The organism is Cupriavidus necator N-1 (assembly GCF_000219215.1).
Lineage (GTDB): Bacteria > Pseudomonadota > Gammaproteobacteria > Burkholderiales > Burkholderiaceae > Cupriavidus > Cupriavidus necator.
On record NC_015723.1, the window covers coordinates 339532 to 395456 of the forward strand.

At 64.1% G+C, this 55925-nt stretch carries 52 protein-coding genes and 7 pseudogenes (2 of these 59 only partly in view); 24 read left to right on the plus strand and 35 right to left on the minus strand.

Annotated features, from left to right (window positions below; all coding sequences use genetic code 11):
- The 6 genes in view from phnE to senB are tightly spaced (at most 10 nt apart) and all read right to left on the minus strand, a layout consistent with a single transcriptional unit that may run on beyond the window.
- Positions 1–751, minus strand: the 5' portion of a protein-coding gene (gene phnE / locus CNE_RS42140) for a phosphonate ABC transporter, permease protein PhnE (protein WP_013952015.1). The gene continues 38 nt to the left of window position 1, outside the view; only the first 751 of its 789 coding nucleotides appear in the window; it begins with the start codon at positions 749–751; its stop codon lies off the left edge, out of view.
- A 3-nt stretch (positions 752–754) separates the two neighbouring features.
- A complete protein-coding gene (locus CNE_RS42145) occupies positions 755–1576 on the minus strand; it encodes a PhnE/PtxC family ABC transporter permease (protein ID WP_013952016.1) in 822 nt (273 codons plus the stop codon).
- Complete coding sequence (locus CNE_RS19645) at positions 1573–2415, minus strand: phosphonate ABC transporter ATP-binding protein (protein WP_013952017.1); 843 nt, start codon at positions 2413–2415, stop codon at positions 1573–1575. Before CNE_RS19645 ends, CNE_RS42145 begins: the two co-directional genes overlap by 4 nt.
- Positions 2416–2425: 10 nt before the next feature.
- Complete coding sequence (locus CNE_RS19650) at positions 2426–3277, minus strand: putative selenate ABC transporter substrate-binding protein (protein WP_013952018.1); 852 nt, start codon at positions 3275–3277, stop codon at positions 2426–2428.
- Complete coding sequence (gene selD / locus CNE_RS19655) at positions 3261–4334, minus strand: selenide, water dikinase SelD (protein WP_013952019.1); 1074 nt, start codon at positions 4332–4334, stop codon at positions 3261–3263. The genes CNE_RS19650 and selD overlap by 17 nt, the downstream gene beginning before the upstream one ends.
- Positions 4331–5326 (minus strand): selenoneine biosynthesis selenosugar synthase SenB, encoded by a 996-nt coding sequence (gene senB, locus CNE_RS19660; RefSeq protein WP_013952021.1) that lies wholly within the window; start codon positions 5324–5326, stop codon positions 4331–4333. The genes selD and senB overlap by 4 nt, the downstream gene beginning before the upstream one ends.
- Here senB and senA point away from each other — a divergent pair.
- Entirely contained in the window at positions 5313–6527 is a 1215-nt protein-coding gene (gene senA / locus CNE_RS19665; RefSeq protein WP_228772620.1) for a selenoneine synthase SenA, read from the plus strand. The genes senB and senA overlap by 14 nt on opposite strands.
- A gap of 261 nt (positions 6528–6788) precedes the next feature.
- Positions 6789–7178: a cupin domain-containing protein gene (locus tag CNE_RS19670; RefSeq protein WP_013952022.1), complete on the plus strand. Its 390-nt coding sequence runs from the start codon at positions 6789–6791 to the stop codon at positions 7176–7178.
- 1 nt (position 7179) lies between these two features.
- On the opposite strand, the gene CNE_RS42900 is transcribed toward CNE_RS19670, so the two are convergent.
- The 5 genes and pseudogenes from CNE_RS42900 to CNE_RS19690 form a co-directional block, all read right to left on the minus strand.
- Positions 7180–7539: a BBE domain-containing protein gene (locus tag CNE_RS42900; RefSeq protein WP_249678751.1), complete on the minus strand. Its 360-nt coding sequence runs from the start codon at positions 7537–7539 to the stop codon at positions 7180–7182.
- Positions 7421–8005: an FAD-binding oxidoreductase gene (locus tag CNE_RS19675; RefSeq protein WP_013952023.1), complete on the minus strand. Its 585-nt coding sequence runs from the start codon at positions 8003–8005 to the stop codon at positions 7421–7423. Before CNE_RS19675 ends, CNE_RS42900 begins: the two co-directional genes overlap by 119 nt.
- Before the next feature lie 38 nt (positions 8006–8043).
- Complete coding sequence (locus CNE_RS19680; protein ID WP_041228526.1) at positions 8044–8508, minus strand: YaiI/YqxD family protein; 465 nt, start codon at positions 8506–8508, stop codon at positions 8044–8046.
- 91 nt (positions 8509–8599) lie between these two features.
- The gene (locus CNE_RS19685; RefSeq protein ID WP_013952025.1) at positions 8600–9028 is read right to left on the minus strand and encodes a VOC family protein; all 429 of its coding nucleotides are present in this window, start codon (positions 9026–9028) and stop codon (positions 8600–8602) included.
- 324 nt (positions 9029–9352) lie between these two features.
- A pseudogene (locus CNE_RS19690) lies at positions 9353–9859 on the minus strand (LysR substrate-binding domain-containing protein); the annotation flags it as partial.
- A 2-nt stretch (positions 9860–9861) separates the two neighbouring features.
- Here CNE_RS19690 and CNE_RS19695 point away from each other — a divergent pair.
- Positions 9862–10482, plus strand: a pseudogene (locus tag CNE_RS19695) (MFS transporter); the annotation flags it as partial.
- 258 nt (positions 10483–10740) lie between these two features.
- The gene (locus CNE_RS19700) at positions 10741–12201 is read left to right on the plus strand and encodes a PQQ-dependent sugar dehydrogenase (protein WP_013952028.1); all 1461 of its coding nucleotides are present in this window, start codon (positions 10741–10743) and stop codon (positions 12199–12201) included.
- A gap of 242 nt (positions 12202–12443) precedes the next feature.
- Here CNE_RS19700 and CNE_RS19705 read toward each other — a convergent pair whose 3' ends face one another.
- From CNE_RS19705 to CNE_RS19725, 5 genes are read right to left on the minus strand one after another with little or no spacing between them, the layout of a single operon-like run.
- Entirely contained in the window at positions 12444–13826 is a 1383-nt protein-coding gene (locus CNE_RS19705; RefSeq protein WP_013952029.1) for a DUF1329 domain-containing protein, read from the minus strand.
- A gap of 29 nt (positions 13827–13855) precedes the next feature.
- Complete coding sequence (locus CNE_RS19710) at positions 13856–14848, minus strand: NADP-dependent oxidoreductase (protein ID WP_041228527.1); 993 nt, start codon at positions 14846–14848, stop codon at positions 13856–13858.
- 16 nt (positions 14849–14864) lie between these two features.
- Positions 14865–15740 (minus strand): SDR family NAD(P)-dependent oxidoreductase, encoded by an 876-nt coding sequence (locus CNE_RS19715; RefSeq protein ID WP_013952031.1) that lies wholly within the window; start codon positions 15738–15740, stop codon positions 14865–14867.
- The gene (locus tag CNE_RS19720) at positions 15737–16396 is read right to left on the minus strand and encodes a Dabb family protein (RefSeq protein WP_013952032.1); all 660 of its coding nucleotides are present in this window, start codon (positions 16394–16396) and stop codon (positions 15737–15739) included. Before CNE_RS19720 ends, CNE_RS19715 begins: the two co-directional genes overlap by 4 nt.
- Positions 16386–16730 carry a hypothetical protein gene (locus CNE_RS19725; RefSeq protein WP_013952033.1) on the minus strand — a complete coding sequence of 115 codons (345 nt, stop codon included), beginning with the start codon at positions 16728–16730 and terminating at the stop codon, positions 16386–16388. The genes CNE_RS19720 and CNE_RS19725 overlap by 11 nt, the downstream gene beginning before the upstream one ends.
- A gap of 251 nt (positions 16731–16981) precedes the next feature.
- Between CNE_RS19725 and CNE_RS19730 the strand changes: the two genes are divergently transcribed.
- Entirely contained in the window at positions 16982–17989 is a 1008-nt protein-coding gene (locus CNE_RS19730; RefSeq protein ID WP_228772621.1) for an AraC family transcriptional regulator, read from the plus strand.
- Between the two features lie 70 nt (positions 17990–18059).
- On the opposite strand, the gene CNE_RS19735 is transcribed toward CNE_RS19730, so the two are convergent.
- Both CNE_RS19735 and CNE_RS19740 read right to left on the minus strand, forming a co-directional pair.
- On the minus strand, positions 18060–19175 hold the full coding sequence (locus tag CNE_RS19735) for a sensor histidine kinase (protein ID WP_013952035.1): 1116 nt from the start codon (positions 19173–19175) through the stop codon (positions 18060–18062).
- Positions 19176–19349: 174 nt separating this feature from the next.
- A complete protein-coding gene (locus CNE_RS19740) occupies positions 19350–19703 on the minus strand; it encodes a hypothetical protein (RefSeq protein ID WP_228772622.1) in 354 nt (117 codons plus the stop codon).
- Between the two features lie 10 nt (positions 19704–19713).
- Between CNE_RS19740 and CNE_RS19745 the strand changes: the two are divergent.
- Together CNE_RS19745 and CNE_RS19750 are read left to right on the plus strand one after the other, a co-directional pair.
- A pseudogene (locus CNE_RS19745) lies at positions 19714–20640 on the plus strand (IS256 family transposase); the annotation flags it as partial.
- Between the two features lie 32 nt (positions 20641–20672).
- A pseudogene (locus CNE_RS19750) lies at positions 20673–21485 on the plus strand (IS110 family RNA-guided transposase); the annotation flags it as partial.
- A 241-nt stretch (positions 21486–21726) separates the two neighbouring features.
- On the opposite strand, the gene CNE_RS19755 reads toward CNE_RS19750, so the two are convergent.
- The 3 genes from CNE_RS19755 to CNE_RS19765 form a co-directional block, all read right to left on the minus strand.
- Entirely contained in the window at positions 21727–22053 is a 327-nt protein-coding gene (locus CNE_RS19755; protein ID WP_013952039.1) for a hypothetical protein, read from the minus strand.
- A gap of 242 nt (positions 22054–22295) precedes the next feature.
- The gene (locus CNE_RS19760) at positions 22296–23690 is read right to left on the minus strand and encodes a hypothetical protein (RefSeq protein WP_041228529.1); all 1395 of its coding nucleotides are present in this window, start codon (positions 23688–23690) and stop codon (positions 22296–22298) included.
- A gap of 216 nt (positions 23691–23906) precedes the next feature.
- On the minus strand, positions 23907–24380 hold the full coding sequence (locus CNE_RS19765) for a MerR family transcriptional regulator (RefSeq protein WP_013952041.1): 474 nt from the start codon (positions 24378–24380) through the stop codon (positions 23907–23909).
- Between the two features lie 78 nt (positions 24381–24458).
- Between CNE_RS19765 and CNE_RS19770 the strand changes: the two genes are divergently transcribed.
- The 3 genes from CNE_RS19770 to CNE_RS39320 all read left to right on the plus strand — a co-directional run bounded on the left by CNE_RS19770 (position 24459) and on the right by CNE_RS39320 (position 26757).
- Positions 24459–25697 (plus strand): NADH:flavin oxidoreductase/NADH oxidase family protein, encoded by a 1239-nt coding sequence (locus tag CNE_RS19770; protein WP_013952042.1) that lies wholly within the window; start codon positions 24459–24461, stop codon positions 25695–25697.
- A 158-nt stretch (positions 25698–25855) separates the two neighbouring features.
- A complete protein-coding gene (locus CNE_RS19775) occupies positions 25856–26380 on the plus strand; it encodes a DUF4142 domain-containing protein (protein WP_013952043.1) in 525 nt (174 codons plus the stop codon).
- A gap of 122 nt (positions 26381–26502) precedes the next feature.
- Positions 26503–26757 carry a plastocyanin/azurin family copper-binding protein gene (locus CNE_RS39320; protein ID WP_238553113.1) on the plus strand — a complete coding sequence of 85 codons (255 nt, stop codon included), beginning with the start codon at positions 26503–26505 and terminating at the stop codon, positions 26755–26757.
- Between the two features lie 22 nt (positions 26758–26779).
- On the opposite strand, the gene CNE_RS19780 is transcribed toward CNE_RS39320, so the two are convergent.
- The 4 genes from CNE_RS19780 to CNE_RS19795 all read right to left on the minus strand — a co-directional run bounded on the left by CNE_RS19780 (position 26780) and on the right by CNE_RS19795 (position 32637).
- The gene (locus CNE_RS19780) at positions 26780–28336 is read right to left on the minus strand and encodes a UxaA family hydrolase (RefSeq protein WP_013952045.1); all 1557 of its coding nucleotides are present in this window, start codon (positions 28334–28336) and stop codon (positions 26780–26782) included.
- Positions 28333–29937, minus strand: a complete 1605-nt coding sequence (locus tag CNE_RS19785; RefSeq protein ID WP_013952046.1) for an aldehyde dehydrogenase (NADP(+)) — start codon at positions 29935–29937, stop codon at positions 28333–28335. Before CNE_RS19785 ends, CNE_RS19780 begins: the two co-directional genes overlap by 4 nt.
- A 35-nt stretch (positions 29938–29972) precedes the next feature.
- Positions 29973–31304: an MFS transporter gene (locus CNE_RS19790; RefSeq protein WP_013952047.1), complete on the minus strand. Its 1332-nt coding sequence runs from the start codon at positions 31302–31304 to the stop codon at positions 29973–29975.
- A gap of 133 nt (positions 31305–31437) precedes the next feature.
- Positions 31438–32637, minus strand: a complete 1200-nt coding sequence (locus tag CNE_RS19795) for a fumarylacetoacetate hydrolase family protein (RefSeq protein WP_013952048.1) — start codon at positions 32635–32637, stop codon at positions 31438–31440.
- A 150-nt stretch (positions 32638–32787) separates the two neighbouring features.
- Here CNE_RS19795 and CNE_RS19800 point away from each other — a divergent pair, with 150 nt between their 5' ends.
- Positions 32788–33726 carry a LysR substrate-binding domain-containing protein gene (locus tag CNE_RS19800; protein ID WP_013952049.1) on the plus strand — a complete coding sequence of 313 codons (939 nt, stop codon included), beginning with the start codon at positions 32788–32790 and terminating at the stop codon, positions 33724–33726.
- 93 nt (positions 33727–33819) lie between these two features.
- Here CNE_RS19800 and CNE_RS19805 read toward each other — a convergent pair.
- From CNE_RS19805 to CNE_RS19815, 3 genes and pseudogenes are all read right to left on the minus strand, one after another.
- A pseudogene (locus tag CNE_RS19805) lies at positions 33820–34335 on the minus strand (cytochrome b/b6 domain-containing protein); the annotation flags it as partial.
- Between the two features lie 25 nt (positions 34336–34360).
- Positions 34361–34627 (minus strand): PepSY domain-containing protein, encoded by a 267-nt coding sequence (locus CNE_RS19810; protein WP_041228530.1) that lies wholly within the window; start codon positions 34625–34627, stop codon positions 34361–34363.
- A 273-nt stretch (positions 34628–34900) separates the two neighbouring features.
- Positions 34901–35482: pseudogene (locus CNE_RS19815) on the minus strand (transposase); the annotation flags it as partial.
- A 500-nt stretch (positions 35483–35982) separates the two neighbouring features.
- Here CNE_RS19815 and CNE_RS19820 point away from each other — a divergent pair.
- On the plus strand, positions 35983–37263 hold the full coding sequence (locus CNE_RS19820) for an IS110 family RNA-guided transposase (protein ID WP_041228531.1): 1281 nt from the start codon (positions 35983–35985) through the stop codon (positions 37261–37263).
- Between the two features lie 237 nt (positions 37264–37500).
- On the opposite strand, the gene CNE_RS19825 is transcribed toward CNE_RS19820, so the two are convergent.
- Positions 37501–38466: a LysR family transcriptional regulator gene (locus CNE_RS19825; protein WP_013952054.1), complete on the minus strand. Its 966-nt coding sequence runs from the start codon at positions 38464–38466 to the stop codon at positions 37501–37503.
- 117 nt (positions 38467–38583) lie between these two features.
- On the opposite strand from CNE_RS19825, the gene CNE_RS19830 reads away from it, so the two are divergent.
- From CNE_RS19830 to CNE_RS41035, 3 genes are read left to right on the plus strand one after another with little or no spacing between them, the layout of a single operon-like run.
- A complete protein-coding gene (locus CNE_RS19830; protein ID WP_013952055.1) occupies positions 38584–39564 on the plus strand; it encodes an amidohydrolase family protein in 981 nt (326 codons plus the stop codon).
- A gap of 32 nt (positions 39565–39596) precedes the next feature.
- Positions 39597–40562, plus strand: a complete 966-nt coding sequence (locus CNE_RS19835) for a Bug family tripartite tricarboxylate transporter substrate binding protein (protein ID WP_013952056.1) — start codon at positions 39597–39599, stop codon at positions 40560–40562.
- Positions 40563–40578: 16 nt separating this feature from the next.
- A complete protein-coding gene (locus CNE_RS41035) occupies positions 40579–40746 on the plus strand; it encodes a ferritin family protein (RefSeq protein WP_013952057.1) in 168 nt (55 codons plus the stop codon).
- A gap of 94 nt (positions 40747–40840) precedes the next feature.
- On the opposite strand, the gene argC is transcribed toward CNE_RS41035, so the two are convergent.
- Positions 40841–41794 carry an N-acetyl-gamma-glutamyl-phosphate reductase gene (gene argC, locus CNE_RS19845; RefSeq protein ID WP_013952058.1) on the minus strand — a complete coding sequence of 318 codons (954 nt, stop codon included), beginning with the start codon at positions 41792–41794 and terminating at the stop codon, positions 40841–40843.
- Positions 41795–41995: 201 nt separating this feature from the next.
- On the opposite strand from argC, the gene CNE_RS19850 reads away from it, so the two are divergent.
- Positions 41996–42880, plus strand: a complete 885-nt coding sequence (locus CNE_RS19850) for a LysR family transcriptional regulator (protein ID WP_013952059.1) — start codon at positions 41996–41998, stop codon at positions 42878–42880.
- A 63-nt stretch (positions 42881–42943) separates the two neighbouring features.
- Here CNE_RS19850 and CNE_RS19855 read toward each other — a convergent pair whose 3' ends face one another.
- The gene (locus CNE_RS19855; protein ID WP_013952060.1) at positions 42944–44029 is read right to left on the minus strand and encodes an IS630 family transposase; all 1086 of its coding nucleotides are present in this window, start codon (positions 44027–44029) and stop codon (positions 42944–42946) included.
- Between the two features lie 143 nt (positions 44030–44172).
- Between CNE_RS19855 and CNE_RS41730 the strand changes: the two genes are divergently transcribed.
- Complete coding sequence (locus CNE_RS41730) at positions 44173–44349, plus strand: hypothetical protein (RefSeq protein ID WP_013952061.1); 177 nt, start codon at positions 44173–44175, stop codon at positions 44347–44349.
- A gap of 119 nt (positions 44350–44468) precedes the next feature.
- On the opposite strand, the gene CNE_RS19860 is transcribed toward CNE_RS41730, so the two are convergent.
- Positions 44469–45356 carry a LysR substrate-binding domain-containing protein gene (locus tag CNE_RS19860; protein ID WP_013952062.1) on the minus strand — a complete coding sequence of 296 codons (888 nt, stop codon included), beginning with the start codon at positions 45354–45356 and terminating at the stop codon, positions 44469–44471.
- A gap of 108 nt (positions 45357–45464) precedes the next feature.
- Between CNE_RS19860 and CNE_RS19865 the strand changes: the two genes are divergently transcribed.
- Complete coding sequence (locus CNE_RS19865; RefSeq protein WP_013952063.1) at positions 45465–46733, plus strand: MFS transporter; 1269 nt, start codon at positions 45465–45467, stop codon at positions 46731–46733.
- A 21-nt stretch (positions 46734–46754) separates the two neighbouring features.
- On the opposite strand, the gene CNE_RS19870 is transcribed toward CNE_RS19865, so the two are convergent.
- Positions 46755–47744 (minus strand): SLAC1 anion channel family protein, encoded by a 990-nt coding sequence (locus tag CNE_RS19870; RefSeq protein ID WP_013952064.1) that lies wholly within the window; start codon positions 47742–47744, stop codon positions 46755–46757.
- A gap of 135 nt (positions 47745–47879) precedes the next feature.
- On the opposite strand from CNE_RS19870, the gene CNE_RS19875 reads away from it, so the two are divergent.
- From CNE_RS19875 to CNE_RS19890, 4 genes are all read left to right on the plus strand, one after another.
- On the plus strand, positions 47880–48767 hold the full coding sequence (locus tag CNE_RS19875; protein WP_041228532.1) for a LysR substrate-binding domain-containing protein: 888 nt from the start codon (positions 47880–47882) through the stop codon (positions 48765–48767).
- A gap of 249 nt (positions 48768–49016) precedes the next feature.
- Positions 49017–49631 (plus strand): glutathione S-transferase family protein, encoded by a 615-nt coding sequence (locus CNE_RS19880; RefSeq protein ID WP_041228533.1) that lies wholly within the window; start codon positions 49017–49019, stop codon positions 49629–49631.
- Positions 49632–49811: 180 nt separating this feature from the next.
- Positions 49812–50384, plus strand: coding sequence for a TetR/AcrR family transcriptional regulator (locus CNE_RS19885; RefSeq protein ID WP_041228534.1), 573 nt, complete (start codon positions 49812–49814; stop codon positions 50382–50384).
- Positions 50385–50418: 34 nt separating this feature from the next.
- Entirely contained in the window at positions 50419–51300 is an 882-nt protein-coding gene (locus tag CNE_RS19890) for an NmrA family NAD(P)-binding protein (protein ID WP_013952068.1), read from the plus strand.
- Positions 51301–51333: 33 nt separating this feature from the next.
- Here the strand turns inward: CNE_RS19890 and CNE_RS19895 are convergent, their stop codons facing one another.
- Entirely contained in the window at positions 51334–52998 is a 1665-nt protein-coding gene (locus CNE_RS19895) for an ABC-F family ATP-binding cassette domain-containing protein (RefSeq protein WP_013952069.1), read from the minus strand.
- Positions 52999–53273: 275 nt separating this feature from the next.
- Here CNE_RS19895 and CNE_RS39325 point away from each other — a divergent pair.
- Positions 53274–53762: pseudogene (locus CNE_RS39325) on the plus strand (IS3 family transposase); the annotation flags it as partial.
- 242 nt (positions 53763–54004) lie between these two features.
- Positions 54005–54466, plus strand: a complete 462-nt coding sequence (locus CNE_RS19905; protein WP_013952071.1) for a DUF6130 family protein — start codon at positions 54005–54007, stop codon at positions 54464–54466.
- Positions 54467–54777: 311 nt separating this feature from the next.
- On the opposite strand, the gene CNE_RS19910 is transcribed toward CNE_RS19905, so the two are convergent.
- Positions 54778–55925 carry the 3' portion of an amidase gene (locus CNE_RS19910; protein ID WP_041228786.1) on the minus strand. 334 nt of this gene lie beyond the right edge of the window, so the window shows 1148 of its 1482 coding nt (coding positions 335–1482); the start codon falls outside the window, past its right edge — the gene reads right to left on this strand; it ends in the stop codon at positions 54778–54780.

A 55925-nucleotide genomic window follows, 5' to 3' on the forward strand; every position in this document is an offset into this window, starting at 1 on the left:
TGTCGACCACGGCCGCCAGGGCAAGCATGGCGATGATCACCGTGCAAGCCTGGGGCAGATGGAACAGGGACAGCTCGAAATACAGCATCTGCCCAAGCCCGCCGGCGCCGACAAAGCCAAGGATTGCCGCCACGCGGATATTCGTTTCCCAGCGGTACAGGATGTAGGCCAGGAACTGGGGCCATACGCAGGGCAGCGTCCCATACATGAAGACCAGCACGGCAGGAGTGCCCCCTTCCGTCAGCGCGCGCGCGGGTGCGCGCGGCGCATTCTCCAGCGCCTCGGCGAACAGGCGACCGAGCACGCCCGCGGTATGCAGTGCCAGGGCGAGGGTGCCGGCAAACGGTCCAAGGCCGACGGCGAGCACGGTCAGGGCTGCCCATACCAGCTCGGGAATCGAGCGCAACACGTTCAGTAGCAAGCGCGACAACGTGCGCAGCGCATCGCCGTAGAGCCCGGAAGCCGGTAGTGCCAGGCCAAAACCCAGCACCGCCGCACACAGCGTGCCCACGGCGGAAACCGCGAGCGTTTCGAGCATGCCGCCAGCGGTTCTGGCCAAAAAAGCGGATGACAGCTCCGGCGGGAAGAACGTCAGCAGGAAGCGCCCCATCTCGGCTGCAGCGTCCGCGGACAAGAGCTGGCTCAGGTCGAGCGACAGATACGCGAAGCTGCCCGAAACCGCGGCGGCCAACGCGATCAGGGTGAGCAGGCAGCGCATGCAGAATTGAGCGGCCTTGACCTTGTGCGCCATGATTCAGTCGATCAGCTTGCGCAGGCGCGCGCTGAGCGCGTCCGCCAGCAGAACCAGCAGCAGGAACACCAGCAGGATGGTCGCGGCTTCCCCGCCGTTGAGCAGTTTCACGGCCTGGTCCATCAACTGCCCAAGCCCGCCGGCGCCAACGAAACCCATAACCACGGAAGCCCGGATGGCACATTCCCAGCGGTAGACGGTGTACGAGACCAGCTCCTGCGCGGCATGGGGAAGCAGCCCATAGAACAGTGCCGCCAGGCGCCCGCTTCCGCTGCCAAACAGGGCATCCACGGCGCGTTTGTCGCTGGATTCTAGGATTTCCGCATAGACCTTTGCCAGCATGCCGCCATAGGTGATGGCCAGAGCGAGCACGCCCGCCGTCGCCCCCAGGCCGAGAGCACGCACGAAGACCAGCGCCCACACCAGTTCCGGCACCCCGCGCAGCAGCAGCACCAGGGTGCGCACGCCAGCGCGAACCGCCATGCGCGGCTTGCGTCCCCGGCCGGGGCCGATGCGCGACACCGACAGGCTGCCCGTCATGGCCACGGCCAGAGGTGTTGCGATCACAAAGGCGAGCGCAATGCCCGCGGTGGCGATCGCCAGCGTTTCCAGCGTGGCGTTGACCACAAGCCCGAGGAATCCGGGCGAAACCTCGGGCGGAAGGAAGTTGCGCACGAAGGCGCCCATCACCTTGAGGTTTTCGGTGTCGAACAAGGCTGAAGGGCTGAACCGGGACAGCCGCAACAATGGCCACAGCAGAAGCAGCGCGAGCACCAGGCCGCTTGCGCGCTGCAGCGCCTGAGGATCGCGCGGGTGGGTGGTCATCGGCACGCCGGCCTGGATGGGGTATCGCCATCGATGGCGGCGCTCGCACCTGCCGCGATGCTCATCAGGGCCTGGCTGCCTTGTACCGGGGGTGACGCGCTTTCGGAGGCATAGAGTTCGCGCAGCAGCGTGTCGGTCACGCGCTCGGCCGGCAGGTCGAAGGCGATCTCGCCCGCCTTCAAGCCGACGATGCGGGGAAACCAGCGCAGCGCCAGATCCACTGCGTGCAGGCTGGCGACCAGGGGCACCGCGCGTGTATCCGCTTCCCTGCGCAGCTCGCCCAGGGTAAGGTTGGCCAGCACCGGGTCCATTGCCGAGACCGGTTCGTCCGCCAGGATCAATTCCGGGCGCTGGTAAAGCACGCGGGCGACGCCCACGCGCTGCAGTTGGCCGCCCGAGAGCTGGTCGCACCGGTCGAACAGGCGGTCGGCCAGCTCAAGGCGGGCGAGCTGTTCACCGGCACCATCGATGTCTGCCGGATAGACCAGCGACAGCAAGGATTTCCAGCCGGGCCAGACGCCCAGGCGGCCGGCAAGGATGGCGGTGATCACCCGCTGGCGCGGCGGCATCGGCGGCGCCTGGTGCACCATGCCGATGCGGCAGCGCAATTGCCGCAGGCGTGCGGCGGACACCGCCCAGGGGCTTTGCTCCAGCACCTCCACACGGCCCTCGCTTGGCCGCAGCGACGTTGCCAGCAAGCGCAGCAAGGAGGTCTTGCCGGCTCCCGACGGACCGATGACGGCGATGGGCTCGCCGCGGCTGGCCGCCAGTGTGATCTGGCTGAGCGCACGCTGTCCGTTGGCGTAGCTGACGCTGGCGGCGTCCAGGCGGAAGCTCATCAGACCGGCATCATTGGATAAGGCCCGCGGCGCGGGCTGCGGCCTCGATGCCGGCGTAGTTTTCCGGTCGGGTGGGGATGTACCTGGCGGTCCGCTGCAATGCCATGATTTCCCGCTGCTCGGGATTGGCCGGGTCAAGTCGCAGGAACGCTTCGGTCAGCTTCTTGCGCAAGGCCGGATCGAGCCCGCCGCGCACGGTCCAGTTGTAGTCGTAGTAGGGCGGTGTGACGGCAAATACCCTGACCTTGGCGGGATCCACCTTATGCTGCTCAACCAGCTTGTCCCACACCGAGGCATTGAGCACGCCGGCGTCGGCCCTGCCGGCCTGCACGAAAGCCACCGTCGCATCGTGGGCGCCCGAATAGGCGACCGTCTTGAAGTCCTTGTCCGGGTCGATGCCGGCCTGCAGCAGGAAGTGCCGTGGCATCAGGTGGCCGGAGGTAGAGGACGGCGCGCCGAAGACGAAGGTGTGGCCTTTGAGGTCGGCCAGCGACTTGATCGCGCTGTTGGCGGTGATGAACTTGCTGGTGAACGCGGCATCTTCTTGGCGCTGGACGATGGGGATGGTGGCTCCCTTCGTCCGGATCTTGCTCTGCACATAGGTAAAGCCGCCCAGCCACGCCATGTCGATCTTGCCGGTGGCCAGCGATTCGACCACCGCAGCGTAGTCCGTGACGGGCACGAACTTCACCTTCATGCCGGTTTCCTTCTCCAGGTAGTTGCCGAGCGGCGCGAACTTGCGCTGCAGCTCGGTGGGGGACTCGTCGGGAATGGCCGAGACCTTCAGGACAGCCTGGGCACCGGCGAGGCCGGCAAAGCCCAGCAGGGTCAGCGCGGCAAGGCGCTTAAGCAACGGCAACACGGGCGGCTCCTTGCGTCATTTCACCGATCACCGCAGCGTCTGCGAAGCCGTCCCGGCGAAAGATCTCCAGGATCTCGTCCACGGCTTCCGGTGCGCACGACACCAGCAAGCCGCCGCTGGTCTGGGGATCGGTCAGTAGTGCCTTCTGGCTTGGCGTGACCGACGTGGACAGGTCCACCTCGCTGCCGTAGCTGACCCAGTTGCGCCCCGATGCGCCGGTCACCAGCCCTTCGGCGGCCATGCGCTCAACCCGCGGCAGCAGCGGAATCCGCCCCATGTCCAGCCGGGCGCCGACGCCCGCGCCACGACACAGTTCCAGCAGGTGGCCGAGCAGGCCGAAGCCGGTCACGTCGGTCAGCGCGTGGACACCCGGCACTTCGGCCAGCAGTCGGCCGGGCGTGTTGAGTTTGGTGGTGCAGGCAATCAGGTCTTGATAGCCGGCCGCGTCGAGCTTGTCCTTCTTCACCGCGGCGGACAACACGCCCACGCCCAACGGCTTGCCGAGGATCAGCTTGTCGCCCGCCTCGGCGCCGCTGTTCTTCTTGACCCGATTCGGGTGCACCAGACCAAGGACCACCAGCCCGTAGATCGGCTCAAGGGAATCGATGGTGTGGCCGCCCGCGACCGGGATGCCCGCCTGGGCGCAGATCGATTCCCCGCCTTCGAGGATCTTGCCGATGACCTCAGGCGGCAGCTTCTCGATAGGCATGCCGACCAGCGCCAGCGCCATGATCGGGGTTCCGCCCATGGCGTAGACGTCGGAGATGGCGTTGGTGGCGGCGATACGCCCGAAATCGTACGGATCGTCCACCACCGGCATGAAGAAGTCCGTGGTGGCGATCAGGGCCTGGCTGTCATTGAGCTGGTAGACCGCCGCGTCGTCGCTGGTTTCCTTGCCGACCAGCAGTGCTGCCGGAGCAGGGAAGCCGACCGAATTCCTGAGGATTTCGGAAAGCACACCGGGGGCGATCTTGCACCCACACCCGCCGCCGTGGGAGAAGGCGGTGAGCTTGATCTTTGCGTTGTTTGGCTGGTCCACTGCGGGGCTCCGGGTCATTCTGGTTTCAAGGCGTCGGCGACAAGTTTACTCACTTCCGCCCGTTCCCGCGCCGGCGCAAACAGCGGTGCGCGAAGTGCGCATTGCTGCCGCAGGCGGTTCAGGAACCCGGCGTCCCGGCTGGTGCGTTCCAGCACCAGCGCCAATTGCGCGGCGTCACCCAACGGAAAATAGCCTTCGTAGTCACGGCCCAGCATGCCGAAGTTGCCCGGGATGCGGCTGGCCAGCACCGGCACGCCGCTGGCGACGGCCTCGGTGATCACGTTGGCGCCGCCTTCCATGGCGCTGGAGATCACCATGGCCTGTGCTTGTCGGATGTGCTGCCGGGTTTGGTCATGGGGCAGGTTTCTGAGCCAGACATAGCGCCGCACGCCGGGCCAGGCTTGTGCTTCCAGCGCCAGGGCCGCCTGCTGATATGCGTCATCCAGCGCGCCACCGATATGGATCAGGCGCACGCGCGAATCGTGGGGAAGCAGCGAAAGGGCGCGCATGGGCGTCAGCGGGTCTTTTTCCGCCCGCATGTGGCCGACCAGCACGACGTCGAAGTGATCCTGGCTGGGCGCCGCGGGTGCGCATGCCGGGGCAGACTGGTAGATCACCCGGCACCGGGCGCGATGCGCGGCCGCCAGTTCGGCGAGCCCTTCGTCCTGCAGCACCACCAGATGGGTGGCGAGTGCGAGCGAGCGCTGGGCTGATGCATCGGTGCGGATGTCGCGGTACAGATCGGTGCCGGTCAGCACGACGATTAGCGGACGATCCGGACAAGCCTCGGCGAACCTGGCGATGGACTCGGCCGAGCGTCGGGCGTGCAGGGCGATCAGGCAGTCGGGCAGGGCGCCGCCCTGGCTGGCCGTCGACCATTCAGCGGCCAGTGTGACATCGTAGTCCCCCTGCAGGAACCGGGCCCAGCGATTGGCGGTTTGCCAGTTGCCATTGTTGGCTTTGCGCAGCGCCGGACTGATAATTGCGACGGTGGCCTTGGGAGGACGCATGACGATAGGTTCTGAGGGGGCAGCAGCAAGAAGGATAAACAAGTTCGAGCTGGATGCGGCGTTTGCCGAGGCGCACCGGCGCACGTGGGGCCTGCTTCAGGAGCTATCGCCGTCCCAATGGCAGGTTCCTTACGATGCAGGAATCAATCCGCCCTTGTGGGAGTATGCCCATATCGCCTGGTTCACGGAGCTATGGGTGCTGCGGGAGCCGCGTGCCGGTCAGGACGGCCGCTGGGTGGCCAGCCTCCCGTCCATGCTGGCGGACGCCGACCGCCTCTTCGATTCCATGCGCGTCGCCCACCGGGATCGATGGCATCTTGCGCTGCCCCGGCTCCCCGAGATTCGCGACTACGCAGCCGCCGTGCTGGAGCACGTTCGCGCCAGGCTCGCCACGTCGGACGATACCGACGCTGCGCTCTATTTTTTCCGGCTCGCCTTGTTCCACGAAGACATGCATGCGGAGGCGCTGACCTATATGCGCCAGACGCTCGATTATCCGCTGCATGCCCCGCTCGGCATGCCTTCCATTGCGCCAGGCGCCGGCTCGGCAGCCGCAGGCGGCGACACGTTCCAGATGGGGTCACCCATCGGAGGCGACGGGTTCGTCTTCGACAATGAGAAGTGGTCCCACCCGGTCCACATCGCCCCGTTCCGCATCGATCGCACTTGCGAAAGCAATGCCGCATTTGCGGAATTCGTGGCCGCAGGCGGCTACCGCGACCGTCAATGGTGGTCCGACGACGGACGCGCATGGCTGCAACAGAGCGGGCTGGCGCATCCGCTGCGCTGGCGCCGGACAGCCGGCGGCATCGCGGGGCAATGGGCGTTGCGCTGGTTCGGGCAGTGGGTGCCGCTGCCGGCCGAACAGCCGGTGTGTCATATCAATGCCTACGAGGCGGAAGCCTATTGCCGCTGGGCCGGCAAGCGCTTGCCCACGGAAGCCGAATGGGAGTATGCGGCAACGCATGACCTGATCCGCTGGGGTAGCGCCGTGTGGGAATGGACGGCTGATCCTTTCGTGCCCTATGCAGGGTTCTCGCCCGACCCCTACCAGGAATATTCCGCCCCCTGGTTTCACACGCATCGCTCCGTTCGCGGCGGATCGTTCGCCACCCATGCCCGCATGCAGCATCCTCGCTACCGGAACTTCTACCTGCCGCACCGCGGCGACCTCTTTGTCGGATTCCGCTGCTGCGGTTGAGGAGGGAGGGCGTCTCCACGGTGATATCAATGCTTGCGCTGAGCGCTACGGTCTCACGTTGCGTCGCCAATTCCGTTCGGTTTCGTACATACCATGAAGGCTTTGGCGAAAAGACTCTCCGCAATTGACGGCTTCGCCGCTGCCAGGCCGACGCAGGGACCAAGACATGCATCACGTTAGCGAATCGCTGTATATGAAAGTCCGCTGGGACTAGATGGGATACCCATCTCCGAAAATCCGAAATAATTTCGAGGAGACGTCATGCACTACCAGCATTTGGCCATGTTCGGCGCCGTGGCATTGATGGCAGCTAGCGCGCTGGCGCAGAGTTCGGGCCTGACCCGCACCTTGGTCGGACGGGCCGACGTATCCGTGCCAGGTCGCGAAGCCGTGGTCGCGCGCGTGGAGGTGGCGCCAGGCGCCTATGCCGGGCGTCATACGCATCCCGGAGACGAGATCAGCTACGTTATGGAAGGCGAGGCGCAACTCCTGATCGACGGCCAGTCGCCACGCACGGTCAAGGCCGGTGAATCGTTCGTAGTGCCTGCCGGCGTGGTGCATGACGCCCACAACAGCGGTAGCACGGCGACGCGGGTGCTTGGCGTGTACGTGGTCGAGAAGGGGAAGCCGCTGGCATCGCCGGCGCCGTGAGTCAGATGTCGGTGGATTCGATGTTGAGCCCGCGCACCGGCCCGGGCCGGACATTCTGGTTCAGACGAAAGAAGTTGGCCGGGTCGTATTTGTTCTTGATCTCGACGAGCCTTTGGTAGTTTTCCCCATAGGCGGCCCGTACCCTGTCCTCTCCCTCCCCGCCCAGATTATTCGCATAAACCGCGCCCGTCGAGAACGGCCGGATAGCGTCCCACGTTTCGCGCGCCCACCGTACATTCGCTTCATCGTCTGCCGGATCGTCCCAGATCGAGATGGGGAAGCAGTCGTAGAGCGCATCGCGGTTTACGTAGGGTGTCTCCGTCCTCGGGACCCGGGCGATCGCCCCGCCAACCTGCTTCAAAACCAGCAGTGGCATGCCGCCAGGCGCGTTCGCGTAGGCATAACAGGTCCGCGTTCTCGGTGGCACTGGCTCTGAGCATGCGGCCATCGGCCAGCACGATCTCGGCCGCGATCAGGTTATCGCATGCCAGGCCATGCTTGCGGCCTAGCCTGCCGAAGCCGCCGCCAAGCGTCAGCCCGGCGATACCAGTATCGCTGTTGACCCCCATCGTCGTCGCCAGCCCGTGCGACTGGGTTGCGCGGTCGAATTCGCCCAGGCTCAGGCCTGCACCCGCACGCGCAATGCGGTGTACCGGATCGAATTCGATCCGTTTCAGGCGCGCCAGATCGATCACGATGCCGTCGTCGCAGACGGACAAGCCGGCGACGTTATGGCCTCCGCTGCACACCGCCACCAGATAGCCGCCAGACCGGGCAAACGTCACGGCACGGCTGACATCGGCGGCATCGGCGCAATAGACGATCATCGCCGGCCCCACTACTGCGTTGCTATGGCTAGCAAGTCTCAGGCGACGGCACCTGGCGGCGCATGGCGTGCCAGGAAGCGGTCCAATTGGCCAGCGAACGCCTTGCTATCCTGCGGAGCGTACGGTGCCGGTCCGCCGGTATCCACGCCCGAGCTGCGGAGTTGTTCCATCACCTCGCGCATCGTCAGGCGCTCCTGGATATTCTCACGGCTAAACCAGCTCCCTCGCGGGTCGAGCACATAGGCGCCCTTGTCAAGGGCGGCGGCGGCAAGAACGATGTCCGCGGTAATCACGAGGTCCCCGCTGCTGACCAGTTCGACGATACGGTCATCGGCGACGTCGAAGCCCGCAGGCACTTGCAGTGCCTTGATAAAGCGCGAAGGCGGCGTGCGCATGTACTGGTTGGCAACCAGCGTGACGCACACTTCGACACGTTGTGCGGCCCGATACAACATTTCCTTGACGACAACCGGGCAGGCGTCTGCGTCAACCAGTACTTGCATCACGGTACTTCCAATGGAGGGAGGGAACGCTCATATTACTGCCTGCGCGCGTCTCGATGGGAAGGAACGTCGGCCTTGATTGCGGCCAGCATTATTTCTCTTCTCGCATCGATGGGGTAAAGGTGATCCCTACCAATAACCCTTCCGGCCCGATGAAACGACTGACGGTCTGGCCCCACGGCTCTTTCTTGTTCCTGACCAGCATTCGGTACCCTCGTGATTCAAGCTCTGCCGTAGCCCTTTCGACGTTATCAACGTCAAACTCAATCCAGGCTTGCGGGATAGGAACGTCACCAGGCCACGAATCGCTGCCATAGCAGGACTGAGCTGCCTCAGAAAGCGGCCACAGGGCGAAGCTGTTCGCTCCTTGCAGAGCCTCCGTATGAAGGTAACCGCCTTTCTCCTCATTGAAGGGGATGCCGAAGGTCTGGCTGTACAGCTTGCGGCTTGCCTCCGCTTCACGAACAATCGGGCCAAAGCCTGCGATGAACAAGACTGTGGTATTTGCGATCTCTTCCATGGCTTCTCCTTTGCCCTGGGAATGAGCGGTTTGGCTCGGAAGCAATGGCCACAAGTACGGGATGCGAGCGGGTGGGTGACCGCAATGGCCGACTACCTGACGAGCATGACTGTCCACGCCGATCGAGCTTTGGCCTGGCATAGAGGCCGGTTCATGGGGGGACTGGTCCTGGATAAGTGTAAGGCCTGTTTCGGTTGACTTGTAGCCGCTACTCCCGCGCGGCGACCGGCGGTCAGGCGGATTCAGGAGCGCTCGCGGCATCGCATGCATGTCGTTTCACTGTGGCCTGGCAGCCGGCTGTCGCCCGCCGCGCTCCCTTCGACGCTAGCGGCGGGCCGACCCGCCAACGCGAAGTGCGTTCACCACCAGCGAAAAGGCTGGCGATGCCTGGCGGCGGCGGGGGTAGTACAGGTGGTAGCCCCCAAACGGAGGGCACCAGTCTTCCAGCACGCGTCCCAGCCGCCCTGCCTCGACGTGGGGTGCGAATTCCTCTTCCGGGAGGAAGGCGACGCCCAGCCCCTCAAGCGCGGCCATCACGATATGCGGCGTGGTGTTGAAAACGACCTGGCAGTCGACGCGCACCTTCAATTGACGGCCACGGCGCTCGAAGTCCCAGACGGACAAGCCTCCGTGCGTTGGAAACCGGAGATTGATGCAGCGGTGCGCTGGCAGATCACGTGGTGTCTTGCGAGCCGGATTCCCGGCGAAGTAAGACGGCGCGGCCACCACGGCCATGCGCAGCCTGGGGCCGATGGGCACGGCGATCATGTCCTTGTCGATGGTGTCGCCCAGCCGCACCCCTGCGTTGAAGCGATCCGCCACGATATCCCTGCCTGCCTTCAATGCAGGCTGAATCGCGCGCAGCCGCCTCTGGCAACGTCCTCAGGCTGTTCAAGAGCCGCGGTGCGGCTCTCGGCATGACTGCCTGCGGCGCCTTCTTCATGGGGCAGTTCGCGTTGTTCACGTATGTGCGGCCGTTCCTTGAAGGCGTGACGCATGTCAGCATGTCCGCGTTGTCGCTCGTTCTGCTGACCATCGGTGTTGCAGGCTTCATCGGCACCACGCTCATTGGTCATGTTCCTGAAGCGGGGGGTGTACCGCACCCTGATCTCCATCCCACTGTTGATGGCGGTTATCGCCTTGGCGCTGATCCCCTTTGGCGGCTGGTCGCAGCGGTCGCGGCGCTGTTGGGTCTTTGGGGGCTGGCGGCTACTGCGGCTCCGGTTGGCTGGTGGAGCTGGATCGCCCGGACCATGCCGAAGAACGCCGAAGCCGTCGGCGGGTCGATGGTGGCCGTGATTCAGCTGGCCATCGCACTGGGCTCCACCCTTGGCGGCCTGCTGTTCGACATCAGCGGCTACCAGACCACGTTCGTGGCGAGCGCCGCGCTGTTGCTCGTCGCAGCCTTCCTGACTTTCCTTGCCTCGCGCTCGGGCATGGCACAGGCCGCCTGAGTCAGAAGCCGGAGCAGTACTGGACGTCCCTGGCGACGGATGCGCTGTTTCCCGATGAAGTGCTGGCCGGGGGAAGCTTGCGGATCCGGCCACCATAGCTGATCCAGGCGCCCGCATGTATCGCCGATGCCACGCGCATGAAGTACCTTTTACAAAGGCGAGGCGCGCCTGCCGCTGGAAGCCCGGCCGGACTTGTGCCAGGGCCGTGGACCGGTTCTTGCATGGCAGGCTGTGCCTGAGCCGTGACAGGAGCGCGCCATGTCCGAAGCACTTCGATATTCGCTTTGCCGATTCTTCATCGCCTGCTGCCTGGGTCTCGCGGCCTGCGGAGGGGGCGGGGACGGCGGGGGTAGTGACAGCGCCACGGGCACCGGCACCGGCACGCTGACGCTCTCCATCTCCGGCCTGCCGTCCGGGACGTCGGCGGCCATCACGGTATCGGGGCCTGGCCAATTCCGCCAGACCGTGACCCAGTCGACTACGCTGTCCAACCTGGCTGCTGGCAGCTACACCATCAGTGCCGCCAGCGTGCTGACGGGCAGCACGCTCCTCAAGCCCCAGCCGCCTTCGCAGACCGTGGCGGTGACCGCGGGCGGCCGTGCTTCGGCAAGCGTGGCCTACGGCTCGCCGGAAACCGTGCAGTTGTCGCTGACGCAGGTTGCCGGCGGGTTATCAGCGCCTATCTTCCTGACCGCGCCCCACGGCGATTCGCGCCTGTTCGTGGTCGAGCGGGCCGGCCGCATCCGGATCGTGCGCAACGGCACATTGGTCGCTACACCGTTTCTCGATATCGCAGCGCTGACGACGACCGACGGCGAGCGCGGGCTGCTGTCGATGGCGTTCGATCCCAACTATGGGACCAACGGCCGCTTCTACGTCTATTACACCGACGCCAATGGCGCCATCACCATCGCCCGCTACAGCGTGTCGGCCGCGAATCCGGATATCGCCAATGCATCCGGCACCGTGCTGCTGTCGATCCCGCACGGCACTTTCTCCAACCACAACGGCGGCCAGCTCGCGTTCGGCCCGGAGGGCATGCTCTATATCGGCACGGGCGACGGCGGCGGCAGTGGCGATCCTTCGGGCAACGCCCAGAACCCGGGAACGCTGCTCGGCAAGATGCTGCGCATCGACGTCAGCGGCGCGTCCGGCTACGGCTTGCCTGCCGGCAATCCGTTCGTCGGCCAGTCCGGCAGCCGCGGCGAAATCTGGGCTCTCGGCCTGCGCAACCCGTGGCGGTTCTCGTTCGACGCCGGCTTGTTGTATATCGCCGATGTCGGCGAGGACCAGCGCGAGGAAGTCGACGTGGCGCCGGCCACCAGCGCGGGCCTGAACTACGGCTGGAACCGGACCGAGGGCACCGCCTGCGTGGGTGCGGCCGGGTGCGACAAGACCGGGCTGACTATGCCGGTCTTCGAATACGGCCATGACGCGGGCGCTTGTGCCATCGTCGGCGGCTATGTGTACCGGGGCAGTGCCAGTCCGGCGCTGCAGGGGCGGTACTTCTATACCGACCTTTGCACGGGCAAGCTGCTGAGCTTCATGTATCGCGACGGCGTTGTCGTCGAACAGGTCGACTGGAAGGTCACTGTCCCAGGCAGTGTGTTCTCCTTTGGCGTGGATGACGGGCAGGCGCTGTACGTGCTGGCCGATCCGGGCACGTCGACGACGAGCGGGCGGGTGTATCGGGTCGATGTGTCGGGCGGCACGCCGTAACGGCGGGGCTTAGGGGAGTACTGCGACTTCGGGCAGGGGTCACGCCGCTGGTTTCCGCCTCGTCGCCCATGAACGCGATAATCGAGCTCGCGCTGAGGCAAGCGCTTGCGCAAGCCACTGGAGCAGTCGAGCTCCAGCACTTATGCATGGGGAACATCCAGGGATGGAATCAATGCACGACCACAAGCCCCAACAGCAGGCATCCTCCCTCAGTCATCCGGATGCCTGCATGGGTGCGAGAGTCAATGCCCCGCCCCCCGGATCGAATCGGGCGAGAAATACGCTTCACTGAACTGCGGACTGCTGTTCAGGCGTACCGGCTTGCCTTCATTGGTCAGCCGGTCCGCCAGATAGGCGCCAGCGGTGAGGTCGTGATAGAACGCCACCGCCGGGTAATAGCGCCGTGCATCGTAGGCGAAAAGCGACGATTGCAGATTGGTCCGCCACAACTGGCCGCGGGCATCGTAGTTGTCGGCAAGCACGGCCATCCAGGTGTCCTCGTCCAGGTACAGCACGCGCTTCGCGTATTGATGCCGGAAGCCTGGCTTCAATTTGGCTTCGAGCACCCAGACGCGGTGCAGTTCGTAGCGGACAAGGTCGGGGGCCGCGTGGTTGGCGCCCAGCAGCTCGGCGTACTTGACGGCGGGATCGGCCAGCTTGTAGTTGTGGTAGGGGATATAGATCTCCCGCTTGCCGACAATCTTCCAGTCGTAGCGCTCACCTGAGCCATTGAACAGGCGATCGTCGTCCACGGTGCGGAAGCCGCCCGGACCGAGCGGCTGGTCGAAGCCGAACTCGGGTGCCTGCCGGACCCGGCGCGTGCCGGGATTGTATTGCCAGGTCCTGGCCGTATCCGAACCTTCGCGATCCCAGAAATTGTGGGAGACGATGATATTGCCGCGTTCGCGTAAGGGCAGTTCGGTTTCAACGCGGGCGAAAGTCCGGTTGATCAGGGGCGAGCCTTTTTCGAATGCGGTGCCGTTGACCGGCGACCAGATGTCGTATTTCCACTTGCCCCACGCGATCTTGCCGTCGCGATACACGACTGCCTGGTCATAGACGGCGGCCTCTTCGGCAATGGCGGAAGAGAAGCGAAGGTTCCACATCAGCTCCAGGCCATTCTTGGGAACGGGAAAAGGCGCGGTGGGCGGATAGTCCTTGAGGCCGTTCGCGTCGCTCGTCAGCTGCGTGCCGGGGGCGTGGTGCTGGATCGCCTTGTAGACGGCATCGCCATAGCGAAAGTCGCGATGGCTGGGATAGATCGCCATCTTGAAGGTTGCCGGGTACAGCCTGAACATGGCGAGCTGCCCGTCGCTCAGGCGGGCACGGTACTGCTCCAGGTTCTGGGCCGTGATCGTTGCCAGCGGTTGTTCCGACGCGTAGGGGTCGGGATATGCATCGCCCGGCCGGAACGCCAGGCCTGCGGGCGTGGCCTGCCACTTGCCGCTCCACGCGGGGATGCTGCCATCCTTGTTGGCAGACCGTTCCGCGCCCATGGGCGTGAGGGGACCGTCTAGGCGCTTGACTTCGTCAGGCGTCATCGCGGCCAGGGAAGGTGCGTTGATCTGTGAAACGGCTAGCACCGCACCGGCAAGCGTGCATAGCAGGAGAGCTTTGCTCTTCATTGTCTTTACTCCGTTCGATGGTGTCATGGTCATGCGCCAGCATTGGCTGGCTCGGCGATACGCAGCACCAGCTTGCTTGCCGCCTTGCCCGACTGGACCAGATCGAGTGCGCGCCCGGCCTGCTCCAGTGGCAGGCATTCGATGCGGGGCGGTCGCAGGCGCCCGCTGCCGAGCAGCGCTGCGATCTCGCGCAGCCGCGCGCCGCTGGGCATCTTGCTGAACGCCACGGCGGTGCGGACGCCGCGCTGCGCGGCTGCGGCAGGATCCGGGCCGTTGTCGCCACTGACCAGCGTCAGGATGGCGACAAGGATGCCGCCGGGCCTGAGCAGGTCCATGCCGTTCGGCAGGGTGCCGCAGCCAACCGCGTCCAATACCAGGTCGACGCCAGCCGGCGCCCATGCCCGCATGGCGGCAGCGATGTCGTCGCCCCGGTAGTCGATTGCCAGGTCGCACCCGAGCGCCATTAGTTCGTCGCGGCGTGCCGCGCTGCAGGTGGCTGCGACGGTTGCCCCGGCCGCCTTTGCCAGTTGCACGGCAAACGTGCCGACCGCGCCGGCACCGCCATGGACTAGCACCGTCTGGCCTGGCTTGAGTCCGCCTTCGTCGAAGAGTCCCGTCCAGGCGGCCAGCGCCGGGGTGGGGACGGCCGCGGCTTCGGCAAATCCCAGGTTGTCGGGAATCGGCACCACGCAATCCTGGCTGACCGCAACGTACTCGGCATAGGAACCCCACTTGCCTGCGCCGACCGCGGTCTGCGCGAACACGCGTTGTCCCGGGACAAAGTCCTTGACGCCGCTTCCCACCGCTGCCACGACGCCGCTGGCATCGAAGCCGATCACGAACGGGAAGCTGTACTGCATGAAGTGGCTCAGATAGCCTTCGCGGCATTTCCAGTCAGCGGGATTCACGCCGGCACAGGCCACGCGGACCAGGACTTCGCCGGCAGCGGGTTCCGGCCTCGGGAGGTCTCCAAGCCTGAGTACGTCGGGCCCGCCGGTACGATCAATGACGACAGCGCGCATGCTCTTCTCCATGGCCTCACCTTGCGGACAGTTCGTGGTTCAAACCAGGATGTGCCCAGGACGGAATCACGGGCGGCGGCAGCATGCCCTGGCCATCAAGCGTACGGACGTTCAGCCCGTGCGCCAGGGGGAAGTGCAGGCTATGGGCGATGTGGCCGGTGCGCAGCCGGGCCGGCACGCTGCAGAGTGCAAGCGCCGTTTCCACCAGGTACTCCACTGGCTCGGTGGGATAGCCGTCCGGGATATAGCGCTCGCTGCCTGGCGTGCGGATCGCCGTGCTCGGCGCTACGGAATTGACCGCGATATTGTCGGCCTCCAGTTCCGCTGCCAGGCCCTCGGTGAACCGGTTGATGGCGGCCTTGACCGCGGCGTAGGCCGTGACCCCGCCAGCCCGGTCAAAGTCCTGATATGGGCGAGCAGGCGACAGGGCGGTGACGGAGCCCAGGTTCAGGATCCACCCCGCGCCGCGCGTGCGCATCAGCGGGATCGCTGCACGGCTGAGCACGAAGGGGATGCGCAGGTAGTGCTTGACCGTCCTGTCGAAGATTTCCAGCGGCATCGATTCGATGCGGCTGTATTCCGCCATGCCGGCATTGTTGACCAGGATGTCGAGACCGCCCGCAGCACTTGCCGCCTGCGCCACCAGGTCGTCGCGTTGCGCGGGATCCTCGAGATCCGCCGCCAGCGCGATGGCACTGCCCCCTTGCCGCCGGATCTGGCCAACCGTCTCAGCCAGCGTGCCAGGTTCGTCTTCGGACTCGCCTGCGCGCCGTGCCGTGGCAACCACCAGCGCGCCCTCCGCCGCGAAGCGCTGCGCGATGGCACGACCGATGCCGCGGCTGGCGCCGGTTACCAGCGCAATCTTTCCTGTCAGTTTTCTGTGTGCGGTCATGGCGCGTATTCCTCGGTGCGGTTGTGGTTGGCAATCAGGCTTGTCGCGAGCGGGCAGAAGGCATGGGAGATCGCCTGGACTGTCCATTCGGGAAACTCGGGGTCGAACCATCGGTCGACATGGCCCCAATGAAAGGGGTGCATCAGGTATTCGCCCAGCAGGTCGTCTGCGCTGGCGAACTCCTGCTGCCAGACATGGGTCCAGGTGCCGGGCGACAGGACGCGGGCAAGCCGCCAGTTGAGGATGCCGGGCATGTACTCGGGCATCCGCAGCAGGTCTTGCTCAAGTGCGCGGACCTGCCAGTCCGGCGCTTCAGGCCGGAGCCGGAACATCAGCGTGCGCCAGATCCCGTGGCACAGTGGAGGGGCGCGCAGTCCGTCCGAGATCGGGCGATAGGCGACGCTATCCACCTCTGCCATGCCGTCCAGCGCGGCAACCAGGCCGATGTCGTGACCGGGCGAGCCGGATGCAGTCGGGTCGAATAGAAGGTCGAGCGTGTAGTCGCCAGCGCCCCAGCTTCCCGCCAGGTTCCTGCCAATCGCCACATGGCTCAGGCCCGGCAGCGTTTCAATGCGGGCAAGCAGGGCTTGCTCCTGTGTGCACGTCCCGGAGCAGAAGCCGGCGAGCAATCGCACCTGTGCTGTCTCAAGCCGCATCGCAATGCTCCTTGCGCTGGGGCAGCGTAGCTGTCGCATCGGCCATCACATGGCGGCGGCGCGCTTCACACAGCGTGTCGACTGTCGACCAGAAGGCGAGCACCGGGGCATCGATGCTGGCGCGCATGGCGTAGTAAGCCGGCGCATCCGCCACTTGCCACAGCAGCCACAACGTATTGGGTGCATCTTCCAGCGCCACGGGCGGCGACACGCAGCGCTGCAGCAGCGCCAGGCCCCTGGCGGCGCTGCCGGGCAGGTACTGGCTTTCCAGCAGGCTCAGCACAGTGGGCAGGTGCCCGGGCGCGAGCACGATTTCATCGAGGATGTGGATCATGGTGTGTCTCAAGCGGCGCAGGCAGGGCAGCAGGGCTGCGATGCCGGAGCCGGGGGTTTGCGGGAGGGAAGCGCGGTCATGGGTTGTCCCGTATAGGCATGGTGTTCAGGGCATGGCAACCTCCATCGCCCAGGCCGTGCGCAAGCTGTCGCGCGGGTGGAAGTGCCGGGATGATTATGGGAGGCCAGGCCGCACCGAGTCCCCACCCGAACGATCAACCATCGCTACCGAAGCAATCAGAACCAGCGACCATGAATGCCCACATACCGGGGAATCCCGTACCTGTTCCGCACGGCATGGTGCAGCGCCTGCTGGACGAACTGAAGCGGCAGGGCGTCGAGGTTCCACCTGCCGCCGGCGCATCCGGGCATGCGCCGGCGGCCCGGTTCACCGCGCTCTATCGCGCCGCGATCGAGCGGCTGGAAGCCCTGGTCGCCAAAGGCAACGGCCACCCCCCGATGCGCAAGCAGGAAGTGGACTTGTTGTGCCGTTGCGTATTGAGCAGCCAGACGCTGAGGGAGGCGATCCGCTGCGCGGCCGACTTCTGCGCGATGCTGTATCCGCGCGCCGGGGCGCTCAGCCTCGGGCAAAGCGCAGGGCAGGCGGTGTTCCGCATGGATTCGCTGCGGCGTGCGAACTCCTCCGCGGCTTGCCTGGTGGACCTGACCGGGCTCTTCTTCTATATGCTGCTGTTCGGCTGGCTGGTCGGCCAGCCGCTGCGCCCGACCCACGTCTACCTGGCGCATCCCCGGCGCGAGGACGCCATGCCTTTCCTGGGCTTGTTCCATGCCGCGGTGACGTCTGGCGCCCAGACCTACGGCTTCGAATTCGATGAGGCCTTGCTCGACCGGCCGGTCGTGCGCCAGGCCGCGGAGCTCGACGCCTTCCTGGAAGATTTTCCTTACCGCCTGATCGGCGCGCCGGTCGAGGTCGTATCAGTGAGCCAGCAGGTGCACGGCATCCTGCACGCAGCGCTGGTGCATGGCGCGCGGCTGCCGACGCTGGCTGAGCTGGCCATGCGCTTTGATGTGAGCGAGCCGACCCTGCGCCGCCGTCTCGCTGCCGACGGCAGCAGCTACCGGGTACTGCGCGAACACAGCCTGCAAGAGTACGCGGAACAATGCCTGTGCACGACCAACTGGTCGGTAGGAAGAATCGCGGAGCAGCTTGGCTTTGCCAGCGAGGAAGCGTTTCGGCGGGCGTTCCAGCGCTGGACCGGGCATGCGCCGACGCGCTTCAGGCGGGAAAGCAGGGGGTGAGGCGGTGAACGGGAGTTGGTGATGCGGTCAATCCAGCTGTCGGCAATAGAGAACAGGCTGCCCGCGCCCGTTACGTGCGACGCGGCAGACGCACGTCAAACGTGGTCCCTGTCTGGTCGGAGCGCGCCTCGATCGATCCCTGATGGGCCTTGGTAATCTCGCTCACTATGTACAGCCCGAGTCCGAGGCCGTCCGCATTTTTGTTCTCCTGATCCGGGCCTCTCCTCAACGGATCAAAAAGGCGCTCCAGCGACAGCGGGTCAATGGCGGGACCACTGTTCCTGACCTCGAGACTGACTTCCGCGTCATGGCCGGTGACTGCAACGCAGACCGGCTCGTCCGGCGCGCCGTACCTTATCGCGTTAAGCACCAGATTGGAAAGCAGTTGCTGCAGGCGCAGGCCGTCCCAAATACCCTGCACGTTGCCCTTCACCTCAAGCTCGATGCGGCGGGTCGGATGAGCTGCACGCAACTGGTCCACGGTATCGGCGACCAATTCAGCCAGATCGACGTCGTAAGGCGTGATGTTGATGCCCAAGCCGAGTTTCGTTCGGTTGAAATCGCACAGATCATCCAGAAGAGAATTCATGCGGGAACCACTTCGAATCAGTCGGGCTGCAGCTTCCGATACCTTCTCCCCAGCGTTCAGCGCCGCCAGATATGAGGCGGTCGTCTGGATGGTCTGCAGTGGGCTGCGCATATCGTGCCCAACCATGCCGAGCAACAGGTCGCGAGCCTGCTCTACCTGCGAATGGAAAAATGCCACGGATTCCGCGACTGCCTGATCGATAGCCTCGTTGAACCGCATCACGTCGTCCAGATAAGGGGCGGCCGGCTGACATTCGTCAATCCACAAACGCAGCACGCTGGCGCGCAGCGCCAGGTACTCAGCGACCAGTTGATTGATGTTGAAGCCACCGCGCGCCCGCAGGAGGGCGTGCGTTTGTGCAGCGGTCTCCGGCGCACCGAGTAGCTTGGGAGCCTGTCCCATGGATTTTTCGCGTTGAGCTTCCCTCGTTTGCGGGGTCAACAAATCCTTCGCCACGGCTTGCAAGATCTGCGGTGCGTGGTCACGCAGCGCGAGGGAGTCCATGTTTCTTGCGGCTGGCAGCAGGGTGGTCGCAAACTCCTCCCACGCCGCCACAATGCGGCCTGTATCCCGCAAGATGAAGTCAGCTAGTCGCATGTCTTCTCCTGGAGAGAGCGAGCCCCGGAAATGCACGCTTGAGAATTTATCTTACGCTAGTAATCGGCGGTTCCAGCAGCGTTGGGAACGGACTTGCATGACCGATTCGGCACAAACGTCGGTTGACCGGCCATGGGGCGAAAGTGGTCTCCCGCAGACCCCTGGCGGCCCCGTTCAGCGCCGCTGCAGGCCGCCCGACTTGTGCTTCCTGACCGCACGCAGCACCAGGCCCGCCAGCACCGCGACGACCGCCAGGATGCCGACGGCGATAAGAAAAGGTAAGGGCCGATCGATTGCCAGGCTTTCCCCGGCGACGACGATACCAAATGCATAGCCCGCTTCGGCAATCGCCATCGCGGCCAGGAATTTGCGGAAGGGGTAATGCATGGAGCCGAACAGATAACCGGGAATTTCCGACGGAACCGCGATACAGAACAGCAGCACCGCCCAGAACTTCATGCGCTGCGACACGTAGTCCCGGTACTTCGCCAGCTTGTCCGCGTAACCACTACCGGGCCAAAGTTTCAAGGTGAGTCTGCAACGCCGGCTGTCCGGCTTCGACGACCACGTAATCAGCATGTATGCACGCGGGATGAGCGTGCGTGAGATTCAGGGCCATTTGCAGGAACTGTATGGGCTGCAGGTCTCGCCTGACCTGATTTCCACCATCACCGACGAAGTGCTGGCCGAGGTCGAACAATGGCAGCAGCGCCCGCTGGAGGCGATGTACCCCATTGTCTACTTCGACGCGCTGCGCCTGAAGATCCGCGACGAAGGCACCGTCAGGAACAAGGCGGTGTACCTCGCGCTGGGCATCCGCGCCGATGGGCGCAAGGAAGTCCTCGGCCTGTGGATCGAGCAGACCGAAGGCGCCAAGTTCTGGCTCAAGGTCTTCAACGAACTGAAGAACCGCGGCCTGGAGGACATCCTGATCGCCGTGGTCGATGGCCTGCGCGGCTTCCCCCAGGCCATCGAGGCCGTCTACCCGGCCGCGCAAATCCAGACCTGCATCGTCCACCTGATCCGCAACTCGCTCAACCTGGCGAGCTGGAAGGATTGCAAGGGCCTGGCGGCCGCACTCAAGCCGATTTACCAGGCTGCCACGGCCGATGCCGCTGCCACTGCGCTGGATGCCTTTGCCGGCAGCGACTGGGGCCGCAAATTCCCGACGGTGGCCGACATGTGGCGGCGGCAATGGGAGCAGGTCATCCCGTTCTTCGCCTATCCGCCGGAAGTGCGCAGAATCATCTACACCACTAACGCCATCGAGAGCATGCACATGCAGCTGCGCAAGATCGTCAAGAACCGGGGCCACTTCCCCAGCGACGAAGCCGCCAGCAAGCTGCTGTACCTGGCCTTGCGCAACATCGAGAAAGATTGGAAGATGCCGCCCATCACCTGGAAACAAGCGGCCAACCAGTTCGCCATTCTCTTCGGTGACCGCTTCACCAACGCCCTACGCTGAGATTTATTTAACCGACCTCAGCACACAGAATTCCTGACACCTCCCACCCAAAGTACGTGCGACCGTTCGTGCGGACCAACAAGACCGATGCGGCCGACGCGCGCGCGATCTGGACAGCCGCGCAGCAACCTGGGATGCGACCGATACCGGTAAAGACTGAGGCACAGCAAGCCTTACTTGGATTGCACCGAATTCGCTCGGAACTAGTCGACAGCCGCACGCGGCAAGTGAATCAGATTCGCGGCTTGCTGGGCGAATACGGCCTGCACTTCGTGCTTGGTCGCAAGGCTGCCATGGCGCAGTTTGTCACCCGACTGAGCGAGATCGAGCAAACCATCCCGGCTCCCTTGTGGCGACTGTTGTCGCGCCAGTTACAGCGACTCAGGCAGTTGGACGCTGAAATCCTCGCGGCCGAGCAAGAGATCGCTGCATGGCTAAAAACCGAGCCTGCCGCCCAATGTGTGGATGCGATTCCGGGAATTGGCCCGATCACCGCCACGGCCCTGGTAGCCACCATGGGATCTCCCCAGGCTTACCGCTCAGGCAGAGCCTTCGCGGCCAGCCTGGGCCTGGTACCAACCCAGAGTGGCACCGGCGGCAAGGTTCACCTCGGCCATATCAGCAAACGTGGCGATCCCTATTTGCGCAAACTGCTGATCCATGGCGCACGCATCGTGCTGACCCGCTCGAAGCGGCGCCCGTGCTGGGCTGAGGCCCTGCTGGTCAGGCGCCCGACCAATGTTGCCATCGTCGCGCTAGCCAACAAGATGGCGCGCACCGCCTGGGCATTGCTTGCCCATCGCCGCGTCTATGAACCCGGCTATGTCAGCGCACGGCCTGCGTAGCGAAAGCACGACCACAGCAGGGCACAAACGAATACCTTCAGGGTTGCACAGGGTAAGGAGATAAGGTGTGATGGCAAACTAGGTCGGACCGCGGGAACGCAAACCCGATGACATCCAAGCGGCTTACAGCCCGTCGTGGGAGATGGGGACGTTCCCGGCTGATTCCATCAAGGCCCGCAGGCACGTTCCTGCAGCAAGGTCGGATATAAGACAGCAACCCATACCTACAAGCCAAAGCCCTTCAATTTACCTTGGCATCCGGGCGGTGTTCATATAAGGATGTCAAAAAGGTCGTACCGCGCTTCATCAAGCGTTCATGTGCAGGCAGGCCATAGCCCTTGGGCAACTCGCCAGGTCGGAAGTAGCGTTCCTGGTCAACAAGGATAAACAGGATGTTGTACGGTCCCGATGCCGGGCTCCCGGCGGCCTGGGCCGCGTCGCTTGCCCCGGCAGGGGCATCCTTGGCATCCGCGCCTGCGCCAAGACCCAATGCCATGGTGCCAACCCCGGCAGTCAGGAGGAAATCGCGTCGCGTCAATGTGCCGCCAGGCTTGTTGTCGTTGCTCATTGGCTTCTCCCTGCCTGTTTGCGCGGCCCATGGCGGGTGGACGCTGTGCTGCTGCAGGCCCGCCCAGGCATGCGTAAGGCAGTCTAGCAAGCACGTTTTCTGCCGCCAAGGCTGGGTGCGGCGCCGGCAGGAGGCGAGGGTTGGCAACCACACACATTCGCGGTTCAGGCAGTCGAACTACGTTTCGCAGATGATCGGAGTGCGGACAAGATTCCCCACACCCTGGGACTGCGCTTGCCGCTTCACAACATATCCTCGATGGGATCTCGTTGCGAGCGAATCTCCTCCGGACTGAGGACGATATAGCCCAGCGACTTCAGCAACTGCACCGCCTCCAGCTCCGCGTCCAGGTACACCGGCCGTTCCGGGCGGCGCGGGCGCGGCGCGGCCGGCAGCCATGCGGCGCTGGCCTGCGCGGCGGGCGCTGGCTGGCCGTCAGACCATCGCGCGGTCAGGATGCGGCAATGCTCCAGGTTGGGCTTCCAGGCAACGTCCACGGCGGCATTGAACCTGGCGGTGCAAAGCCGCAAGCGCTTCAGCGCCTTCAGCCAGTTGATGAAGGCATCGCGCTCCGGTGGCTGGTAGCCCTTCAGCAAGGTAGCCAGGCTGTCTTGCGCAGTGGCGCTGTCGGCTGCCTGGTCGTCTTCTAGCAGGGCAAGCTCAAGCGCCACGTGCTGGCGGCCGTCATGGTCATAGATCGCGCAGTCGGCGTCCAGCACGCCTTCGCGCAGCAGCTCGCACAGCAGTACCCAGGCCCTTGGATTCTTGTCGAGCCGGCCTTCGAGCGTCGGGTCGATCTGGCTGAGAATGTCCGGGATGGGGCGCGCCTCGTCTGACTGGATGGCCAGGGCGAATGCCATCGTGTTGTCGGACGGCCTGGCTCCGCTTGCCAGCATCTGCAATGACGCTTCCCAGAGTTCGCGGATTTCTGCCGCGGTATCCACAGCATGCATCCATGCATAGTCCTCCAGCGCCGCGCACAGCCTGCGCGCGGGCCTGGCCAGCTGGCCGGCCAGCGTCTTGATAAAACCCGTGCAATGCGCGCAGCGGCATTCCAGGCGGCCCGCATGCAGGAAACCGGCGTACAGCCGTTCCTGGTGTCCGCAGTGTGCGCATTCGATTGAGAAGCCGCCCTGCCGTGCCGGCCGCTGCGAGGCGAGCAGCCCGTCGACCTGATAGTGCGCCGGTCCGTCGCAGCACGGGCAGATCCATTGCAGCTTGTGCGCGCCGTCCCGAGGTCGCGCCGCCCGGTCGAACTGGCGCTCGATGGCGCTGCGCGGAATGCCCTGCGCGCGCCCGACCACGTCTGCGCTGTAGCGCCAATAGCAGTACGAGTGGGCGGCAGCGGCGATCTCCGGAGAGAGCCGCTGCAGATCCGGCATCAGGCGGGGGCTGTGCCGGATCTCGTCGGCCATGGCATCGATCTGCGCTGGCCCGCCCGGCATCACCGCCTCAAGGGCAGCGCGGCTCTGTTCCAGGAAATCGGGCACGTAGACCCGGCGGATGTAGTCCTCGTTCTCGAGCCAGAGCAAGTGGCCGGGGAGGGCTTCCAGTACATCAACCCCTTCCCTGACTTCCGACATGCCGGCGCAGGCGAGAAACGTGAACGGCTTACTAAACAGGAAGGCGTCTGTCATGTTGTCGTCAACGGAGTATCCCGCCCACGAGCTGGCAACATGCCTCGTGTGCGATGGGTCACCACCCCGTGACTCGGCCAAGCAAGCGCACGGAAAGCGCAATCCTGATGGCGCCTTCCGTTCCGGGGACTTCCCCCTTCTTGTTTTCAGATCCATGGGACCTGTGCGGATTTTGCATCTGCCGCATTGGACAGCATAGGCGAACCTGACGCCTCGTTACAGAGGAATTCCTTTTCTTGACGTCCTCGTCCTACGACCTGGGAGACCCGCCGGGGCACCACCGTTGCCATCCTGATTCATTCGCTCCAGGACCCGCCTGGCCTTGCCCTCGCAATCTTCGCCTTCCCTGGTGCCGTTGATCTCGTCGATCAGTGCGACGAGGCGGTGCTTGCTCTGCGCCAGACGCTGCTCCAGCAACTCGATCTCATCGACCTTGCGCCGCAGGGCTTGGAGGAGTTGGTCATGTGGCCACTTGTCCAGGTCTGGTGGCAGGATGGCTCGAATCTCTTCCAGGGAGAAGCCCGAGCCTTGCGCACACATGATGATCTCCAGCCTGGTCAACGTTTCCGGCGCGTATTCGCGATAGCCGTTGGCTTGCCGCTGCGCGGGCTCGAGCAGGCCGCTCGCTTCATAAAACCGGATGCGTGAGGCGGCAATGCCACTCAGTCGAGCCAGTTCTCCGATTTTCATCCGCATTCTCCAGAGGCCTTGACCTTAAAGTTGACTTTAAGCTTAAAGTCGGGCTCTGGTCAAATCAGGATGCCTCCCATGAAGCTGTTCACACCCCTTGCCCTGCCCAACGGCGCTGTGATTCCCAACCGTCTCGCAAAAGCGGCCATGGAAGAGAATATGGCGGATGCGGACCACGCCCCATCGGATGCGCTGCTGCGCTTGTACGACGCCTGGGCCAACGGCATGGCAGGCCTGATCCTGACCGGCAACGTCATGGTGGATCACCGTGCTATGACCGGGCCCAACGGTGTGGTCCTGGAAGACGACACCCACCTGGACCGCTTCCGGCGTTGGGCCCGCACCGCACGGGCCGGCGGCGCCCATGTCTGGATGCAGATCAACCACCCCGGGCGCCAGATGCCTGCGGCACTCGGCCAGACCACCTTGGCGCCGTCGGCCGTTCCGCTGGACCTCGGGGCGCTGTCCAAGCAGTTTCCCGTGCCCAGGGAAATGACCGGCCGGGACATCGCCGACGTACAGCAGCGCTTTACACGATCCGCCCAACTGGCGGAACGAAGCGACTTTACCGGGGTGCAGATTCATGCGGCCCATGGCTACCTGTTGAGCCAGTTCCTGTCACCGATCGCCAACAAGCGGCAGGACCAGTGGGGCGGCAGTATCGAGAACCGTGCGCGCCTGCTGCTCGGCATCGTCCGGTCCGTACGAAGCGCGGTATCGCCCCGGTTCGCGGTCTCGGTCAAGCTGAATTCGGCCGACTTCCAGCGCGGCGGCTTCAGCGCCGATGACGCGAGGCGGGTGGTCGAGATGCTCAACCCGCTCAACGTCGACCTGATCGAGCTGTCGGGCGGAAGCTATGAGGCGCCGGCAATGCAGGGGCAAGCCCGTGATGGCCGCACGCTGGCCCGGGAAGCCTACTTCCTGGAGTTTGCGCGCGACATCGCGTCCGTCGCGCGCATGCCCTTGATGGTCACCGGAGGCATCCGCCGCCGCGCCGTGGCCGAACAGGTGATCGACAGTGGCATCGCCATGGCGGGCATCGCCACAGCGCTGTCCATCGACCCGAACCTGCCGCGCAACTGGCATGCAGGAAAGAACAATGCGCCCGCGCTGCGATCGATCACCTGGAAGAACAAGACGCTGGGCTCCCTGGCCAAAATGGCCGTCGTCAAGTTCCAGCTCAAACGGCTCAGTGAGGGACGTGTCACGGACCCACGCGTCTCGCCCGTCAGGGCGCTAGTGTTGCAGCAGCTGTCCACTTCGTGCCAGACGCGGCGGTATCGCCGATGGACGACGCAGCGGGCCGGTGCCCGTTAGTGGTGGTTGTGCGGGGCCACCGGGAATCGCGTGCGCCAAGGCGGGCGGCGTGACGTCAACCGCCGGGCAGGCGATCGCGACACAATTAGTTCACAACGTGACAGAGTTTTCTATACTCCTTATTGCCAATTTCGACACGAACAATAGGATGTGACGCCATGAAACTTGCAAATTTCGCCTTGGCTGCGGCCATATTGTTTTCGGCAGGCACGACGTTTGCCCAGGATGCTGTCAACGACGCGCAGATCGCCTCGATCGTGGTCACAGCAAATCAGGTCGATATCGACGCCGGGAAATTGGCAAAAAGGAAGGCATCTGGCAAGGACGTGAAGGCGTTCGCGCAACAGATGATCACGGATCACACCGGTGTCAACAAGTCGGCCACCGCCCTGGTAAAGAAGCTGAAGGTGAAGCCAGAGGGCAATCCGACCAGCACAAGCCTCAAGTCGGATGGCGACAAGAATCTCAGCAAGCTCAAAGGCCTCAAGGGTGCGGAGTTCGATAGCGCCTATATCGACAATGAGGTGACTTATCACCAGGCCGTGATCGACGCGATGGACAAGACGTTGATTCCCGGCGCCAAGAACGAAGAGCTGAAGGCGTTGCTGGTGAAGGTTCGTCCGGCCTTCGTGGCGCATCTTGAGCATGCCAAGCAAATCCAGGGTTCGCTGGGCAAGAAGTGACAGAGCGCGTGGATCGCACCGGGAGCCGGCATCGGCTTGCTGCCTGGATTCCGCTGCTTATGGTGGCGGGGAGTTGTGCCAGTTGGCCGGCGCTTGGCCGGCCGGCTACCCATACCGTGCTGATGGACGGTACTGCATACGTACCGCGGACACTCGCCGTACGGCGCGGTGACGTTGTGGTGTGGGTCAATAAGGACCCGTTTCCGCATACCGTGACCGCGTCGGGCGGCGGCTTTGATTCCAAGGCCATCGCCCCGGGTAAGTCGTGGACGTACACGGCAAGGAAGACCGGCGTGTTCCCGTACACCTGTACCTTGCATCCGACCATGACAGGCACGCTCAGCGTGGGGTCGAATGCAAAGGCCAGTGGCGAATGACGCCAGCCGCGCGGATGCCCCGTCAGGTGATCGCGCCAAGCTGCCAGGGAACGAACTCGTTCTGGCCGTAACCGTGCAATTCGCTCTTTGAGCGCTGTCCCGACGCTGCCGCCAGCATGAGGCGGAAAATCTCTTCCCCAAGCGCGTCGATCGTCTGCGTGCCGTCGATCACGGTGCCGCAGTTGATGTCGATATCCTCCTGCTGGCGCTGCCACAAGGCGGTATTGGTGCCGAGCTTCAGGGACGGGGACGGTGCACAGCCATAGGCGGAGCCGCGCCCGGTGGTAAAGCAGATCAGGTTGGCGCCGCCGGCCACCTGTCCGGTCGCCGAGACCGGATCGTAGCCAGGGGTGTCCATGAAGACCAGGCCAGCCGCCTCCACCGGCTCTGCGTAGCGGTATACGTCGACCAGGTTGGTGGTGCCGCCCTTGGCCACGGCACCGAGCGATTTCTCCAGGATGGTGGTGAGTCCGCCCGCCTTGTTGCCGGCGGACGGGTTGTTGTCCAGGCTGGCGTTCATGCGCGCGCAGTAGGCTTCCCACCAGCGGATGCGGTCGAGCAGCTTGTGCCCGACTTCCGGCGAGACGGCACGGCGCGTCAGCAAATGCTCGGCGCCATAGATCTCCGGCGTCTCCGACAGGATGGCGGTACCCCCGTGCGCCACCAGCCGGTCGACGGCTGCGCCGAGCGCGGGATTGGCGCTGATGCCGGAATAGCCGTCGGAGCCGCCGCATTGCAGTCCGACCACCAGGTGGCTGGCATCGACGGGCTCGCGTCGCACCCGGTTGGCGTCGGGCAGCATCGCCTTGATCTGCTCGATGCCTGCCGCCACCGTACGGGCCGTGCCGCCGGTGGCCTGGATGGTCATGGTTTTCAGCGCGGCGCCGCGCGCCAGTCCCTCGCTGTCGAGCAGGCCGTCGATCTGGTTGGTTTCGCAGCCCAGCCCGACGATCAGCACGGCGGCAAAGTTGGGGTGGCGCGCATAGCCCGCCAACGTGCGTCGCAGCAGCGCCAGGCCTTCGCCTTCGCCATCCACCGCGCAGCCTTGCCCGTGCGTCAGCGCCACCACGCCATCCACGTTCGGGTAGTCTGCCAGCGCCTGCGGATTGAGCTCGCGCCGGAAATGCTCGGCGATGGCGCGTGCCGCGGTGGCAGAGCAATTGACGGAGGTAAGGATGCCGATGTAGTTGCGCGTGCCGACCCGCCCATCGGCGCGGACGATGCCCATGAACTGCGCGCGCTGCGGCGCCACGGCGGCAGGGCGCGTCGCGGTACCAAACGCGTAGTCGCGCTCGAACGCGCCGATGGCCAGGTTATGAGTGTGGACGTGCTCGCCTGGCGCGACCGGGCGCGTGGCGAAGCCGATGACCTGTCCGTAGCGGCGCACCGGCGCGCCGGCCTCGAGTGCGCGCACTGCCAGCTTGTGTCCTGCGGGCACCAGGCCGCGCACCACCAGGCCTGCGCCGAGGCGCGCGCCTGCCACCAGTTGCGCACGCGCGATGACGACATCGTCATCCGGATGCAGCCGTATGACGAGTTCGGCCGCGGTTGCTGCTTCCTGTTCCAGGACGACGCTCATGCTGCGGCCTCCAGATCGTGCGCGCCTTGCACCGCGGCGCGTGTCGGCACGCCGTCGACCAGGCGCGGCAGCTGCCACGGGTTACGGTCGCGCAAGGCCGGTGGGAGCACGGAATCGGGATAGTTCTGGTAGCACACCGGGCGCAGGAAGCGCTCGATGGCAGCGCTGCCGACGGAGGTGCCGCGCGCATCGGTGGTAGCCGGGTAGGGGCCGCCGTGGACGATGGCGTCGCTGACTTCCACGCCGGTCGGGTAACCGTTGAAGAGCAAACGGCCGACCTTGCTTTCCAATAGCACGATCAGCGCGGCGTGGTGATGGAGGTCACCGTCATCGGCCATCAGCGTGGCCGTAAGCTGGCCGCGCATCCGTTCGGCAAAGGCCAGGAAGTCATCTTCGGAATCCAGCGCGACGATCACCGTCGACGGGCCGAATACCTCCTCCTCCAGCGGACGATTTTCCGCAAACAGCACGCTGCGATCGGCCTTCAGCAGATGCCCGCCGATGCGGCCGTCCGCTTGCTTTGACACCAGAACTTCCACGCCGGGGACTTCGCGCAAGCCGGCCAGCCCGCGCTGGAAATTGTCCCGGATGCCGGCGCCCAGCATGGGCTGCGGCTCGGCCAGCGCCAGTGCCGTGCCGAGTTCGGCGAGGAACGCATCGAATGCCGGTGAGCGGATGCCAAGCACCACCCCCGGGTTGGTGCAGAGCTGGCCGCAGCCGAAGGTGACCGAGGCTGCCAGTTCGCGCGCAATCTGCGCGCCGCGAGCGGACAGTGCCGAGGGCATCAGGAACACCGGGTTCACGCTCGACATCTCCGCAAACACCGGAATCGGATCCGGCCTCGATTGCGCCAGATCGAACAACGCCCGGCCCGCAGCCAGTGACCCGGTAAAGCCTACGGCCTTGATGTGCGGCGCCCGTACCAGTGCCGCGCCGGCGGCTGCGGTGCCGAACACCATGTTGAAGACGCCCGCCGGCGCACCGCTGCGCGCGATCGCGCGTTCGATTGCATTGGCCACGTATGCAGACGTGACCATGTGGCCCGGATGCGCCTTCACCACCACCGGGCAGCCCGCTGCCAGCGCCGAAGCCGTGTCGCCGCCGGCCACCGAGAATGCGAGTGGGAAATTGCCGGCGCCGAAGACCGCCACCGGACCCACGCCGACGCGGTACTGCCGCAGGTCGGGCCGCGGCAGCGGCTGGCGCGCAGGCTGCGCGCGGTCGATGCGGACATCGAGGAAGTCACCGCGCCGTACCGTGGCCGCGAACATGCGCAGCTGATTGCTGGTGCGCTTGCGCTCGCCTTCCAGCCGCGCCGGCGGCAGGGCGGTCTCGCGGCTGGCCGCCGCGATGAACGCCTGGTCCAGCGCATCGATTTCATCGGCGATGGTTTCCAGCAGCGCGGCGCGTTCGGCCGGGCTGCTGGCGCGGAATGCGGGGAAGGCCTGGTGCGCGGCCAGCGCGGCTGCTGCAACTTCGGCTCCGGTGGCTTCGTGGAAGCTGACCGGGTATCGCTCGCCGGTCACGGCGTCAATGCTGTACAGCGGGGTGCCGGCGGCACGGCGTTCGCCGCCGATGTAGTGAAGTCCGAGGATGGTCATGTCAGGTGTTTGGATACAGGGAATACGGGACGCGGTCAGGCCGCCTCGGAGGAACCAAGCCGCAACGTCGAAGCGCGGCGGGCCCGTGCGCCGATGCTCATCAGCAGCAGCACGCCGACCACGCCTGCGATGGCCAGGGCCAGCATGCCCGCTTGCTGGCTATGGAATGCGGATTCGACCGCGGTCTTCAGCGTCGGCGCGATAAAGCCACCGAGATTGCCCAGCGCCCCGATCAGGGCGATGCCGCTGGCCGCAGCGGTGCCACTCAGGTACGCGGTGGGCAGCGTCCAGAACAGCGGCTGGACCACGACAAAGCCGACGGTAGCCAGGCAGAACGCCATCAGCACGGGCACCAGTTCGTGCCCCAGCGTCGACAGTGCGATGCCGGTGGCCGCCATCGCGAGCATGGCCATGGCGAATTCCCGTTGCTTGCCCCTGGCATCCGCGATGCCGGTGATCAGGCGCAGGGAAACCAGCGCGCACAGCCACGGAATCGCGGTGAGCAGGCCGACCTTGGCACCAATCGCCGTGCCGGTCAGCTCGGAAATACGCGTCGGCAGGTAGAAGATGACGCCGTAGACGCTGACCTGGATGGCGAAGTAGATGGCGACGAAACGCAGCACTTGCCAGTTGCCCAGCGCGCTCAGTGCGGTTGCCGGGCCATGCGCGGTCTTCTGGTTGTCTTCCGCGGTGATAGCGGCTTCGAGCGAAGTCTTCTCGTCGGCGTTCAGCCACTTGGCATCGCGCGGCTTGCTGACTAGGTAGAAGAAGGCGATCACGCCCACCACCGACGCCGCCAGGCCTTCGATGATGAACATCCATTGCCAGTTGCGCAGGCCCAGCTGGCCACCCATCACATCGAGCAGCAGCCCCGAGACCGGCCCGCCCAGCACCAGTGCCACCGGCAAGCCGAAGTAGTAGACGCCGAGCGCCTTGCCGCGCTGGCTGGCCGGGAACCAGTAGGTCGAGTACAGGATCACGCCCGGCGAGAAGCCCGCTTCGGCGACGCCAAGGATAAAGCGCAGCACGTAGAACGAGGTCTCGTCATGCGCGAACATCATGGCCGCCGAGGCCAGCCCCCAGGTGACCATGATGCGGCTGAGCCAGACCCTGGCGCCGACCCGGTGCAGGATCAGGTTGCTGGGGATTTCGAAGACGGCATAGCCGATGAAGAAAATGCCGGCGCCAAGCGCATAGGCCGCGTTGCCGATATTGGAATCGACCATCAGGGCTTGCTTGACGAAGCCGACGTTGGAGCGGTCGAGCATTGACAGCGCGAACATCAGTGCAAGGAAAGGCGCGAGGCGCAGGCGGGCCTTGCTTACCGCGCTTGCGAGCGGATCGCGGTTGGCAGCTTGAGTCTGCATGGGTTTGTCTCCGGTACGAAGCCGCGCGTCGCGGCCTCATGTCATGGATTGCGGCATCCCCGTCTTTTGCTTGCGCGAGGGTTGCTGCGGTGTTCAGGGCGGGGCGCCGTGGCGCCCGTTCAGAAATCGCCGTTCAGAAAGTGGTGTGGCCACGTGCGGCCAGGTTGGCCATCAGGGCGCGTACGCCGAACGTCCACGGAGCGATACGGTCGCTGCGGCCCACGCGGTTGACCAGGCTGCCGAGCTGGCGGCTGGAGATGGTGACAAGATCACCACCCTTGTGGGTGAAGCCGCCGCCCGCGGTGTCGCGGTCTTCCACCGGCGCGAACAGCGTGCCGAGGAACAGCATGGCGCCATCGGGATACTGGTGGGTCGCCCCCATTGCCTGCTCGGCCAGCTCCAGCGGGTCGCGCGTGATCTGGTCCATCGAGCTGGTGCCGGACAACACGAAGCCGTCCAGGCCATCGACACGCAGATCCACCGTCGCCCGCCGCACGTCGTCGAGCGAGAAACTCTGGTCGAACAGGCGCAGGAACGGACCGATCGCGCAGGAGCCGTTATTGTCCTTGGCCTTGCCCAGCAGCAACGCACTGCGGCCCTCGAAGTCGCGCAGGTTGACGTCATTACCCAGCGTGGCGCCGAGCACATCACCGCGGCTGTTGATGGCCAGCACGATCTCGGGTTCCGGATTGTTCCATGCCGAGCCGGGATGCAGTCCGATTTCCGTACCGGTGCCAAGCGCGGAAAGCAGCGGTGCCTTGGTGAAGATCTCGGCGTCCGGGCCGATGCCCACCTCAAGGTATTGCGACCACATGCCATGCTCGATCAGCAAGGCCTTGAGTTCGCCCGCCTCGCGGGAACCCGGCCGGATCCGGGACAGGCGCTCGCCCACCAGCGCCTGGATCCGGTTGCGGACCTCGGCGGCGCCTTGCGGGTCGCCCTTGGTCTGCTCTTCGATGACACGCTCGACCAGGCTGCCGGCAAAGGTCACGCCTGCCGCCTTGATCACCTGCAGGTCGCATGGCGCCAGCAGGCGGGCCACGCCGTTGCTGCCGTGCGGATCGGCCGTGTTGGCCAGCAGGTCGTCCAGCTTGCCGATCCAGCGCCCGGGCGCATTGTGCACCACCGTGAGCGGGTCGTCCTGTTCGAGCAGGGTGCTCATGGTCGGGGCGACATCGGAAATGTCGAATACACCATCCGGCCGCAAGACCACGACAGCCGGGCCGGCCGGAACGCCGTCACCGGCCGGGATCCATGCGCGGCCGACCAGCGTCCCCGCCAGCCCGTCGGCAGGAAGCGTTTGCGTAGCGCTGAGCGTGAGCGGCAATGCCATCGATTGTCTCCACTGATGTTGTTGTCATGAGCGCCGCGACCACCGCAGCGTTGGGTGGAACTCTACGTGGCAGTCCGATAAACATCCAATCGATTATTGGGTAGAATCGATTCCGTTTAGTTATTGATTCAGCCGGGTTTACCCCCCTTCATGGCCAGACAAACTGCTTCCGCCCCTTCCGCCGTGCTAGCCAAGCTGCGCTTCCGGCACCTGCAGCTGCTGGATGTGCTGGGACGCAGCCGCAACCTGCGCATCGCGGCCGAGCAGCTGCATATCACCCAGCCGGCTGCCACGAAGATACTGAGCGACATTGAAGACACTCTGCAGGCCAGGTTGTTCGATCGCTTGCCAAGGGATATGCGCCCGACCGAATTGGGCGAGTTCGCGCTGCGCTACGCATCGACGGCGCTGGCCGAACTCGGCAAGTTTGTGAGCGAACTGGAAGCGCTGCGGGCCGGCGGGCACGGCCACCTCACGGTTGGCGCGATTTCGGCGTCGGCCGCGCAGGTGGTGACCACGGCGATCCGCGAGATCCTGCAGCAGCGCCCGCGGCTGGTCGTCAAGCTGATCGAGCAGAGCAGTGACCAGCTCGCCGTCTGGCTGGAAGACCGGAAGCTGGACATCATGGTCGGGCGCCTGACCGAGCCACGGCACCAGGCGATCTTCGATTTCGAGGCACTGTCGCCAGAGCCGGTATGGGTCGTCTGCCGGCCGGGACATCCCTTGCTGGACAGGCCCAGGCTGGAAATTGCCGACATCGGCGCATGGCCGTGGATCCTTTACCCGCAGCTCACCGCCATCCGGCAACTGTTCGATGAAACCATTGCGGCAGCAGGCATCCAGGGCCTGGTCGGCATGGTGGAAACACCGTCAATCTTTTCCACGCTGGAACTGCTGCAGGCGACGGATATGCTTTCGCTGCAGCCGCGCGCCGTGGTCGAGCGCTTCGTCGCGGAACGCATGCTGTCACACGTGCCGGTGCCCATCCGGCGCGCCATGTCGAGCTACGGCATTGTCACCCGCAAGAATGAGCTGCCGTCGGAGGCCATGTTGCAGTTCATGGCGGCGCTACGGGCGGCGGCCCGGTGAGACGGCACGGGGATCGGAGATAGCAGGCGGGTCCGATGAGCTGGCCGGTTCGCCGTCCCCGGCAGATGGCTTGCGTTGATCCGGCGCCGCCGGTTTCCTTCCGGTCACCATGGACAGGATCAGGTTCTCCCTGTGCAGCCGGCTCATCAGAATCGCGGCGACAACATGCACGCTCACCAGCGCCAACAGCGCGTCGGCGAGGATGCCATGGAGCTCCTTGGGCCAGTCTTCGCCCCAGAACATGTCCAGTCTCGACATCCAGCCGGTGGCGGCAAGTGAAAGGATGAGGATCCACAGCACGAGCATCATCAGCGCGCCAAGCGGATTATGGCCAAGGTGGCGGGGCGGACGCCCGGCAATGGCGGCCTTGACATAGGCAACCACGCCGCCGCGGCCGGGAAGCCATTCGCGGATATTCCCGGCACCGTTGCCCACCATGCTCCACGCTACGCGGACCAACACCAGGCACGCGGCCGCGTAGCCAAGGTTGCGGTGCAGCGGCCCGCCGGAATCCTCGTACAGGTCCCAGAGCACCAGTGCCGCCACGGCCCAGTGCGTGAAACGGACAATGGGATCCCAGATCTGGACAGACTGGCGCGAAGGCTTCATGGCGCGGCGGCAGGGAGGTGCGGTGTTACTTCTCGATTTCCGCCTTGACTATGTCCAGCGTCTTGGTATCGAAGTAGATCTCCGCCTTCTTTCCTTCCTTGGTCGTGCCGTAGATCTCGTAGCAATTCCCGTCGACCTTGAACTTCTTGATGTTGTAGCCCTGCGCTTCAATCTTGGCGCGGGCATCGCTCTCCTTCATCCAATCGCTCTTGGGGTGCGCGGGACATTTCGCGCTGGCCAGCGCGGAACCGGACACCAGGATCATTGCCATCAGCGCGCCAATTCTAAGCATGAGACGTCTCCGTATCGTGGGAGCAATCAGCATAGTGCACCCAATAATGATTCGCAATCAGCGACTGCACTACTTGGCGGGGCTTGAGGTTCTGCTGGCAATGGCCTGTGGCGTCTGGGTGATCAACAGCATGTCAATCGGAACCCGTGGCAGAATAGGTGGCATGTCGTACGCATACGCTCCTGCACTGCTGATTATTCGCGCCATCCGATCTTTCGGTGGGTAGCGCGCGTCTGGCCAGAGTGCAAAACCCGCCCGGTGGCGTAATGCCGTTCAGTTAAGATCCCTATTGAGGAAGCGAACGGCGTAGCGTGAAGGGCGGGATTTGACGACCCGGTCGCATGAGCGGCCGGGTCGTTTCACATTGGGCAGCGACTTTAGGCGCTCGCGTAGGCGCCGCAGGCAGGCGGGCAATTTGGCGTAGGCTGGCGTGACGGCTGCCCACATCATCTCGTGCTGGATGACATGGAAGGCGCGCACGAAGCTCATGTCGGTCGGCGCGAGCTTCGCTTCTCGGGCGGCGCTGGCCATCTCGCGACGAATCAGGTTGTAGGCGATCAAGGCGCCCCAGATTTCCTGGCATACCCCATCGACGGTTCGGCTGCGCAGCGTCAGTTCCATGCCGAGCATCGACTGCTTCAGTTCCCGGTAGCTCGTTTCGATCTGCCAGCGGCGTTCGTAACAGGCGACGATATCAGCAGGTTTGAAGCGTCGGCGATCGAACAGCGAAGTCAGCAAAATTCGGCTACGTCCGCGTGCATCGATGGTGCGGATCGCCCGCGCCTGCCAGAACTCCGGCAGCGCCGGACACTTCTTGCGTGCCTGCGGCGAAACCCGCATGCGTACCGTGCCCTCCATACACGGGAACCAGCCGAATCGATCGTACTGGCACCACATCAGCCTGTTGCAGGTCTGACAAGCCAAGTCTAGCGCGTTGCCAAACTTTTCCGCAAGACTTTCAGTGATGGCTGGCGTATTGAAATTGCCGTCTCCCGATTCATCGCTGACCTGCGAGGCGGCTGAGAGTGGGGGAATGATCCGGCCACCGCTGCGGATTCAACTGTGTGAAGGGCGCCGGTTGTTTCTTCCCGACCCATTATAGGTAGTCCGTCCCGCTTTCATCGATACTTTGGGACTGGCAGCTTCGCTGCCAGTGAAGGCGGGACATGCACCTGCGGGCTACGAATATCCCGACCCAAACGCCAGACGATTGCGGAGTTAGCTTCGAGCCCGCGGGTGCGCTTGCGCTCAAACGAATACTCAGGGTTCGCCGTCGCACCGGCTCACTATATTGCCTTCGCTGAACGCAAGCATGCATGTCCCTGCCAAGTAATCTATCACTTGTGGAGGCTCGCATGACACCTCTGTTGAGTCAGCAGTTCAGAGCATTCGTCGGTATCGACTGGGCTGATGCTAAGCATGATATCTGCCTGCAGCCGGCAGGTGACGATACGAGAGAGTTCGCGTGCATCCCTCATCAGGTTGCACGCATTGATGAATGGGTCGCGGCGTTGCATAAGCGCTTCGGGGGCCCCATCGCCGTTGCACTTGAGTTATCCCGAGGTCCGATCGTCTCTGTGCTACAGAGACATTCATTCTTGACGCTGTTTCCGATCAACCCCTCAATGCTCGCAAAGTACCGCGAGGCGTTCAAACCGAGCCGAGCCAAGGACGATCCCACCGATGCAGAGTTGGCACTTGACCTTTTGCTTCGTCATCCTGATCGGTTCAGTGCACTTAATCCGCAGAGCGCTGATATGCGCTCTTTGCTGAGCTTGATTGAGCAGCGTCGCGAACTGGTCGGCGATAAGATTCGATTCACCAACCGACTGACCCATGCTCTGAAGCAGTACTATCCTCAAGCCTTGGAATGGTTTGAGGACATTGACACCATACAGTTCTGTGATTTCCTCACTCGCTGGCCCACGCTGCCAGCAGCCAAACGCGCGCGGAGGACGACCCTCGAAGACTTCTTCCATGCGCACAACTGTCGACGGGCCCAACTAATCGAGAGGCGTTTGGCGTCTATCCGGGGTGCTATGCCTATGACGGACGATCCCGGCGTTGTCGCCCCCAATCGCTTGCTCGCGTTGATGTTGGTAGCTCAGCTACGGACAGTGCTCGCAGCGATCGACGTGTTCGACAAGGAGATTGCGAGGATCGCACGCACACTGCCTGACTTCGACCTATTTGATAGTTTGCCTGGCGCCGGGCCGCATTTGACGCCGCGGCTGCTAGCCGCGTTTGGTGAGCAACGTGATCGCTACAACGGGGCGGAGGAACTGCAGAAGTACTCCGGCATTGCGCCAGTCACTGAGCGCAGCGGTAAGAAGCGCTGGGTGCATTGGCGCTGGCAATGCCCGACTTTCCTGCGGCAGACATTCGTCGAATGGGCGGGACAGACCATCAACAAATCGTCCTGGGCTGGGGCCTACTACCGCCAACAGCGGGCCAAGGGCAGTTCGTACCAAGCGGCCGTCCGCGCACTAGCATTCAAATGGATACGTATCCTGTACCGCTGCTGGCAGACAGGAACCAGGTACGACGAAGAGCTGTACCTCAACGCCTTGAAGAGGCGTGGTTCGCCACTCATTGGGCACCTCGAGGCCCGACCGGATACGAAATTAAATCGCTAAATGGCCTTGACGGACTGCCTCAGGGCGTGACTCCGTCACTCGGACGGCTGCCTGGGCATGGGCCGTTTCGCAACCCTTCCCAGTCATTCACCCTAATTTATTGAAAAAGGCTGCGATGCCCGGTGGCGGCCATCCGGCCGCATCCGCGCTCGCATTGACGCTGATCCTGGACCGCAATGGCGCCAATAATTGAGTGATCCTGGCCTAATCGGATGGTGCGCAGTGCGGCGGCGGTCATCAGAACCGTGCCTTGCACAGAGTCTTCAGCGTGCGCACAAAGGTCGCCATGGTGGGTGAGTCACCCGCACCCTGGCGCCGGTAAAGCGCCACCGGCGGCAGCGGCCACTCCAAGTCGCAGGGCACGCTGGCCACGTGCGCGCGGGTGGAGAGATCGTGCGCCACGTCGGCGGGCACTATGGCCACCATCGACGGGTTGCGCTCGATCATGCGGCCCACGATCTTGAGCGAATGGGTTTCGATGGCCGGCACCGGTGGCTCTTCGCCCACGTGCAGGAACAGGTCCAGCACCGAGGCGCCCAGCGCCGTGCCCGCGGGCGGCAGGACCCAGTCCATGGTGGCGAGCTCGTGCCAGTCCAGCGCGCGCTTGCCCAGATGCTTGGCAGTCTTGAGGTGGCACACCAGCGCGGGGCGCTGGCGGAACAGGATGTCGCAGCGCAGGTCACGCGCCTGTGCCGCGCCGCGCGCGCGCGCCACCACGCCTTCGAGCCTGTGCTCGCGAAGCAGGGCCAGCAGGCGGTCGCTACTGGCTTCCTCCACCGAGAACACGAACGGCCCGACCTGCTCGCGCGTGTGCGAGAGCGTGTCGCACAGCAACTGGCCGGACAGGTAGTGGATCACGCCGATGCTGAGCCGCTCGGTGAAGCCCAGGCGGGCTGCGGCCATGTCGTTGGCCCAGTCCTGCAGGTCGACCAGCAGGCGAGATGCGCGCGAGATCGCGATGCGCCCCACGGGCGTGGGCGTGACGCCCCCGCGTTGCCGCGTGAACAGAGCGGTGCCCATCATGGATTCGATCTCGGCCAGCATCTGCGTCAAGTAGGGCTGGGTCACCCCCCATTCCTGCGCCACGCGGGAGAGCGAGCCGTACTCGCTCAGCGCGACCAGCAGGTTGAGCTGGCGCGCCTTCAAGCGCGAGCGCATGCGGCCCAGCGTTTCAAGGGCTAGGGCGGTGAGTCGGTCTGGCATAAGTATTTACTTATCCTGATATCAAGATATCTGCCAATACGTTTATGCCAGATCACTACAGTAGCGTCTAGGCCTCGATCGAACATCCGTCACTCACACACCACAGGAGCCCCCTTGATGCCTGTCATCGATGTTCACACCCACATCTTCACAAAACCTTGGCTGGAGCTGCTCAAGCGCAAGGGCGGCCTCTACAACATCCAGCAGCGCCCCGACGGCCAGCACGAGGTATTCCGTGGCGACACGCCCGTGGTCATCCCACAGAAGGGGCACTTCGACTACGATCTACGCATCCAGCACATGGACGCGGCCGGCATCGACATCTCAGTCATGTCGCTGACTTGCCCCAATGTGTTCTGGGGCGACGAGGAAACCAGCTGCGAAGCGGCGCGTGAATCCAACGATTCGCTGGCGCAGGCGCAGGCGGCTCACCCGAGCCGGCTGCGCTGGTTCACCTCGCTGCCGTGGGAATACCCGCAGCGCGCGCTCGACGAGCTCAAGCGCACCTGCGACAACGGTGCGAGCGGCGTCATGGTGCTAGCCAACATCGCCGGCCGCAGCCTGACCGACCCGGCCTTCGCACCCATCTGGGCCGAAATCGACCGTCGCGCGCTGCCGGTGCTGGTGCACCCCACCGACCCGCCGGGCGCCGACCTGATGGACATGACCAAGTTCGACCTGAGCTGGTCCGTGGGCTTCATGTTCGACACCACGCTCGCCATCACGCGCATGATCTTCGAGGGCTTCTTCGACCAATACCCCAACCTCAAGATCATCGCCTCGCATGCGGGTGGCGCGTTGCCCTACCTGGCCGGCCGTTTCGAGAAGGGCCACGAGGTCGAGATCCCCCAGCGGCGCAAGATGCAGCGCACGCCCATCGACTACCTGCGCCACATCCACTACGACTGCATCTCGTACAGTCCGGCTTCGCTGGAGTTCCTGATCTCCGTCGTCGGCGCCGACCGCGTGATGTTCGGCACAGACTGGCCGCACCAGGTTCACGACACGTGCGGGTCCTTCGCCAATACCGAGCGGCTGTCCGCCGCGCAGCGCGACGCCGTGCGTTCGGGCAATGCCAAGCGAGTATTCGGTTTCTGATCGACTTCGGCTGACCAAGGAGACTCATCACCATGATGAAGCGACGCGTTTTCAATTGGGTTGCAACCATGGCGCTGGCCGCCGTGCTGCCCATGGGCGCCCTCGCCCAGGACAAGCCGCCCCTCAAGCTGCTGGTCGGCTTCGCGCCCGGCGGCTCGGTCGATGTCGTGGCGCGGCTGCTGGCCGAGCGCCTGCGCCTGCCGCTCGGCCAGCAGGTGGTCGTCGAGAACAAGCCCGGAGCTGGCGGTCGGCTGGTGCTTGGGGAAGTAAAGCGCGCGCCGGCCGACGGCAACACGCTGGTAATTTCGCCCAGCGGCGCGTTGGTGATTTCGCCATGGCTCTATAACCTCAACTACGACCCGGTGAAGGACTTCACGCCCGTCGCGCGTGTGGTGACCTTCGACTTTGCGGTGACGGCGGGTCCGGTGGCGCCGTCCGGTGACATCCGCGCGGTGCTGAACTGGCTCAAGGCCAACCCGGCCCGCGCCAACTACGGCACTTCGGGCGCGGGTACCGTGCCCCACTTTGCGGGCGTGCTGCTGTCGCAGGCCTCAGGCGTGCCGCTCACGCACGTGGCCTACAAGGGCGGCGCGCCGGCGGTGTCCGATCTGCTGGGCGGACAGATTCCTATCATGGTGGACACGATATCGGAGACCATCGAGCATCACCGCGCGGGCCGCCTGCGCATCCTCGCGGTCACGGGTAACGCGCGATCGCCGGCGCTGCCCGACGTGCCCACGCTCAAGGAGTCCGGAATCGATGCCACAGCGGAGGCCTTCGTCGGCCTGTTCGCCCCGGCAGGCCTGCCGGCCGATAAGGTCAAGCGCCTGTCCGACGCGATCGCCGAAGTGCTCAAGGCGCCCGATCTCCAGGCGCGCGTCCGCGAGATCGGCCTGAATGCGAACTACGCCGGCCCGCAGCAACTCGGCGAGACCCAAGTCGCCGAGCTCAGGCGCTGGGAACGGCCCATCAAAGCATCGGGCTACAAGGCCGAGTGACGTTGCCGCCGACGCGGTGCTGCAGTTGTGCGAGCGCGAGGAAGAGGCCGCCAGGCGCGAGTACCGCTCGGCGCTGACGAGAGACATGCCAGAGGAAATTCGCTCGGTGCTACTGCGTCAGTACGAGGGCATGCAGAATTATCACGAACGCATCCACGCCATGCGTGGCATGCAGATTCACTGACGCGCCGAATCACGCCTGATTGACCCGATCGCACCAGGCGGGCCGGAAGCCGGGAAGCTGCCGGCCCGCTTCTTATTTCGACGCTGGGTAGGCCTCAGGCGGCCCGGCGAACCTCCGCCGCCACCCCGGCCAGCATGAGGTCGAGGTTCTGCACTGCCGCCCCCGAAGCACCCTTGCCGAGGTTGTCGAACACCGCTGCCAACAGCGCCTGCCCGTGCTCGCGGTTGGCGAACACGCCCAGGCGCAGGGCGTTGGTGCCGTTCAGTGCCTGCGGGTCGAGGTGAGTGGCGGCGGCCGATTCGGCTAGCGGCATCACCTCGACATGGCGGGCGCCGGCGTAGTGGTCGAGCAGGCAGGCGTGCAGCCTGCCGACGTCCGTGCCGGATGCCAGCAGGTCCAACTCCAGCGCCACCGTCAGTACGATACCTTGCCGGAAGGCGCCGTAGGCCGGCACGAAGGCGGGGCGCCGTGCCAGGCCCGCGTGCTGCTGGATTTCAGGCGTGTGCTTGTGCGCCAGGCCCAGGCCATAGACCTGGAAGGGCAGGGCCCGGGTGGCCTGCGGTCCCTCGTAGGTATCGACGGCGGTGCGGCCGCCACCCGAATAGCCCGACACCGCGTGGATGGCGAGGGGGTAGTCGTGCGGCAGCAGGCCGGCCTCCACCAAGGGGCGCAGCAGGCCGATCGCGCCGGTGGGATAGCAGCCCGGATTGCTGACGCGCAGCGCGCCCGCGATGCGCTGCGCCTGGCCGGCGGCCATCTCCGGAAAGCCGTAGGTCCAGCCGGGCTGCGTGCGGTGTGCCGAACTGGCGTCGATCACACGCACCGCAGGGTTGACGATGGACGTCACCGCCTCGCGTGCGGCGGAGTCCGGCAGGCACAGGATGGCGATGTCGCAGCCGTTGATGGCGTCGGCGCGCGCGCGCGCATCCTTGCGCTGGCCGGCGGGCAGTGTCAGCAGGCGCAGATCGTCGCGTCCGCGGAGGCGTTCGTGGATCTGCAGGCCGGTGGTGCCCTGGTCGCCGTCGATGAAAACAAGAGGGTAGCGCATGAGATGGATCCTTGGACGTGGCGTGAAAGTGGCGGCCCCGGCCGGTGCAGCATCAGCTCTGCGTTGGTGCGGCCGGTTACAGGAAGCGCCATCTTGCGCCACCGCATAGAATCGAAGAAGTTGAATTTCATGACGATGAAATTCATGTTTCCTGAACGATATCCTCGTCAGCAGATACGCCCTTAACCGGAGTGCCGCCCCATGCGCGAGATCAGCCTGGACCGCCTGCGTACCCTCGTCGCCATCGCCGATCTGGGTTCCTTCGCCGAAGCTGCGCGCGCGTTGCACTTGGCTCCGCCCACTGTCAGCCTTCACATTGCCGAGCTGGAAGCCCGCGTCGGTGCGGTACTGCTGACGCGTAGGCGCGGCGAGGTGCGTCCGTCGTCCATTGGCGAGACACTGGTCGATCGCGCCCGCCGCCTGCTGGCCGATGCCGACCTTGCGCTGGACGACGTGCAGCGTCAGGTGCAGGGGTTGACCGGCCGCGTGCGCCTCGGCGCCTCGACCGGGGCCATCGCCCACCTGCTGCCGCAGGCGCTGGCCATGCTGGCGGAGCGGCATCCCGATATCGACGTGCAGGTGGCCGTGCTTACCTCGCAGGAGACGCTGGCGCGGCTGGCCGCCGGCACGCTGGAGGTCGGTCTGGTGGCACTGCCACAGGCGCGCGTGGCGGGGCTGACCATCCGCCCTTGGCGGCGCGATCCGGTACGGGCTTTCCTGCCAGCGAGTTGGCCCTGCCCGGCGCGCATCACGCCGGCCTGGCTGGCAACGCGCCCGCTGATCCTGAATGACGGCACCACGCGCCTGTCGCGCCTGACCGCCGAGTGGTTCGCCAGCGGTGGCCACAGGCCGGCGCCGCGTATTCAGCTCAACTACAACGACGCCATCAAGAGCCTGGTAGCGGCCGGCTATGGCGCGGCCCTGCTGCCACACGAGGTCACCACACCGGCGCCGGATGCGCGCGTAGTGATGCGGCCTCTGCGGCCGGCGTTGTGGCGGCGACTGGGGTTGGCGCACAGCGGGGAACGGGTAGAACGTGCCACGGAATACGTACTGGAGGCCCTGTGGGCGCTGCGGGCGGGGTAGCGCCATTGGCCTGCGCTATCGGTGCTGCGGCGCCGAGGGTAGGCGTGCAGCCAGCCTGGGCTGCTAGTGTCCTGAGTCTGAAATTCGTAGACAAAATCGCTTGATGCTGGCGAGGATGTCATCGGCGGACTTTGTCCACACGAAAGGCGTGGGGTTGGCGTTGTTCAGGTCAAGGTATTGGCGGATAGCTTGCTCAAGTTGTCGGGTTGAGCGATGCGTGCCGCGGCGGATGTATTGTTCGGTGATGGTTGCAAACCAGCGCTCCACCTGATTGATCCACGAGGCGGAGGTCGGTGTGAAATGAACATGGAAGCGTGGATGGCGAGCGAACCAAGCCTTGATCGACGCCGTCTTGTGCGTGCCGTAGTTGTCCATGACGAGATGCATATCGAGCTTGGGTGGCACGTTGGCTTCGATCGTGCGTAGAAACTGCAGGAACTCACTGCTGCGATGTCTGCGATGCAATTCACCGATAACTTTTCCTGTGGCGATGTCCAGCGCGGCGAACAACGTTGTCGTGCCATGGCGCATGTAGTCATGCGTGCGTCGCTCGGGGATGCCTGGCGCCATCGGCAAAATAGGCTGCGTGCGGTCCAGCGCCTGAATCTGGCTCTTCTCGTCAACGCACAACACCATGGCCTTGAGCGGTGGGTCGAGGTACAACCCCACGATATCTCGCACCTTCTCCACGAACAATGGGTCGCTGGACAGCTTGAAGGTCTCCTGTCGATGCGGCTGCAGCCCAAAGGCGCGCCAGATACGCGTCACGGTCGACTGCGACAGATCTGCCGCGCGAGCCATGCTGCGCGTGCTCCAGTGAGTAGCCCCGGCTGGCACGGATTCGAGCGTCTTGGCAATAATCGCATCGACCTGTGCGTCAGCGATGGTCCTCGGCGCCCCTGGGCGCGGAGCATCCAGCAGCCCATCCAGGCGATCCGCGACGAATCGCGAGCGCCACTTGGAAACCGTATGCACGTCGACACGCTGCTTTGCGGCAACGGTCTTGTTGTCCAGGCCTTCAGCACTGGCCAGCACAATGCGCGCGCGCAAAGCCAACGCCTGTGCCGTCTTGCGCCGCATCGTCAGCGCCTTGAGCTGCTCGCGTTCAGCCTCACTCAAGAGTAGTTCCGCCTTTGGTCTTCCCCTCATCGCTACCTCGCCCTGTGCGTGCCTTCAATGCAGAGTACAACGCGAGCCAAATAATGCAATGAATTTCAGACTCATGACACTAGCGACGGGCGGCATAAGCGCCGTGCCGTTTCGGACTAGAATCCTCTGAGGAGGTGTCAGTCATGTCCGCTATCAAGCGCATCGATCCGGGCCATACCGCCTATCAGGCCGCGCCGCACAGGACGACCCGCTACCCGGCGAAGCACGTCACGTTGACGGCTGGCTCCAGGAAGAGGCTGCGCCCCAGTGTGCCGCATCGAAAGGTCGGGCGCGGCAAGGTCGGCGTCGGCGGCAAGTAGGCACCTGCAACCGTCGCTGAAAGCGAACAGGATGTCGTCGATGGCGGCATCGCCGTTGCCGTGGTGATCTGCCCGGGAGCCGATCCGATAGGGCGTGACAAGCCATCACACCGCCGCCATCACACCGGACGCAACGCCTCCAGCATGATGTCGGCCAGGCGTTGTGATACCTCGGACGCGGGCCCCGGCGCGCGTAGCAGCATCAGGGGCATCTTGCCGAGCGGCGGCAATCCTTCGGCAGCCCCAAGCTGCCGCAGCGATGCCGGCAAGCCGTAGGGCGTGCGGACTACCAACCCAAGTCCGGCTGCCGCTGCGGCCCACAGGCCGCCAAGGTTGGGGCTGGTGAACGAGACGCGCCAGGGAATTCCGGCGCGGTCCAATGCCGCCGTGGCGGCATCGTGGAAATGGCAGGGCCGGTCGAACGCCGCCAGTGGTATCGGCTCGCCAGGTACGATGTGCCACGGCAGCGCAGCCGGTCCGACCCAGCACATCGGTGGTTCGCCGACCACGGCGATATCGGCGCCGGGTTCTCTTGCCGTCCGAGCGCCATCCGCGCTACCCCAGACCAGCGCGAGATCCAGCGTCCGCGCCTGGATGCGGGCGAACAAATCGTGATTGCGCGCCACCATGGCTTCGACCCGGACCTTCGGATGCGCTCGCGCAAACCGCCCCAACACCTCTGGCAACATTGCCTCGCCGAACTCTTCCTGCAGTCCCAATCGCACGCCGCCGGACAGGTCCACCCCTCGCACGGCCGCGGCAGCTTCGTCGTTCAGGGCAACCATTCTGCGCGCGTAACCAAGCAGCAGACTCCCCGCCTCAGTGAGTTCCAGGGTCCTGCCGGCCTTGCGAAACAGCGGCGTGCCGGCCATGTCCTCGAGCTTGTGAATCTGCGCACTGACGGCCGAAGTGGAGCGGCCGACCTGCTCTGCAGCGCGCGCGAAGCTGCCGAGGTCGATGCCGGCGATCAAGCTGCGCAGCGCGGCAATATCAAGATTCGACGCCATGGCAATCGTGCGGAAAAACGAAACAATTGGTCCAAAACTTTCTGATTTTCAAGACGAATATTGGTTGCAATACTGACGCTCTGTCAACTGCCTTATCGGAGGGCCGTCGTGGCCGAGTCCGTCTGTTTTCCCCGCCCTGGTGGTAATTCCCTCGCCGCCTCCGCCGCTTCGCATCGCTGGAAAGTGTTGGGCGTCGGCGTTGCCGCGAACGCCAGCTTCATCGCTGCAGCCAACGGTTTGCCCGCCACCGCGGTGTGGCTGCGCAGCGCCTATCAGATCGACAACGGGGGGCTTGGCCTGCTGCTTGGTGCGTTGGGCATCGGCGCCGCGTTGTCCGAACTGCCATGGGGCGCAGCGGCCGACCGGTGGGGCGACCGTCGCGTCCTGCTGTACGGGCTCGGCGCGACCGCTCTCATACTGGCCGTGATGGCACTGTTTCTGGCCCCAAGGCCGGATCGCGTGCCGCCCTTGCCGGTGGCGATGGCCTGCATGGCGCTGCTGGGACTGGCGGGCGGCAGCGTCAACGGGGCCAGCGGGCGGGCGGTGATGCGATGGTTCGCCGAAGGCGAGCGCGGCCTGGCGATGAGTATCCGCCAGACGGCGGTGCCCCTGGGCGGCGCGCTAGGAGCGCTCGTGTTGCCGTGGCTGGCTTTAGCCATGGGCTTTCGCTGGGTGTACGCAGTCCTGGCCGCGCTCTGCTTTGCCTCTGCCTGGCTGACTTGGCGATGGCTGCACGAACCCACGCATCTCGCTTCCCCCACGTCGGCACAACGCCATGCGCACGACAATGCCAGCCCGTTGCGCAGCCTGCGGGTCTGGTGCATTGCCGTGGCCATCGGCATCCTGTGCGCACCCCAATTCGCGGTTTTGAGCTTCGCCTCGGTGTTCCTGCACGATGCGGCCCATGTGGGTGTGTCGGGCATCGCCGCCACCCTTTGCGCTGTGCAGCTTGGCGCGATGGCGATGCGGATCTGGAGCGGCCGCCATACCGATCGGCGTGGCAACCGCCGTGTATGGCTGCGCCATTGCACGCTGATCGCCGCGCTGATGTTCGTGCCGCTGGCCCTCTGCGCGGCGGTCGGGCAGAGTGTTCCTGCGACGCTGACCATGGTCGCGGTCGTGCTGGCTGGCATCGCGGTTTCGGCCTGGCATGGGGTTGCCTACACCGAACTGGCGACGCAGGCGGGCGCGGAGCGGGCGGGTACGGCCCTCGGCCTGGCCAATACGCTGGTCTTTGCCGCGTACTTCGCTGCCCCTGCGGCGATTCCGCTACTGCTCGATCGCGGCGGCTGGGCCGGCGTTTGGCTCCTGGCGGGGGCCTGCGCGGCGACGGCGTGGCCGCTTTTTCCCCGGGCTGGCGATCGTCCCAGCAACTGACCGACGTTTCCAGTCACTGCGTCAACCGGCGAGCAGCTTCCCATTAATAAGCATGTGCAGGGTTCTGACAAGGAGAACCACGATCGCGATGCTCAGCATGGCGAGGAGGAGGATCGCAATCACCGTCACGGGCCAGGCCTGGGCGAACATCGAGTATTTCAGCGCGGCACTCGCGAGGGCCGCCATCGGAAAGCTGATGGCCCACCAACCGGAAGCGAACGGAATTCCCTTGCGAAAGACTTTAGGCGCCAGCGTAAGGAATATGAAGAGGCCGAAGTAGAACAGCAAGCCGGAGAAAGTGTCGACGCGTTGCGTAAAGTTGGTGTAGGCGAGAAAGCCCACTTCGAAGGGTGCCATCAGGATCAACAGGGAAGGAACCATGCCGGCGGGCAGGGGCTCGTGATGAATCATTCGCGACATGATCATCGTAAAGAACAAGAGGGCAATCATTGTCCCAACGGCCAGTGCGAACATGTTGACTTCATGGGCCCACGGCATTGGCATGCTTCCACCTGCAACCGCGATATCCAAAGTGGCGACCCCGGGGATAAACCAGGCAGGAACCGCGTGTGCAGCGTCAATCTTGCCCTGCAGCAGCCGGCTCGCAATCGTGAAACAGAGCGCGATCGTCGCAATTGTGCCCACTATCCAGATGACTTCGGCGAGCGGCTGGCTAAGTTGAGCAACGACCGAGGAGAGCAGCAGGATAGCGATCGTGATCGTGCCGAAGAAGTTGCCAGCGACGGGATGTCGGAACTCGCCGCGGACCGCGTCCGGATGTTGGATTGCCTTGACGAGATACCCCGCGCTCAGCGCCAGGAACACGACGATAGCGAGGATCCCGGCTGCCGCGGATATCAGTGGCGTTACCCCAAATTCCTGGCTGGCCTGGCGCCACGCGATCGAGAGCCCGGCAATGCCCATCACGGACGCAAACAGGTTGACGGGCAAGTTTTTGATGGAAGCGTTCCGTTGCAAAGCCTGCGGTTGGGTACTCGATAGTGTTGACACAGCACATTCTCCAGACTCTCGACGCGTTCGCCGAGGAATGCCTGGATAGTAGGCGCTTCCACCCAGAAAGATAATCTGCCATCATCAAGAATCACCCTCCCAAAAAATGAGAACGTGGCCGATCGTTTCGAATCCATGTCGATTCTGGTGGCCGTGGTCGACGCAGGCAGTTTTTCTGCAGCTGCCCGGCAGCTCGAGATTCCGCTTGCAACGGTCAGCCGCAAGGTCGCAGAACTGGAGTCACACCTGAAAACCCGACTCCTGCATCGCTCCACCCGGCAACTTGCGCTCACAGAAGCCGGACAGTCCTATGTCGCCGCGTGCCGGCGCATTCTCGATGAAGTTGGAGAAGCAGAGCGTGCCGCATCGGGGGAATACGCGGCGCCTAAAGGTGAACTTGTCATGACGGCGCCCATTGTCTTCGGACGCTTGCACTTGTTGCCGGTGGTCGCGGAATTCCTCAAGACTTACCCGGACATCGATGTGCGGATGGTGCTGACCGACCGTGTGATGCATCTTCTTGAAGAGCAAGTCGACGTCGCAGTGCGGATCGCTGAACTACCCGACAGCAGTTTCATAGCGACGCGGATTGGCACAACGCGTCGGGTGGTATGCGCGAGCCCAGCCTACTTCGATGAACATGGCACGCCGACGAACCCCCTTGAGCTAACCGGCCATGCATGCATCACCATGGATCAGATTGCATCCAGGCAAGTCTGGACTTTCCTGTCGGGCAAGGCGGAGGTGGAGGTGCCCATCCGCTCGCGGCTTGTCGTGAGCACTGCCGAAGCCGCAATCGACGCGGCGGTGGCCGGGGTCGGCCTCACTCGCGTGCTGTCCTACCAGATGGCGGACGCGATCCGTGCCGGTGCGGTCAAGACCACGCTCGAAGCGTTCGAGCCAGCGCCGTGGCCCATCAGCCTGGTTCACCCTGGACAGGGGATTCTGCCGCTGAAGTTGCGCGCATTTCTTGATTTCGCCGGGCCACGATTGAAGGCTCGGTTGAAGGAACTAGGCGTCTAATGGGCTTATGCTTTGCTCGGGGCCCGCAGATATCCAGGTCACCGCCTCGGGCGTACCGAGCCGGGCACGCCAGGGCATGGACGGCGAGTTGTCACGAGCGACCGGTAGATCCACCGACTACTATTAGACGTCGACAACTTGGTAACGAAGACGAACGTCCGATTGGTGCTTCAGGAGACGACCGCTGAGGCGGCACGCCCGTATCTACCGGTAGCCTAGTGTGAGGCTCGCATGGATGAGGCAGGACGCATGCAAGGTTCGATCGAACTGTATGGAGCATTGACTGGCAACTGTATCCGTGCCGCGATCGCGCTTGACGAGGCGGACATCCCCTATACGGTCAGGCGGGTCAATCTGGCTGCGGGTGAACAGCGCAGCGAGCAACATCGTGTCCTGAATGCTTTCGGCAAGGTTCCGGTACTTGTCGAGTACCGGAACGGCGGCAATTTCGTGTTGACGCAGTCGAATGCCATCATGCTGTTTGCGGCCGAGCGCTCCAGGAACAAGCTCCTGCCCGCCGATCCGGTGGCACGCGCCAAGGTCTATGAGCGTTTTTTCTATTTTCTGACTGACGTGATCGCGGTAAGTCACTGTGCGTTCCGGCTTGAGCAGATCGGCGCAGGCGCTCACGCCTCGCACATCCATGAACTGGCAAGAGCCTCACTCATCGAAGCGGAGCAATTCCTGACGTCGACAGAGTTCATGGCTGGCGATACGTTTTCGCTTGCCGACATTGCGGCATTCACCATCGCAAGTACCTTCAGCGGCAATATTCAGTGGCCGGATCACCCGGCCCTTATGCGGTGGTTTCAGACAGCCGCACAACGTCCCGCCGTAGTGAAGGGACTGAAGGCATTCGAATAAGGATTCACTTGCGGCCCTATCTTGCTGCCCGCGGCGCAGCAGAAGCGCCGCAGGGGTAACTTTTTTCTGCCGAAAAGTCCACCGGCACCCCGCATTTCTCTTCCTTGACTTCCATTTAGATGTTACATACCATCTAAATAAGATGGTTAGCGACCACACACAAAGGTACGGAGAAAGGTGATGCGGAAATCAAAGGTTGAAACAGCGGATACCCGCCGACGCATTGTGGAGGTCGCGGCGCGAGAGTTCCGGATCCATGGCATCCAGGCGACGGGATTGAACAACGTGATGTCGCCGTTAGGCCTCACGCAGGGCGGTTTTTATCGGCATTTCTCTTCGAAGGATCAACTGATCGCAGAAGCGTGTTCTCAGGCGATGACCGAGGTCATCGACGGGCTGGAAGCCGCCGCGCGAGATAGCGATGCGGACAACGGATTTGCCGCCGTCGTCAATGCCTATGTGTCTGAGCACCACCGCGACACACGGACAGGCGGATGTCCGCTGGCGGCTATGGGGAGCGAACTCGCCAGGGCTGATGCGCAGACGCGGGCGGCAGCCACGCAAGGTTTTGAAGAGCTGGTCGATGTACTGGCGAAGCGAATGGACGGCAAGTCGCCAAAGGCGGCAAGGTCCTCGGCTGTGTTCGCAGCGGCGGCCATGATTGGGGCCGTAACGATGTCAAGAGTCGTTGAAGATTCCGACGCTTCAGCGGCGATTCTGGAGGATGTGAAGCAGCACCTCGGGGCGATGTAAACCTGTCGGACACATTCACAGATTGGGGCAATACATGGAACAGCGCAAATATCTCATCACTGGCGCCACCGGCAAGACCGGGGTCTACACCACCCGATTTCTGCTCAACGCTGGGCACGCGGTTCGCGCGTTCGTACACCAGGAAGATGAGCGCAGCGCTGCGCTGCGCAATGAAGGCGCCGAGATCTTCGTGGGTGACCTTCTCGAGCATGACGACGTGATTCGCGCCATGGAAGGCGTTGCGGGAGCGTATCTCTGCTATCCGGTTCGCCCGGGCTACATTCAGGCCACCTCATACTTTGCCGATGCCGCAAAGCGCGCCGGCGTAGACGTCGTCATCGAGATGTCGCAAATCTCGGCGCGGGACGATTCGGAGAGCCATGCCGCCCGCGACCACTGGATCGCCGAGCGCGTGCTCGACTGGTCCGGTGTGCCGGCCGTCCATATTCGCCCGACCTACTTCTCCGAATGGCTGACTTTTCCGTGGGTACTCGACCCTCTCGTGCAGGAAGGAAAGATCACGTTGCCCTATGGTGCCGGTCGTCATGCACCGATTGCCGCCGAGGACCAAGCCCGTCTGATCGCAAATATCCTTGCTGAGCCTTCGAATCATATCGGCAAGACCTACTCCCTCTTTGGTCCTGTCGAGCTGAACCAGCAAGAAATCGCCGATGAGATTGGCAAGGTGCTGGGACGCAAGATCACCTATGCGCCGTCGACCCTTGAGCAATATCGTGAGCATCTGGAGAAGTACAACCTGCCGGAATTCGTGATCCAGCATTTCCTGGCTACCGCGGTCGACTATCAGAACGGCATCTTCTCCGGTACTGACGGCGTCATCAAGGAGATCACGGGCAAGGCGCCGCAGACGGTCGCTGAATTTGTAGAGGCCAATCGCGAGGTCTTCGAAGCATAAACTCGACCCGGAACTGGAGCCCACACAATCCATTCATTGTGTGGGCGCCTGCTCGCGCATGCGACGGGCTTCATCGCGCAGGAACTGCTGGTAATCGTCCAGATCGCCGTCGAAGGGCTCGACGCCGCCCTTGGTGACCAGCCAGAACTCGTCACATACGGCGCGCAGCAGGGCCCGGTCGTGACTGACCAGCATCACTGTGCCTTCGAATTCGTTGAGCGCCATGCCTAGCGCTTCGCGGGTGGCCAGGTCGAGGTGGTTGGTAGGCTCGTCGAGCAGCAGCAGGTTAGGACGCTGCCACACGATCATGCACAACACGAGCCGCGCCTTCTCGCCGCCGCTCATCGTGCTAACCGCCTGATGGACCATGTCGCCACTGAAGTTGAAGGTGCCGAGGAAGGTGCGAAGCGATTGTTCGGTGCCACTCTGGCCGGGAGCGCGCATGTGCGCCGGCGTGTCCTTGGCAAGGCGGATCATGTGTTCCATCGGCGTGTCGAGCGGGCGCAGCACGTCGAGTTCCTGCTGTGCGAAGTAGCCGATATTCAGGCCTTTACCTTCGCTGATTTCGCCGGCAATCGGCGCCAGCGCGTGCGCCACCGTCTTCACCAGCGTGGACTTGCCTTGGCCGTTGGCACCGAGAATGCCGATGCGCTGCCCGGCCAGCACGGAACGGTTGATGCCCCGCACGATGACCGTGGGCGGCGTGCCCGGCAGCGCGCCGGTCGGCGCCGGGTAGCCGAAGCTCGCGTCTAGCATCGACAACAGCGGGTTCGGAACGTTGAGCGGCTCCTTGAACTCGAAGTTGAACTCTGCGTCGGCAAGTACCGGTGCGATCTTCTCCATGCGTTCGAGCGCCTTGACCCGGCTCTGCGCCTGCTTCGCCTTCGAGGCCTTGGCCTTGAAACGGTCGATGAATTTCTGCAGGTGGGCGATCTTGTCCGCCTGCTTGGCCATCGCGGCCTGCTGCAGTACGAGCTGCTCAGCGCGCATGTCTTCGAACTTGCTGTAGTTGCCGCCATAACGCACGAGCTTGGCGTTGTCGACGTGCACCGTCACCTGCGTCACCGCGTCGAGGAATTCGCGGTCGTGGCTGATCACTACCAGGGTTCCTTGATAGCGCTTGAGCCAGGCTTCCAGCCAGACCAGCGCGTCGAGGTCGAGGTGATTGGTCGGCTCGTCGAGCAGCAGCAGGTTCGACGGGCACATGAGCGCGCGTGCCAGTTGCAGTCGCATGCGCCAGCCGCCGGAGAAACTGTTGACCGGCTGACTAAGCTGCGCAGCACTGAAGCCAAGGCCGAGGATCAGCGCTTGGGCACGTGCGGGGGCATCGTGCGCACCGGCGTCGTGCAGGTCCATGTAGGCGTGCGCCATGCGCATACCGTCGTCGCTGACCTCGGCGGCGGCTACTTCGGCCTGCGCGGCCAACAGCACGGTATCCCCCTCGACTACGAAGTCGGTCGCGCTCTGCTCGGTCTCCGGCATCTCCTGCGCGACCTGGCCCATCTTCCATGCAGCGGGAATCGAGAACTCGCCGCTGTCTTCGTGCAGCGTGCCGTTGAGAAGGCCGAAGAAGGATGACTTGCCGGCGCCATTTCGGCCGACAAGGCCAATCTTTTCGCCGGGGTTGAAGGTGACGGACGCGCGGTCGAGTACGACATTGACGCCGCGACGCAGCGTGACATTACGGACGGAAATCATAGGGAGCTACTTCAGAGAGGATTCGCATGATAGCCGACCGGACGTGCAGGGCTGTCTCTTTTTTGGCCGCGCGCGTGAAGAGCCGTTTGCGCTTTGCGGCGCACACCGGCCACAAGGCGAGGCAGTCCCTGGCGCACCCGGCGTTTCGGCCGAGTACGGTGAAATCTGGCGGGTTCTGCGTGCGAAGTTCCCCCCGGGCTATCGCCAGCCACAGTGCCGTTCAGGATTTCTACTTTGGGCCTGATTTCCTGCTGCGCCGCCACGACTATGAGCTAGAAGTGTCTGGTGGCTTGGCGGTGGCCCAGTATGTGCATGACTTCGTCGCAAGTGGGTTTCCGGCCAGCAAAGAGCGGGTTGAGCGGCTCATGCGCGACAACGGCATCCGGGCCCGGCACAAACGGCGCTACAAGGTGACGACGGACTCGAAGCACAAGCTGCCCGTTGCAGAGAATCTACTGGCACGCAGCTTCACGCCGACGGCGCCGAACCAGGTGCTGGCGGAATATGGCATGCGCTGCTCGATGAGCCGCAAAGGAAATTGTCAGGACAACGCCCCTACGGAGAGCTTCTTCAATAGCCTGAAGAACGAGCGAGTACACGCCACGCGCTACCGAACGCACCAGGAAGCAATGGCGGACTTGTTCGAATACATCGAAGTGTTCTATAGCCGCAGTCGCCGTCATTCATCGCTGGGCTTTGTATCACCGGTTCAGTTCCTGCAAAACTGGCTCAAGGCTCAACAGACCGAGGATGCGGCTGCATAACCGGCGGCCTCTGGAAGGCCAAAAACAGAGGGAAGCTCAGTTCAACTTGAAGCCTGCCGGCAGGAATACCGACGAATGGTGTATTGCTATGTATCAGGAATGGCAAGCGATACCTTCCCATACAACATCACCACAACGGTCGACCGGCGTGTGATGAAATGTGGAGACTGTCCTCAAACTACGCGCGATCGCTCTGCATGGCCCGCGCATCGAGGCAACCCACCTGCGAAAAAGGATATGTCATGCGCTCCAACCTGAAATACCTTTCGACGGCCGCGATTGCGGCGACATTCTGCATTGGCGCATCCGCGCAAACAGCACAGGATGCCGTGCGGCCACCTGCCATTCTTCCGCTCAGCGGCGAGCCAGCGCCCAAGCTGATAGCGTACCCGGCACTTGCCGAGCCGCTTGCGCGCGGCGTAGTCATCGTCCAATTCCGGACGGAGAATTTCCGCGTCATGCCGGTATTTGGCAAGCCAGCAGTCGATATCTCGCCACGCATCGGGCATTTGCACGTAACAGTGGACGACGTTCGTGGCACTTGGGCACATACGAGTGAAGACCCGATCATCGTCGTCGGGCTCACGCCGGGGCCGCACAAGCTTCGGCTAGAGTTGGCTGATCCGAGCCACAAGATCCTGGCTACCGAGGTGGTCGCCGTCACGGTCCCAGATCTGAGAGTTTCGAAACCGCATGAGCATTGATGTATTGCGCGCCCGCCTCTCTCAGGCGGGCGCGCGGACTGCTTCAATGACGAATCTGCTTTAATTCACCTAACGTAAACTCTCAGCCGCGAGCTGCATCTCCATTGTTCTGATGGCGCTCAGGCCGAAACCGCCCCAGCGCCCTTGCAACGAAGATGCTTACGGGTTGCCAAGCCATGCATCGCGCTTTAGAGCCCGAGTCAGCGAGCACGCCAAGCGCACATGCGCGACCCATGGAATCCTGATGGGTGTTGACGGCGCCGCCGCATGCACTGCTGTGATTCCGCCACTTGGTGCCAGGATAGCGGCTGCTACTGTTTCGACGTCTTGTTGACGATTGATCCTGCCCATACCGGTGGCCGCCGTTCGCGCCAAGGACATGCCGCTTCCAATTGTGCGGCCAGACGGAACAGCGTGTCCTCCCGCCCGAAGCCAGACATAAAATGCGAGCCGATTGGCAGATCCGCTTGAGGGTCGATGGAAAGCGGCACTGACATTGCTGGCGTTCCCGTCACGTTCGATAACGCGGTAAACGGTGACTGGCTAAAAACGTGCGCGATCCAGCCAAGCCCATCGACCGATGTTTCCACCCGGTTGTATTCACCAATCCGAGGCGGAAGTCCGGGTAACGTCGGTGTCAGCAGAATGTCGTAGTCGCCGAAGAACCGACCCAGCGCCCGTGTGACCGTATTTCTGACCTGCAATGCCGACAGGAGCTCTACGGCGCCAATCTCAATGCCGTATCGATAGAGCGCGAGCGTTGCAGGTTCAAGGTGTTTTTCATCCACAGTTCGTCCGGTGGCTGCGGCAATGCCGTTGATCCGGAGCGCTGCGTTGGCAGCCCAGATTTTCGCGTTGCATTGCACAAAGGCGTCCCAGCTCACACCCAAGTCTGGCGCTACTTCATGGACATGATGACCCAAGGACTCGAGTGTCCTGGCCACCTTGCTCAAGGCATCAGCAACCCCCGTGTCAGCACGCGCGGCACTGAATGGATTCATCATGAACCCGATCTTCAGGTTTCCCGGCTGCTGCCGGATCTCCGACAGATAGCTGTCTTTGGGTGGGGCAATGTAGTAGGGCTCGCCCACGCCGCCGCCGTGGATGCCATCAAGCAGCGCTGCACTGTCGCGCACAGTTCGACTCACGGCAAAATGCACGCCCAGACCATTCCATACTTCGTCCACGTGGGGCCCGTTCGACACGCGTCCCCTGGTCGGCTTCAGACCGAACAGCCCGTTGCAGGAGGCCGGCACCCGTATCGATCCGCCTCCGTCCGTCGCATGCGCAATCGGAACGATACCGGCGGCCACCGCCGCTCCTGCACCGCCGCTCGATCCGCCCGCGCCATGCTGCAGACTCCAGGGATTTCTCGTCGGGCCGTACAGCACGGGTTCCGTCGTCGTGCTAACTGCCAGTTCCGGCATGGCAGTTCGCCCGAGCGTAATCAGGCCTGCCT

Bases quoted from the DNA above. Each gene is read 5' to 3' on its own strand.
- CNE_RS19795 (WP_013952048.1), bottom strand. From the start codon at position 32,637: ATGGCATTGCCGCTCACGCTCAGCGCTACGCAAACGCTTCCTGCCGAC.
- CNE_RS19830 (WP_013952055.1), top strand. From the start codon at position 38,584: ATGCCTGTCATCGATGTTCACACCCACATCTTCACAAAACCTTGGCTG.
- CNE_RS19780 (WP_013952045.1), bottom strand. From the start codon at position 28,336: ATGAGCGTCGTCCTGGAACAGGAAGCAGCAACCGCGGCCGAACTCGTC.
- CNE_RS19825 (WP_013952054.1), bottom strand. From the start codon at position 38,466: ATGCCAGACCGACTCACCGCCCTAGCCCTTGAAACGCTGGGCCGCATG.
- CNE_RS19645 (WP_013952017.1), bottom strand. From the start codon at position 2,415: ATGAGCTTCCGCCTGGACGCCGCCAGCGTCAGCTACGCCAACGGACAG.
- CNE_RS19725 (WP_013952033.1), bottom strand. From the start codon at position 16,730: ATGATCCACATCCTCGATGAAATCGTGCTCGCGCCCGGGCACCTGCCC.
- CNE_RS19875 (WP_041228532.1), top strand. From the start codon at position 47,880: ATGTCGATTCTGGTGGCCGTGGTCGACGCAGGCAGTTTTTCTGCAGCT.
- CNE_RS19800 (WP_013952049.1), top strand. From the start codon at position 32,788: ATGGCCAGACAAACTGCTTCCGCCCCTTCCGCCGTGCTAGCCAAGCTG.
- CNE_RS19685 (WP_013952025.1), bottom strand. From the start codon at position 9,028: ATGGAAGAGATCGCAAATACCACAGTCTTGTTCATCGCAGGCTTTGGC.
- CNE_RS19775 (WP_013952043.1), top strand. From the start codon at position 25,856: ATGAAACTTGCAAATTTCGCCTTGGCTGCGGCCATATTGTTTTCGGCA.
- CNE_RS19730 (WP_228772621.1), top strand. From the start codon at position 16,982: ATGAATGCCCACATACCGGGGAATCCCGTACCTGTTCCGCACGGCATG.
- CNE_RS41730 (WP_013952061.1), top strand. From the start codon at position 44,173: ATGTCCGCTATCAAGCGCATCGATCCGGGCCATACCGCCTATCAGGCC.
- CNE_RS19855 (WP_013952060.1), bottom strand. From the start codon at position 44,029: ATGAGGGGAAGACCAAAGGCGGAACTACTCTTGAGTGAGGCTGAACGC.
- CNE_RS19860 (WP_013952062.1), bottom strand. From the start codon at position 45,356: ATGGCGTCGAATCTTGATATTGCCGCGCTGCGCAGCTTGATCGCCGGC.
- CNE_RS19675 (WP_013952023.1), bottom strand. From the start codon at position 8,005: ATGATCGTCTATTGCGCCGATGCCGCCGATGTCAGCCGTGCCGTGACG.
- selD (WP_013952019.1), bottom strand. From the start codon at position 4,334: ATGACCCGGAGCCCCGCAGTGGACCAGCCAAACAACGCAAAGATCAAG.
- CNE_RS42145 (WP_013952016.1), bottom strand. From the start codon at position 1,576: ATGACCACCCACCCGCGCGATCCTCAGGCGCTGCAGCGCGCAAGCGGC.
- CNE_RS19810 (WP_041228530.1), bottom strand. From the start codon at position 34,627: ATGCTTAGAATTGGCGCGCTGATGGCAATGATCCTGGTGTCCGGTTCC.
- CNE_RS19680 (WP_041228526.1), bottom strand. From the start codon at position 8,508: ATGCAAGTACTGGTTGACGCAGACGCCTGCCCGGTTGTCGTCAAGGAA.
- CNE_RS19835 (WP_013952056.1), top strand. From the start codon at position 39,597: ATGATGAAGCGACGCGTTTTCAATTGGGTTGCAACCATGGCGCTGGCC.
- CNE_RS19880 (WP_041228533.1), top strand. From the start codon at position 49,017: ATGCAAGGTTCGATCGAACTGTATGGAGCATTGACTGGCAACTGTATC.
- CNE_RS19735 (WP_013952035.1), bottom strand. From the start codon at position 19,175: ATGCGACTAGCTGACTTCATCTTGCGGGATACAGGCCGCATTGTGGCG.
- CNE_RS19850 (WP_013952059.1), top strand. From the start codon at position 41,996: ATGCGCGAGATCAGCCTGGACCGCCTGCGTACCCTCGTCGCCATCGCC.
- CNE_RS19765 (WP_013952041.1), bottom strand. From the start codon at position 24,380: ATGAAAATCGGAGAACTGGCTCGACTGAGTGGCATTGCCGCCTCACGC.
- CNE_RS19670 (WP_013952022.1), top strand. From the start codon at position 6,789: ATGCACTACCAGCATTTGGCCATGTTCGGCGCCGTGGCATTGATGGCA.
- CNE_RS19905 (WP_013952071.1), top strand. From the start codon at position 54,005: ATGCGCTCCAACCTGAAATACCTTTCGACGGCCGCGATTGCGGCGACA.
- CNE_RS19715 (WP_013952031.1), bottom strand. From the start codon at position 15,740: ATGACCGCACACAGAAAACTGACAGGAAAGATTGCGCTGGTAACCGGC.
- CNE_RS19820 (WP_041228531.1), top strand. From the start codon at position 35,983: ATGACACCTCTGTTGAGTCAGCAGTTCAGAGCATTCGTCGGTATCGAC.
- CNE_RS19890 (WP_013952068.1), top strand. From the start codon at position 50,419: ATGGAACAGCGCAAATATCTCATCACTGGCGCCACCGGCAAGACCGGG.
- CNE_RS19760 (WP_041228529.1), bottom strand. From the start codon at position 23,690: ATGACAGACGCCTTCCTGTTTAGTAAGCCGTTCACGTTTCTCGCCTGC.
- CNE_RS19700 (WP_013952028.1), top strand. From the start codon at position 10,741: ATGTCCGAAGCACTTCGATATTCGCTTTGCCGATTCTTCATCGCCTGC.
- CNE_RS19720 (WP_013952032.1), bottom strand. From the start codon at position 16,396: ATGCGGCTTGAGACAGCACAGGTGCGATTGCTCGCCGGCTTCTGCTCC.
- CNE_RS19785 (WP_013952046.1), bottom strand. From the start codon at position 29,937: ATGACCATCCTCGGACTTCACTACATCGGCGGCGAACGCCGTGCCGCC.
- CNE_RS19770 (WP_013952042.1), top strand. From the start codon at position 24,459: ATGAAGCTGTTCACACCCCTTGCCCTGCCCAACGGCGCTGTGATTCCC.
- senB (WP_013952021.1), bottom strand. From the start codon at position 5,326: ATGCGTCCTCCCAAGGCCACCGTCGCAATTATCAGTCCGGCGCTGCGC.
- CNE_RS19755 (WP_013952039.1), bottom strand. From the start codon at position 22,053: ATGAGCAACGACAACAAGCCTGGCGGCACATTGACGCGACGCGATTTC.
- CNE_RS19710 (WP_041228527.1), bottom strand. From the start codon at position 14,848: ATGCGCGCTGTCGTCATTGATCGTACCGGCGGGCCCGACGTACTCAGG.
- CNE_RS19885 (WP_041228534.1), top strand. From the start codon at position 49,812: ATGCGGAAATCAAAGGTTGAAACAGCGGATACCCGCCGACGCATTGTG.
- CNE_RS19705 (WP_013952029.1), bottom strand. From the start codon at position 13,826: ATGAAGAGCAAAGCTCTCCTGCTATGCACGCTTGCCGGTGCGGTGCTA.
- CNE_RS19790 (WP_013952047.1), bottom strand. From the start codon at position 31,304: ATGCAGACTCAAGCTGCCAACCGCGATCCGCTCGCAAGCGCGGTAAGC.
- CNE_RS19895 (WP_013952069.1), bottom strand. From the start codon at position 52,998: ATGATTTCCGTCCGTAATGTCACGCTGCGTCGCGGCGTCAATGTCGTA.
- CNE_RS39320 (WP_238553113.1), top strand. From the start codon at position 26,503: ATGGACGGTACTGCATACGTACCGCGGACACTCGCCGTACGGCGCGGT.
- argC (WP_013952058.1), bottom strand. From the start codon at position 41,794: ATGCGCTACCCTCTTGTTTTCATCGACGGCGACCAGGGCACCACCGGC.